At 66.6% G+C, this 57,131-nt stretch carries 48 protein-coding genes (1 of these 48 running past the window's edge); 22 read left to right on the top strand and 26 right to left on the bottom strand.

Annotated features, from left to right (window positions below; all coding sequences use genetic code 11):
• From ACX9OT_RS12075 to cmk, 7 genes are all read right to left on the bottom strand, one after another.
• Positions 1 to 1,200 carry the 5' portion of a polysaccharide biosynthesis protein gene (locus ACX9OT_RS12075; protein WP_032130079.1) on the bottom strand. Its footprint begins 714 nt before the window's first position, so 1,200 of the gene's 1,914 nt are visible here — the first part of the coding sequence; it begins with the start codon at positions 1,198 to 1,200; its stop codon lies beyond the left edge, outside the window.
• A gap of 3 nt (positions 1,201 to 1,203) precedes the next feature.
• A complete protein-coding gene (locus tag ACX9OT_RS12070) occupies positions 1,204 to 2,193 on the bottom strand; it encodes an MraY family glycosyltransferase (protein ID WP_107432019.1) in 990 nt (329 codons plus the stop codon).
• 3 nt (positions 2,194 to 2,196) lie between these two features.
• Positions 2,197 to 3,375, bottom strand: coding sequence for a lipopolysaccharide assembly protein LapB (gene lapB / locus ACX9OT_RS12065; protein ID WP_005416232.1), 1,179 nt, complete (start codon positions 3,373 to 3,375; stop codon positions 2,197 to 2,199).
• Between the two features lie 6 nt (positions 3,376 to 3,381).
• The gene (locus ACX9OT_RS12060) at positions 3,382 to 3,666 is read right to left on the bottom strand and encodes a LapA family protein (RefSeq protein WP_010484569.1); all 285 of its coding nucleotides are present in this window, start codon (positions 3,664 to 3,666) and stop codon (positions 3,382 to 3,384) included.
• Positions 3,667 to 3,743: 77 nt separating this feature from the next.
• Complete coding sequence (locus ACX9OT_RS12055; protein WP_005409286.1) at positions 3,744 to 4,049, bottom strand: integration host factor subunit beta; 306 nt, start codon at positions 4,047 to 4,049, stop codon at positions 3,744 to 3,746.
• 87 nt (positions 4,050 to 4,136) lie between these two features.
• On the bottom strand, positions 4,137 to 5,822 hold the full coding sequence (rpsA, locus tag ACX9OT_RS12050) for a 30S ribosomal protein S1 (RefSeq protein ID WP_005416230.1): 1,686 nt from the start codon (positions 5,820 to 5,822) through the stop codon (positions 4,137 to 4,139).
• Between the two features lie 198 nt (positions 5,823 to 6,020).
• Entirely contained in the window at positions 6,021 to 6,698 is a 678-nt protein-coding gene (gene cmk / locus ACX9OT_RS12045; protein ID WP_008265652.1) for a (d)CMP kinase, read from the bottom strand.
• A 197-nt stretch (positions 6,699 to 6,895) separates the two neighbouring features.
• Here cmk and ykgO point away from each other — a divergent pair, with 197 nt between their 5' ends.
• From ykgO to ACX9OT_RS12015, 6 genes are all read left to right on the top strand, one after another.
• A complete protein-coding gene (ykgO, locus tag ACX9OT_RS12040; RefSeq protein ID WP_005409283.1) occupies positions 6,896 to 7,021 on the top strand; it encodes a type B 50S ribosomal protein L36 in 126 nt (41 codons plus the stop codon).
• A gap of 146 nt (positions 7,022 to 7,167) precedes the next feature.
• A complete protein-coding gene (locus ACX9OT_RS12035; RefSeq protein ID WP_459002251.1) occupies positions 7,168 to 7,497 on the top strand; it encodes a hypothetical protein in 330 nt (109 codons plus the stop codon).
• 39 nt (positions 7,498 to 7,536) lie between these two features.
• Complete coding sequence (locus ACX9OT_RS12030) at positions 7,537 to 8,574, top strand: agmatine deiminase family protein (protein ID WP_132809936.1); 1,038 nt, start codon at positions 7,537 to 7,539, stop codon at positions 8,572 to 8,574.
• Positions 8,575 to 8,736: 162 nt separating this feature from the next.
• Positions 8,737 to 9,624, top strand: coding sequence for a carbon-nitrogen hydrolase (locus ACX9OT_RS12025; protein ID WP_005409280.1), 888 nt, complete (start codon positions 8,737 to 8,739; stop codon positions 9,622 to 9,624).
• Positions 9,625 to 9,638: 14 nt separating this feature from the next.
• Positions 9,639 to 10,169, top strand: coding sequence for a GNAT family N-acetyltransferase (locus ACX9OT_RS12020; RefSeq protein ID WP_134951181.1), 531 nt, complete (start codon positions 9,639 to 9,641; stop codon positions 10,167 to 10,169).
• Between the two features lie 4 nt (positions 10,170 to 10,173).
• Positions 10,174 to 11,394: a TraB/GumN family protein gene (locus ACX9OT_RS12015; RefSeq protein ID WP_107432021.1), complete on the top strand. Its 1,221-nt coding sequence runs from the start codon at positions 10,174 to 10,176 to the stop codon at positions 11,392 to 11,394.
• Between the two features lie 224 nt (positions 11,395 to 11,618).
• Here the strand turns inward: ACX9OT_RS12015 and ACX9OT_RS12010 are convergent, their stop codons facing one another.
• The 3 genes from ACX9OT_RS12010 to ACX9OT_RS12000 are packed head-to-tail and all read right to left on the bottom strand — an operon-like array spanning position 11,619 to position 19,365.
• Positions 11,619 to 14,699: an efflux RND transporter permease subunit gene (locus tag ACX9OT_RS12010; RefSeq protein WP_459002247.1), complete on the bottom strand. Its 3,081-nt coding sequence runs from the start codon at positions 14,697 to 14,699 to the stop codon at positions 11,619 to 11,621.
• Positions 14,696 to 18,217, bottom strand: coding sequence for an efflux RND transporter permease subunit (locus ACX9OT_RS12005; protein WP_165929931.1), 3,522 nt, complete (start codon positions 18,215 to 18,217; stop codon positions 14,696 to 14,698). Before ACX9OT_RS12005 ends, ACX9OT_RS12010 begins: the two co-directional genes overlap by 4 nt.
• Positions 18,214 to 19,365, bottom strand: coding sequence for an efflux RND transporter periplasmic adaptor subunit (locus tag ACX9OT_RS12000; protein WP_459002245.1), 1,152 nt, complete (start codon positions 19,363 to 19,365; stop codon positions 18,214 to 18,216). Before ACX9OT_RS12000 ends, ACX9OT_RS12005 begins: the two co-directional genes overlap by 4 nt.
• Positions 19,366 to 19,571: 206 nt before the next feature.
• Here ACX9OT_RS12000 and ACX9OT_RS11995 point away from each other — a divergent pair, with 206 nt between their 5' ends.
• Positions 19,572 to 19,961, top strand: a complete 390-nt coding sequence (locus ACX9OT_RS11995; RefSeq protein WP_005413034.1) for a c-type cytochrome — start codon at positions 19,572 to 19,574, stop codon at positions 19,959 to 19,961.
• 9 nt (positions 19,962 to 19,970) lie between these two features.
• Positions 19,971 to 20,432: a c-type cytochrome gene (locus ACX9OT_RS11990; RefSeq protein ID WP_006361215.1), complete on the top strand. Its 462-nt coding sequence runs from the start codon at positions 19,971 to 19,973 to the stop codon at positions 20,430 to 20,432.
• 287 nt (positions 20,433 to 20,719) lie between these two features.
• Here the strand turns inward: ACX9OT_RS11990 and ACX9OT_RS11985 are convergent, their stop codons facing one another.
• The gene (locus ACX9OT_RS11985; protein WP_107432025.1) at positions 20,720 to 22,600 is read right to left on the bottom strand and encodes an ATP-binding cassette domain-containing protein; all 1,881 of its coding nucleotides are present in this window, start codon (positions 22,598 to 22,600) and stop codon (positions 20,720 to 20,722) included.
• 256 nt (positions 22,601 to 22,856) lie between these two features.
• The gene (locus ACX9OT_RS11980) at positions 22,857 to 23,732 is read right to left on the bottom strand and encodes a LysR family transcriptional regulator (RefSeq protein ID WP_107432027.1); all 876 of its coding nucleotides are present in this window, start codon (positions 23,730 to 23,732) and stop codon (positions 22,857 to 22,859) included.
• Between the two features lie 102 nt (positions 23,733 to 23,834).
• Here ACX9OT_RS11980 and ACX9OT_RS11975 point away from each other — a divergent pair, with 102 nt between their 5' ends.
• Both ACX9OT_RS11975 and dbpA read left to right on the top strand, forming a co-directional pair.
• Positions 23,835 to 24,914, top strand: coding sequence for a YeiH family protein (locus ACX9OT_RS11975; protein WP_180845200.1), 1,080 nt, complete (start codon positions 23,835 to 23,837; stop codon positions 24,912 to 24,914).
• An 84-nt stretch (positions 24,915 to 24,998) separates the two neighbouring features.
• On the top strand, positions 24,999 to 26,375 hold the full coding sequence (dbpA, locus tag ACX9OT_RS11970) for an ATP-dependent RNA helicase DbpA (protein ID WP_107432029.1): 1,377 nt from the start codon (positions 24,999 to 25,001) through the stop codon (positions 26,373 to 26,375).
• Between the two features lie 174 nt (positions 26,376 to 26,549).
• Here the strand turns inward: dbpA and ACX9OT_RS11965 are convergent, their stop codons facing one another.
• From ACX9OT_RS11965 to ACX9OT_RS11950, 4 genes are all read right to left on the bottom strand, one after another.
• Positions 26,550 to 27,086: an adenine phosphoribosyltransferase gene (locus ACX9OT_RS11965; RefSeq protein ID WP_459002241.1), complete on the bottom strand. Its 537-nt coding sequence runs from the start codon at positions 27,084 to 27,086 to the stop codon at positions 26,550 to 26,552.
• 677 nt (positions 27,087 to 27,763) lie between these two features.
• The gene (locus ACX9OT_RS11960) at positions 27,764 to 29,329 is read right to left on the bottom strand and encodes a protein adenylyltransferase SelO (RefSeq protein ID WP_107432455.1); all 1,566 of its coding nucleotides are present in this window, start codon (positions 29,327 to 29,329) and stop codon (positions 27,764 to 27,766) included.
• Between the two features lie 32 nt (positions 29,330 to 29,361).
• The gene (locus tag ACX9OT_RS11955) at positions 29,362 to 30,051 is read right to left on the bottom strand and encodes a glutathione S-transferase (RefSeq protein ID WP_107432454.1); all 690 of its coding nucleotides are present in this window, start codon (positions 30,049 to 30,051) and stop codon (positions 29,362 to 29,364) included.
• 189 nt (positions 30,052 to 30,240) lie between these two features.
• Entirely contained in the window at positions 30,241 to 30,450 is a 210-nt protein-coding gene (locus tag ACX9OT_RS11950) for a cold-shock protein (protein ID WP_004153307.1), read from the bottom strand.
• A gap of 301 nt (positions 30,451 to 30,751) precedes the next feature.
• Here ACX9OT_RS11950 and ACX9OT_RS11945 point away from each other — a divergent pair, with 301 nt between their 5' ends.
• Positions 30,752 to 31,240 (top strand): YaiI/YqxD family protein, encoded by a 489-nt coding sequence (locus ACX9OT_RS11945; protein ID WP_010484520.1) that lies wholly within the window; start codon positions 30,752 to 30,754, stop codon positions 31,238 to 31,240.
• A 6-nt stretch (positions 31,241 to 31,246) separates the two neighbouring features.
• On the opposite strand, the gene ACX9OT_RS11940 is transcribed toward ACX9OT_RS11945, so the two are convergent.
• Positions 31,247 to 32,125 (bottom strand): pseudouridine synthase, encoded by an 879-nt coding sequence (locus ACX9OT_RS11940; RefSeq protein WP_107432452.1) that lies wholly within the window; start codon positions 32,123 to 32,125, stop codon positions 31,247 to 31,249.
• 124 nt (positions 32,126 to 32,249) lie between these two features.
• Between ACX9OT_RS11940 and ACX9OT_RS11935 the strand changes: the two genes are divergently transcribed.
• From ACX9OT_RS11935 to ACX9OT_RS11925, 3 genes are all read left to right on the top strand, one after another.
• Entirely contained in the window at positions 32,250 to 32,798 is a 549-nt protein-coding gene (locus ACX9OT_RS11935; protein WP_049400101.1) for a YaeQ family protein, read from the top strand.
• Complete coding sequence (locus tag ACX9OT_RS11930; protein WP_132809922.1) at positions 32,795 to 33,979, top strand: BaiN/RdsA family NAD(P)/FAD-dependent oxidoreductase; 1,185 nt, start codon at positions 32,795 to 32,797, stop codon at positions 33,977 to 33,979. The genes ACX9OT_RS11935 and ACX9OT_RS11930 overlap by 4 nt, the downstream gene beginning before the upstream one ends.
• Before the next feature lie 91 nt (positions 33,980 to 34,070).
• Positions 34,071 to 36,140, top strand: a complete 2,070-nt coding sequence (locus ACX9OT_RS11925; RefSeq protein WP_459002237.1) for a GGDEF/EAL domain-containing response regulator — start codon at positions 34,071 to 34,073, stop codon at positions 36,138 to 36,140.
• Positions 36,141 to 36,211: 71 nt separating this feature from the next.
• Here the strand turns inward: ACX9OT_RS11925 and fabV are convergent, their stop codons facing one another.
• The 5 genes from fabV to tgt form a co-directional block, all read right to left on the bottom strand.
• A complete protein-coding gene (fabV, locus tag ACX9OT_RS11920) occupies positions 36,212 to 37,471 on the bottom strand; it encodes an enoyl-ACP reductase FabV (protein WP_459002235.1) in 1,260 nt (419 codons plus the stop codon).
• Between the two features lie 721 nt (positions 37,472 to 38,192).
• Complete coding sequence (gene secF, locus ACX9OT_RS11915) at positions 38,193 to 39,173, bottom strand: protein translocase subunit SecF (RefSeq protein WP_071228983.1); 981 nt, start codon at positions 39,171 to 39,173, stop codon at positions 38,193 to 38,195.
• Between the two features lie 15 nt (positions 39,174 to 39,188).
• Positions 39,189 to 41,045 carry a protein translocase subunit SecD gene (gene secD / locus ACX9OT_RS11910; RefSeq protein WP_049400105.1) on the bottom strand — a complete coding sequence of 619 codons (1,857 nt, stop codon included), beginning with the start codon at positions 41,043 to 41,045 and terminating at the stop codon, positions 39,189 to 39,191.
• A gap of 61 nt (positions 41,046 to 41,106) precedes the next feature.
• A complete protein-coding gene (gene yajC / locus ACX9OT_RS11905; protein ID WP_005409257.1) occupies positions 41,107 to 41,451 on the bottom strand; it encodes a preprotein translocase subunit YajC in 345 nt (114 codons plus the stop codon).
• A 134-nt stretch (positions 41,452 to 41,585) separates the two neighbouring features.
• Entirely contained in the window at positions 41,586 to 42,716 is a 1,131-nt protein-coding gene (tgt, locus tag ACX9OT_RS11900; protein ID WP_180845367.1) for a tRNA guanosine(34) transglycosylase Tgt, read from the bottom strand.
• 187 nt (positions 42,717 to 42,903) lie between these two features.
• Between tgt and ACX9OT_RS11895 the strand changes: the two genes are divergently transcribed.
• On the top strand, positions 42,904 to 43,314 hold the full coding sequence (locus tag ACX9OT_RS11895; protein ID WP_032128304.1) for a hypothetical protein: 411 nt from the start codon (positions 42,904 to 42,906) through the stop codon (positions 43,312 to 43,314).
• 168 nt (positions 43,315 to 43,482) lie between these two features.
• Here the strand turns inward: ACX9OT_RS11895 and queA are convergent, their stop codons facing one another.
• On the bottom strand, positions 43,483 to 44,550 hold the full coding sequence (queA, locus tag ACX9OT_RS11890) for a tRNA preQ1(34) S-adenosylmethionine ribosyltransferase-isomerase QueA (protein ID WP_049425160.1): 1,068 nt from the start codon (positions 44,548 to 44,550) through the stop codon (positions 43,483 to 43,485).
• Positions 44,551 to 44,760: 210 nt separating this feature from the next.
• Here queA and ACX9OT_RS11885 point away from each other — a divergent pair, with 210 nt between their 5' ends.
• Complete coding sequence (locus ACX9OT_RS11885; RefSeq protein ID WP_107432449.1) at positions 44,761 to 46,257, top strand: aminotransferase class III-fold pyridoxal phosphate-dependent enzyme; 1,497 nt, start codon at positions 44,761 to 44,763, stop codon at positions 46,255 to 46,257.
• A gap of 242 nt (positions 46,258 to 46,499) precedes the next feature.
• On the top strand, positions 46,500 to 47,093 hold the full coding sequence (locus ACX9OT_RS11880) for an LOG family protein (RefSeq protein WP_459002229.1): 594 nt from the start codon (positions 46,500 to 46,502) through the stop codon (positions 47,091 to 47,093).
• 19 nt (positions 47,094 to 47,112) lie between these two features.
• Here the strand turns inward: ACX9OT_RS11880 and ACX9OT_RS11875 are convergent, their stop codons facing one another.
• The gene (locus ACX9OT_RS11875) at positions 47,113 to 49,953 is read right to left on the bottom strand and encodes a bifunctional diguanylate cyclase/phosphodiesterase (protein WP_459002227.1); all 2,841 of its coding nucleotides are present in this window, start codon (positions 49,951 to 49,953) and stop codon (positions 47,113 to 47,115) included.
• Positions 49,954 to 50,200: 247 nt separating this feature from the next.
• Here ACX9OT_RS11875 and ACX9OT_RS11870 point away from each other — a divergent pair, with 247 nt between their 5' ends.
• From ACX9OT_RS11870 to ACX9OT_RS11850, 5 genes are all read left to right on the top strand, one after another.
• The gene (locus tag ACX9OT_RS11870) at positions 50,201 to 50,719 is read left to right on the top strand and encodes an RNA polymerase sigma factor (protein WP_229301232.1); all 519 of its coding nucleotides are present in this window, start codon (positions 50,201 to 50,203) and stop codon (positions 50,717 to 50,719) included.
• Positions 50,716 to 51,687 (top strand): hypothetical protein, encoded by a 972-nt coding sequence (locus ACX9OT_RS11865; protein WP_459002225.1) that lies wholly within the window; start codon positions 50,716 to 50,718, stop codon positions 51,685 to 51,687. The genes ACX9OT_RS11870 and ACX9OT_RS11865 overlap by 4 nt, the downstream gene beginning before the upstream one ends.
• Positions 51,688 to 51,727: 40 nt before the next feature.
• Positions 51,728 to 52,324 (top strand): IMPACT family protein, encoded by a 597-nt coding sequence (locus tag ACX9OT_RS11860; protein WP_459002223.1) that lies wholly within the window; start codon positions 51,728 to 51,730, stop codon positions 52,322 to 52,324.
• The gene (locus tag ACX9OT_RS11855; protein WP_032128297.1) at positions 52,317 to 54,089 is read left to right on the top strand and encodes an ABC transporter transmembrane domain-containing protein; all 1,773 of its coding nucleotides are present in this window, start codon (positions 52,317 to 52,319) and stop codon (positions 54,087 to 54,089) included. Before ACX9OT_RS11860 ends, ACX9OT_RS11855 begins: the two co-directional genes overlap by 8 nt.
• A gap of 70 nt (positions 54,090 to 54,159) precedes the next feature.
• Entirely contained in the window at positions 54,160 to 54,354 is a 195-nt protein-coding gene (locus ACX9OT_RS11850) for a hypothetical protein (protein WP_459002221.1), read from the top strand.
• A 266-nt stretch (positions 54,355 to 54,620) separates the two neighbouring features.
• Here ACX9OT_RS11850 and ACX9OT_RS11845 read toward each other — a convergent pair whose 3' ends face one another.
• Both ACX9OT_RS11845 and pdxY read right to left on the bottom strand, forming a co-directional pair.
• On the bottom strand, positions 54,621 to 55,745 hold the full coding sequence (locus ACX9OT_RS11845) for a prephenate dehydrogenase (protein ID WP_459002219.1): 1,125 nt from the start codon (positions 55,743 to 55,745) through the stop codon (positions 54,621 to 54,623).
• A complete protein-coding gene (pdxY, locus tag ACX9OT_RS11840) occupies positions 55,742 to 56,650 on the bottom strand; it encodes a pyridoxal kinase (RefSeq protein ID WP_032128295.1) in 909 nt (302 codons plus the stop codon). Before pdxY ends, ACX9OT_RS11845 begins: the two co-directional genes overlap by 4 nt.
• Positions 56,651 to 57,131 lie beyond the last annotated feature (481 nt).

Below are 57,131 nucleotides of genomic sequence, written 5' to 3'. Positions count from 1 at the left end.
TTCCAGACAGGCGCGGGCCACGTTCTCGGTGGCCAGGATGTTGTTGCGCACCGCTTCGCGCAGCTGCCGCTCCAGCACCGGCACGTGCTTGTAGGCAGCCGCATGGAAGGCGGTGTCGACCGGATGCAGCGACAGGGCGTGGCGGATCACCGCCGGGTCACCGCAGTCGCCCAGCACCGCTTCGATCTCGACATCGGGGAAGCTTCGCCGCAGCTCGCCTTCGATGGTCAGCAGCAGCAGTTCGCTGATCTCAAGCAGGATGATGCGGCCGGCACCATGCCGTGCGCACTGGCGGCAGAGCTCGGAGCCGATCGAGCCACCGGCGCCGGTGACCATCACCGTACGCCCGCCCAGCCAGCCACGGATCAGGTTCCAGTCCGGCATGATCGGCTTGCGGCCCAGCAGATCCTCGATCGCCACTTCCTTCAGCTGCCCCGGCAACGACTGGCCCTGCAGGATGTCGCTGAGCTTGGGCACGGTGCGGAACGGCACGCCGGTGCTTTCGCAGATGGCGACGATCCGCTGCATGCCCGCCGCGTCCAGCGACGGAATGGCGATCACCAGCAGCTTCGCCGCCGTCTCCCGGACCACCGTCGGCGCATCGTCCAGGGTGCCGAGGATCGGCAGGCCCTGCAGCTTGGCGCCGCGCAGGTGTGGCGCATCGTCCAGCAGGCCGACCGGCTCGAAATTACCGGAACGGCGCAGGTCACGGACCAGAGTCTCGGCGGCCTGGCCGGCCCCCAGGATCAGCACGCGGCGCGCGGACGAGTCCGACTGCAGTGCCTGATAGTCCTTCCAGGCCCGGTACAGCAGGCGCGGCGCGCCCAGCAGCGCCGACAGCGCGAACGGATAGATCACCAGCACCGACATCGGCACGCCGTCGAAGCGCTTCCACATCAGCACCAGCACGATGGCGACCATGCCGATGAAACTGGCCTTGAAGATGTTCAGCAGGTCGCTGACGCTGGCGAACCGCCACAGGCCCCGATAGAGGCCCACGCGCCAGAACACCATGCCCTGCAGCAGCAGCACAAGCGTGGTGTCAACGTTCCAGAGAGGGAGCTCGGGGGCGTTGGCCAGGATCGAATACCGCCCCGCGTGGAGCAGCTGCCAGCATGCCCAGACCATGAACAGGTCGTGGCAGACGATGGCCGAACGCGGCATCAGGCCGAGGATTCTGTCCCGCCAGGGTGAAGCCATAAGTCAGGTATTTCCTTTTGGGTGGCGCAATCCATTGCGCAGGAGGAGCCAGAGGACGCTCAGCGCAATGAACCACGCGAACGCCACGGCAGCCTCCCACCTCGGCTGCAAATTGGAGCAGACATTAAGCACTGTAATACTGAACAGGCCCAAAGCAAAGTACATCCCTGTTACCTGGGCGTGACTGGCTCCTGCCTGCACCGCGCGCTGGTAGACATGCTGGGTATGGGGTTCCATCCAGCGTTGTCCCGAAATGATGCGCGCCAGCAGTGTGAAGCCCGCGTCCACAAGGAACGGCGATGCCGACACCAGCAGCAGGATCCAGTGGATGTCGGTCTTGACGCTGGCCAGTGCCAGCACTGCCGCCACCGCATAGCCCAGCGCGCCACTTCCGACATCGCCCATGAAGATCCGGGCCCGCGGGAAGTTGAACGGCAGGAAGCCCAGGCAGGCCAGGCCCAACGCGACCGCCGCCAGCGAGTACGGCCAGGGCAGCAGCGGCGCCAGCCCCAGCGCGACCACGATGCCCTGGCTGGCCGCGATGCCGTTGATCCCATCCATGAAATTCCAGATGTTGATCAGCGAGGCGGTGAACAGCAGGACCAGCACGGCCAGCAGCCAGCTGCCACCGTGGACCTTGACCAGCGCGGCCAGCAGCGCGGCGGCGATGAAGTGCACCATCAGGCGGCGCATGGCCGGCAGCGGCCGGTGGTCGTCCCACCAGCCGATACCCGCCACCAGCGCCAGGCCAAGGCTGGCGACCAGCAGGCTCGGACGCGCTTCGGGCCAGGCCCACATGGCAACACCGGCGGTCACCAGCAGGCTGATGACAATGGCGATGCCGCCGCCGCGGGGGGTCGCCACGCTATGGCTGCGCCGCTCGCCCGGCTGGTCAAACAGTTGTCGGCGCAGCGCATAGCCCCGCGCCGCCCAGGTCAGTGCCGCACTCAGCAGGGCCAGGCCCAGCAGCGCGCCCATCACGAGCCACGGCATGGATCAGAGCACCGCGTAGTTCAGCAGCGGCTTGACCGTACCCCACTCCTTGCAGCTCGGGCACTGCCAGTGGTGGGTGCGCGCACCGAAACCACAACGGGTGCAGCGATAGGCCGGATTGCGCACCAGCAACTGGTCGGTGATGTGCTTGAGGTCGTGCAGGGTCGCCGTGGAATCGGCGCCTTCAGCCAGGGTCAGGTCGATCAGCGCGGACTCGCCACGCACCGACGGGCGATCCTTGAGCTGGCGGCCCAGGTAGGCACGGGCTGGCGCCACGCCCTCCTGCTCTTCCATCAGGCGGGTCAGCGCCAGCACCGGGGCGATGCCGCGGTAGTGCTCGGTCATCTCCGACAGGAACGCGCGTGCGCCTGCCAGATCGCCGACCTTGCGGTAGTTCTGCATCAACGCCGGCAACAGCTCCGGCAGGTACTCCGGATCATTGCGCGCAGCGCGCTCGAAGGCGCGTACGGCCGCTTCCGGATTGCCGGCATCGGTTTCCAGGCGTCCTTCAATGATGCCGGCACGTACCGACATCGCATCGGCCTGGTAGGCCCGGGCAATCGCTGCCCTCGCCTCTTCCAGCTTGCCAGCACCGCGGAAGCGTTCGGCCAGTTCGCACTCGAACTGCCCGATCAGCTTGCCCATCGGCTCGCCGGTGACGTCCTCGAAACGGGTCGCGTTGTCGATCGCCTTTTCCCAGTCGCGCTCGGCCTGGTAGATACCGATCAGGTGCTTGAGTGCCTGCGGCGCACGCTGGTCCAGCTGGGCCAGTTCGGTGAACACGGTCTCGGCGCGGTCCAGCAGGCCGGACTTCATGTAGTCCTCGCCCAGCGCCAGCAGCGCCTGCACGCGTTGCGCATCGCTGAGGTCGTGGCGGTTGACCAGGCCTTGGTGCAGGCGGATGGCGCGGTCGACTTCGCCGCGGCGGCGGAACAGGTGGCCCAGCGCGACCTGGGTCTCGAAGGTTTCCTTGTCCAGCTCGGCGATGTGCAGGAACAGCTCGATGGCCTTGTCCGGCTGCTCGTTGAGCAGGTAATTCAGGCCGCGGAAGTAGGTGCTGGACAGGCGGCTGACCTGGCTGTCACCGTGGCGTTGACCACCACGCCGTCCGATCACCCACCCGGCCAGTGCGGCCAGCGGAACGAACAGGAAGAACCAGAACCACTCGGTGACGAAATCCATCTTCGATCAGCGTCCATCAAAAGATTGGGGGGAAGCAACCGGTGCCGGCGTGGCGACAGCGGACTTGTTGGCGCGGCGCAACTGGCTGTAGAGCGGAATGACCACGCTCACCAGCACCAGGCCGGCACCGACGATGACACCCACCAGCAGCGCGGCGATCAGGGCCACGCCCACCGAGGTATGCAGTTGGGTAAACAGCAGGTTGATCGACATCGCGGTCATGTTGACCGCACCGATGATCAATCCAAGGATCAGAACCGCCAGCAGGACCAGCAGACGAAAAACCTTCATGCGACAGCTCCAGTGGCAGGAGTCCGTAGCTTATCCGACTCGCGGCTGGATTCGCACGCGGTGGCGCGACGGGAGGCTCAGGCCGGATCGGCGTCCAGCGGCAGCACACTGCTGACCCGCTCACGCAGTTCCTTGCCCGGCTTGAAATGAGGGACGTGCTTGCCCGGCAGGGCAACCGATTCGCCGGTCTTCGGGTTGCGACCCAGGCGCGGCGGACGATAGTGCAGCGAGAAGCTGCCAAAACCACGGATTTCGATGCGATCCCCGGCGGACAGCGATCCGCCCATCATTTCCAGCAACGACTTCACCGCCAGATCGACATCATCGGCCTTCAGGTGCGCCTGGCGGCGCGCAAGGATTTCGATCAGTTCGGATTTGGTCATTACCGGCTCACATCAGGGGTATCTCAGCCTGAAACGGCCCGGGCAATGCCCGGGCCGTCCAGGAAACAACGAACAGCGTAAGGCCGATTACTCGGACTTGTTGCCGTTCAGCTGTGCACGCAGCAGCGCGCCCAGCTGGGTGGTGCCGCTGGAAGCCGAAGAGGACTGGTATTCCTCCAGCACTTCGCGCATTTCAGCGTCGTCCTTGGCCTTGATCGACAGCTGCAGGGTACGGCCCTTGCGGTCCATGCCCACGAACTTGGCTTCGACCTTGTCGCCGACCTTCAGGTGCTGGGTGGCGTCGTCAACGCGCTCGTTGGCGATGTCGCGCGCCGAGACGTAACCTTCGATGCCGTCAGCCAGCTCGATGATCGCGCCCTTGGCGTCGACTTCCTTCACCACGCCTTCGACCTTGGAGCCCTTCGGATTGGCAGCCATGTACTGGCCGAACGGATCCTGCTCCAGCTGCTTCACGCCCAGGGAGATGCGCTCGCGCTCCGGATCGACAGCCAGGACGACGGCGTCCAGGGTATCGCCCTTCTTGAAGTTGCGAACGACGTCTTCGCCGGTGGTGTTCCAGCTGATGTCGGACAGGTGGACCAAGCCGTCGATGCCGCCGTCCAGGCCGATGAAGATGCCGAAGTCGGTGATCGACTTGATCTGGCCCGACACCTTGTCACCCTTCTTGTGGGTGGCAGCGAAGGTTTCCCACGGATTGGCGGCAACCTGCTTCATGCCCAGCGAGATACGGCGACGCTCTTCATCGACGTCCAGCACCATCACTTCGACTTCATCACCAACCTGGACAACCTTGGACGGGTTGACGTTCTTGTTGGTCCAATCCATCTCGGAGACGTGCACCAGGCCTTCGACGCCCGGCTCGATCTCAACGAACGCACCGTAATCGGTGACGTTGGAGACCTTGCCGAAGACGCGGCTGTTGGCCGGGTAACGACGGCCGATGTTGTCCCACGGATCCTCGCCCAGCTGCTTCAGGCCCAGCGAAACGCGGTTGCGCTCGCGGTCGAACTTCAGCACGCGGACGTCCAGCTCGTCGCCGACGTTCACGACTTCCGACGGGTGACGCACGCGCTTCCACGCCATGTCGGTGATGTGCAGCAGGCCGTCGATGCCGCCCAGGTCCACGAACGCGCCGTAATCGGTCAGGTTCTTGACGACACCCTTCAGGATCGCGCCTTCCTGCAGCTTGTCCATCAGCTGCTCGCGCTCTTCCGAGTGCTCGCTTTCGACGACAGCGCGGCGCGAGACCACGACGTTGTTACGCTTGCGGTCCAGCTTGATGAGCTTGAACTCGAGTTCCTTGCCTTCCAGGTAGGCCGGATCGCGCACCGGGCGCACATCGACCAGGGAACCCGGCAGGAAGGCGCGGACATCCTTGATGTCCACGGTGAAACCACCCTTGACCTTGCCGCTGATGCGGCCGGTGATGGTTTCGTTCTTTTCCAACGCTTCTTCCAGCTCGTCCCACACCATCGCGCGCTTGGCTTTCTCGCGCGACAGGACGGTTTCGCCGAAGCCGTTCTCGATCGAGTCGAGGGCGACCTTGACGATGTCGCCTTCGGCGACGTCGATTTCGCCAGCGTCGTTACGGAACTGTTCGATCGGCACGATGCCTTCGGACTTCAGGCCAGCGTTGATCACCACGACGTCGCCGCGGACTTCAACAACGGTACCGCTGACGATGGCGCCCGGCTTCAGCTTGGCCAGATTGGCCTGGCTGGCTTCAAACAGTTCGGCAAATGATTCGGTCATTAGATTTACTCTGTTGGACACATGGGTCGGTGGCGTCCCCTTCAGGGGAATGGCGACCGCCCGCCTGTTGGTCGACCCCGGAAACGCAGGTCGTGTGTAGTAGGAAAACCGCCACGCATCATTGCGCGACGGAGCTGGTACAGCACTGCTATGCGCGACCACCACCGATGCTGCTGGCAGCGCTCCCGCGCGAACGGATCAGGCAGCCGGAACCGGAAGCAGATCCATCACTCTGGCAACGACATCTGCGATGCCGATGCCTGTGGTGTCGATGAGGACAGCATCGTCTGCCGGCTTCAGGGGCGCCACGGTACGCTGAGCATCACGGGCGTCGCGGGCCATGATCTCGCGCAGGAGGTCATCAAAGTTAACAGAAACCCCCTTGTCTTTCAACTGCTTATGCCGGCGCTCGGCGCGCTCCTCGGCACTGGCGGTCAGGAAGACCTTGTAGGAGGCGTCCGGGAAGATCACCGTGCCCATGTCGCGGCCATCGGCGACCAGGCCGGGCAGCTCCCTGAATGCGCGCTGGCGCTCCTTCAGGGCGGCGCGGACCTCGGGAATGGCGGCAATGGCCGAGGCCAGCGCACCGGTGGTCTCCAGGCGCAGTTCGTCGGTGGCATCGGTGCCATTGACCATGACCCGCATCGACTCGCCCTGTTCAACAAACTGAACATGGGTGTCGAAGGTGCAGCGCACCAGCGCCGAGGCGTCAGAGGTGTCGATGTCTGCCCAGCTCGCGGCCACGCCCACTGCCCGGTACAGCGCGCCCGAATCCAGGTAATGCCAGCCCATCCGGCGCGCGATGATGCGGCTGATGGTACCCTTGCCAGCCCCTGAAGGGCCGTCGATGGTCAGGACGGGAGCGAGTGGATTCATGGGGTTCCCAGAGCGTGTGAAGGGGTCATTCTAGCCCCTGTCAGACGCCCCCAATGGGATCTTTTGTGCAACCACTTGAAACCACGAGGAAAAGCCCGGTAGAATGGCGGGCTTGAACGAGCGTCAACTGCCGATTGTCTTTCGCATATCGCGGCCACGCTCCACCCGAACAACTACTGTTTACGCCGAGGTATGCCATGAAAGTCCTGTCCTCCCTGAAGTCGGCGAAGGCCCGTCACCGTGACTGCAAGGTCGTGCGTCGTCGTGGCAAGATCTTCGTCATCTGCAAGTCGAACCCGCGTTTCAAGGCGCGTCAGCGCTAAGCCCAACAGCCTTCGCGGCTGCGGCTGGCCCTACGCGGGGCCGACCCGATGCAAAAAGCCGCCTTCGGGCGGTTTTTTGTTTATGCGGCTTTTTCCTGCCGTTTTTGCTGTAATCGCCTTTCTTGACCACTGGGGAGTAGATCGAGATGAAGCGTTACCTGTCCGCCTTGGCCGTGATGGCCGCGCTGGCCGCCACCACGCCGGCGCTGGCCGATACCCTGCTTGTCGACCGTGCCCGCGAGAAGCCGGCCGGTGCCCTGCCCGTGCGCGGCCAGAGCATGCAGCAGGTACAAGCGCAGTTCGGCGCGCCAAGCGAGCAACTGCAGCCGCGTGGCGGGCAGAAGCGGCAATGGCCGACCATCAACCGCTGGGTGTACCCGCAGTTCACCGTCTACTTCGAGAAGCAGAAGGTGATCGACGTGGTGGCCAACCAGGCGGACCCGAACGAAATCGGCCCGAAACCGCCTATCCGTTGATCCCTTTACCCGCCCTGGGCGGGCCTGTGTAGCGAGACCATGAACCAGACCCTTCGTTTTCCTGCCGAGTGGGAAGCCCAGAGCGGCGTCCTGATTGCCTGGCCCACCGCCGACACCGACTGGGCCGACCGCCTGGGCCAGGTGGAAGAGACCTACATCGCGCTGGTCGCGGCCATCACCCGCTTCCAGCCGGTGCTGATCTGCGTGGCCGACGACGATGTGGAGACCTATGCCGAGATGCGGCTGCGCTCCAACCGCATCGACATGGACAAGGTCCACTTCACCACGGCGGCCTACGACGATACCTGGTTGCGCGACTCCGGCCCGATCACCCTGCGCCGCGCCGACGGCGGCTTCCAGCTGCTGGATTTCCGCTTCACCGGCTGGGGCGGCAAGTTCGACGCCACCCTGGATGACCAGCTGGTGGGCGTGCTCGACCAGGCCGGCGTGTTCAACGACGCACCGGTGCGCAGCATTCCGTTCGCGCTGGAAGGCGGCGGCATCGAAACCGATGGTGAAGGCACCCTGCTGACCACTTGGAAGTGCCTGCACGAGCGCCACCCGGACCGCGACCGCGCCAGCCTGAGCGCCGACCTGGCCAACTGGCTGCAGCAGGACCGCGTGCTGTGGCTGGACCACGGCTACCTGGAAGGCGACGACACCGACGCCCACATCGACACCCTCGCCCGCTTCGCCTCGGCTGACAGCATTGTCTACCAGGCCTGTGACGACGAGAGCGACTCGCACTACGCCGAACTGCAGGCGATGGGCAATGAGCTGGCCGCGCTGCGTACCAAGGATGGCCAGCCATACCGCCTGTTCCCGCTGCCGTGGGCACAGCCGGTGATCGACGAAGGCCGCCGCCTGGCGGCGTCGTACGCCAACTACCTGATCGTCAATGGCGCGGTGCTGATGCCGGCCTACGGCGACCCGGCCGACGACCTGGCCCGCGATGTGCTGGCGCAGGCGCACCCGGGCCGCGAGATCGTGCAGGTGCCCTGCCGCTCGCTGATCTGGCAGAACGGCAGCCTGCACTGCATCACCATGCAGCTGCCGGCCGGGTTGTTGAAGGCCTGAGGATGGGTAGTGCCGGCCACTGGCCGGCAACCATGCAATACCTGATGGATTGACGGGGTTGCCGGCCAGCGGCCGGCACTACCAGCACCCATTCAGCGCGCGACACGCCGTCGCCGCCCATCCGCGCTAACATGCAGGTTTTCCCCCGCAGGAACGCCCCGCATGAACTCGCGCAGCCCCCTTACCGTCGCCCTGATCCAGGAGCGCAACCACGGTGATGCCGCCGCCAACCTGGCGGTGATCGAAGCACGCGTGGCCGAGGCGGCTGCGCAGGGTGCCAAGCTGGTGCTGCTGCAGGAACTGCATAACGGCCCGTACTTCTGCCAGCACGAATCGGTGGACGAGTTCGACCTGGCCGAGCCGATCCCGGGCCCGAGCACCGAGCGCCTGGGCGCGCTGGCGAAGAAGCATGGCGTGGTGCTGGTCGGCTCGCTGTTCGAGCGCCGTGCTGCCGGCCTGTACCACAACACCGCGGTGGTGTTCGAGAAGGACGGTACGCTGCTCGGCAAGTACCGCAAGATGCATATCCCGGACGATCCGGGCTTCTACGAGAAGTTCTACTTCACCCCGGGCGACATCGGTTTCAAGCCGATCGATACCTCGGTGGGTCGCCTCGGCGTGCTGGTGTGCTGGGACCAGTGGTACCCGGAAGCGGCACGCCTGATGGCGCTGGCCGGCGCCGAGCTGCTGCTGTACCCGACCGCGATCGGCTGGGACCCGGACGACGTGCAGGACGAGAAGACCCGCCAGCGCGACGCCTGGGTGCTGAGTCACCGCGGCCACGCCGTGGCCAACGGCCTGCCGGTGCTGAGCTGCAACCGCGTCGGCCACGAGGCATCGCCACTGGGCGCGTCGGGCATCCAGTTCTGGGGCAACAGCCACGTGCTCGGCCCGCAGGGCGAATTCCTGGCCGAAGCCGGCACTGACGCCACCGTGCTGCTGTGCGATGTCGACCTGCAGCGCAGCGAGCATGTGCGCCGCATCTGGCCGTTCCTGCGCGATCGCCGCATCGATGCCTACGGTGACCTGCTCAAGCGCTACATTGACTGAGCCGGAGCCCGCGCATGGCCGTCCTCATCCGTGATGCCGGCCCGGCCGACATCGACGCGATCACCGCGATCTATGCGGTGGAAGTGACCGACTTCGTCAACACCTACGAGTACGACATCCCCGACGCGTCCGAGATGCTGCGACGCATGCGCGACATCATCGACCGTGGCTTCCCCTACCTGGTCGCCGAAATCGACGGCCAGGTGGCCGGCTATGCCTACGCCAACACCTACCGCACCCGCATCGCCTACCAGTGGACCGTGGAAAACTCGGTCTACGTCGATGCCCGCTTCCAGGGCCAGGGCGTGGGCACCGGCCTGCTCCAGGCCCTCATCGACGCCTGCGTGGCGCGTGGCTACCGGCAGATGGTGGCGGTGATCGGGGAGCCGACCAACGCCGCGTCGATCAAGCTGCACGAACGCTTCGGCTTCGAGCTGGTGGGCGTGTTCCGTGGCCTTGGCCGCAAGCACGGCCGCTGGCTGGATACCGTGCAGATGCAGCGCGCGCTCGGCGATGGCGCCGACACCGCACCTTCCAATGAATGAACCCATGACCGAAACCCTTCCCGAAACCGGCGATGACCTGTTCGCCGGCCAGCCGGTGCGCGTCGTTGAACGCGACGGCGTGCGTTATACCCTGCTGGGCACTGCCCACGTCTCCCGCGCCAGCGTCGAGGCGGTGGAAAAAGCCATCGACAGCGGCCGCTTCGATGCCGTTGCCGTTGAACTGGACCCACAGCGCCTGCAGGCGCTGAGCGATCCGGACACACTGGCCAAGCTCGATCTGGTCGAAGTGATCCGCAAGGGCCGCGTGGCCCTGTTCGCCGCCAACCTGGCCCTGTCCGCGTACCAGCGCCGCCTGGCCGAACAGCTCGACATCGAGCCGGGCGCCGAACTGAAGCGCGCGGTGGAACTGGCGCGCGAGCGCAACCTGCCGGTACACCTGATCGACCGTGAAGTCGGCCTGACCTTCCGCCGTGCCTCGCAACGGCTGGGCTTCTTCGGCAAGCTGAAGCTGGTCGCCGGGCTGGGCGCCGGTCTGTTCTCATCCGAGGAAGTGGGCGAGAACGAGATCGAGAAGCTCAAGCAGGGCGACATGCTGGAGTCGAGCTTCGGCGAGTTCGCCAGCGAGAGCCCGGCGCTGTACGAGACCATCATCGGCGAGCGCGACCGCTACATGGCCACGCGCCTGCGCGAAGAACACGATCCGCAGCAGCGTGAGGTGCTGGCAGTGGTCGGTGCCGGTCACCTTGCCGGGCTGGCCCGCTACCTCGAAACCGACACCGAAGCACCGGCACCGCTGCGCGCCGAGCTGGAAGCGGTGCCGAAGAAGCGCAACATTCCGTGGTTCACGCTGGGCATCCTGGCCATCGTAGCGACCGGCATCGGCGTAGGTTTCTACCGCGGTGGTCTGGGCGTGGGCACCGAACTGCTGGCGACCTGGGCGATGTATACCGGCGGCCTCGCCGGCCTGGGCTGCCTGCTGGCCGGCGGCCATCCGCTGAGCATCCTCACCGCGATCGCGGTGGCGCCGTTCAAGCCGTTCCGCCTGAGCATCCCGACCGGCGCATTCTCGGCCCTGGTGGAAGCGCGCCTGCGCAAGCCGGCGTATGAGGACTTCCTGAAGCTGCGCGACGATGCGCAGAGCCTGAAGGGCTGGTATCGCAACCGCGTCACCCGCGTGGTGCTGACCTTCATGCTGACCAACATCGGCAGCATGCTGGGCCTGTGGCTGACCACGTTCAAGGTGTGGGGCAAGGTCGCCGGTTGATTGCAACGCCCCGCCGGGCATTGCCCGGCGCTACCGGCCGCACGGCGTCTGTGCGCGCGACCGGCAGGTGCCAACCTTGGTTGGCACGCTTTACGCCGACCGTAAAGATCGGCCGAGCATGCTCTGCGCAGAACATCAAAAAAAGGGGGAGGCCGCCCCACTACGACCGGCCTCCCCCACACCACAACACGTTGGCGCGCATTACGGTCGAGCAAGCTCGACCACTACACCGGGGTACCCGGCACGATCTCCAGACCGCGGGCGCGGCGGATCAGTCGCGTGACCGCACTGCGCAGGTCATCCAGCACTGCATAGATCGTCGGCAGGAACAGCAGGCTGACCACGGTCGAGAACGCCAGGCCGCCGGCAATCGCGCGCGCCATCGGCGAGTACTCCGGGCCGTTGCCGAACATCTGCGTACTGGTCAGCGAGATCGGCACCATCGCCAGGATCGCCGTGCCCATGGTCATCATGATTGGCCGCAATCGCTCGCGTGAGCCCTCCACCAGCGCCTGGGTGCGTCCCATGCCGCCGCGCCGCAGGTTGTTGATGTGCTCGATCATCACGATGCCGTTGTTCACCACCACGCCCATCAGCACCAGGATGCCGATGAAGGACATGATTCCGAACGAGGTACCGGTGATCCAGAACAACCAGAACACACCGAAGATCGAGAACAGCACGCCACTCATGATCGCCGCCGGGAACAGCAGCGACTCGAACACCGCAGCCATCACCACGTAGATCATTACCAGCGCGATCAGCAGGTTGAACACCATCTGCTGCATCGCTTCGTCGTCGTTGCCGTAGTCACCGCCATCGAAGGTGAAGCCATAGCCGGCCGGGAAGTTCATCGGCTTGAGCACCGACTCCATCGCTTTGCGGCCATCCGGCGCGGTGACCTTCTCGGCCAGGTTGGCCTTGATGGTCAGCGTGGTCTGGCGGTTGGTGCGGCCGATCTGGGTGGCGGACGAACCAACGTCGACGGTGACCAGGCTCAACAGCGGCACGCTGCGGCCATCGCCGGTACGCACGCTGAAGCCGGCCAGGTCTTCCGGGCTGCTCTGCTCGGCGCCGGCGAAGCGCACCCATACCGGCACCTCGTTGTCGCCACGGCGGAACTCGCGCATCGGTGCACCGCGCAGGGCCAGGCCGACGAAGCTGGCTACCTGCTCGGCATTGAAGCCGAACGCCGCCGCACGCTCGCGGTCGACGCGCACCTTCAGTTCACCACCCTTTTCGCCGTTGTCGATGCGCACATCGCGCAGCTCGGTGCGCTGGGCCAGCAGCGGCACCACTTCCTGGCCGATCTCCTGCAGCATCGAACTGGAGTCGCCGACCAGCTGCACCTGCACGCCCTGGTTGCCGCCACCGCCGCCATCACCGCCCTGGTTGCCGACGAAGTAGTCGGTGCGGGCCGACTTCGGCAGGCCTTTGCGCAGTTCTTCCTGCAGCGCCTTGATGTCCTTGGCGTACTTCTCGTCCAGGGTGACCACGGTGGAGCTCCCTTCCTGCTCGCTGTACCAGGAATACACCTGCTTGACGTGCAGGCGCTCGCGGTTGGCGTCGATCCAGTTCTCCACACGCGCCACTTCCTCGGACATCTGCCGGTAGGTGTAGGCGCCCTTCCACATGTAGCCGATGAAGATGTCCTTGCCGCCGTCGCCACCGAACATGTCGACCTTGGTCAGCTTCATCGGCACCAGGCTGACCAGCACCACCAGCACGATGCCGAGCAGGCTCCAGCCACGATGGCGCAGCGACCAGTCCAGCAGTGTCGCGTAGCGCCGCTGCAGCCGCGCGATCACGCCGGTCTGCGAGTGCACCAGCTTCGGCGTGGCCATGCGCGCGGACAGCATCGGGATCAGGCTGACCGCGACCAGCCACGAGGCCAGCAGCGAGACCGAGATGGTGATCGCGATCTGCGCCATGAAGATGCTGATGTTGTTGGTCTCACCGAACAGGTTCGGCACGAACACGATGCAGTGGCACAGCGTACCGGCACTGAGCGCGATGGCCACGTTGCGGGTGCCGATGATCGAGGCCAGGCGCGGCTGCCCCGGCATGCGCTCGCGCTCCTGGTAGATGCTCTCCACCACCACCACGGCGTTGTCGACCAGCATGCCCACCGCCAGCAGCAGGCCCATCATGGTCAGGATGTTCAGCGTCACCCCGACGAAGTACATGAAGCCCAGGGTGATGGTGAAGCAGATCGGAATGGCCAGGGTCACCATCAGCGTGGACGGCCAATGGCGCAGGAAGAAGAACAGCACCGTGATCGACAGGATCAGGCCGACCGCACCGGCCTCGGCCAGTTCCAGCAGCGAGGAGGTCACCGCCTTGCCCTGGTTGTCGATCACCTTGATCTGCACGTCGCGCATCGACGCTTCGGCACGGATCGATTCAACCTCGGCCAGTGCCGCGCGCGACACCTCCACCAGATTGGCACTGCGCTCCTTGAAGATGTCCAGGCCGACCGCCGGGTTGCCGTCCAGGCGGCGCCCGTAGTTCATCCGCGCCGGCTTCAGGCGCACATCAGCGATATCGCCCAGGCGCAGGCCCTTGGCGTTGATCACCAGATCGCGCATTTCCTGCAGGTCGGTGATCTCACCCACCGGCTGCACGCGCACGCGCTGGCCGTTGTCGTCGATCTGCCCGGCCGAGATCGAGAAATTCAGCGTACGCAGGCGCTCGCTCAGTTCATTGATGCTCAGGCCGTGCGCGTTGAGGCGGTTCGGATCGATGGCGATCTCCACCTCGTTCGGCGGCGCACCGGTGATGTCGACACGGGCCACGCCGGGGATGCGCTCGATGCGCCGCTTGAACTCGCGGTCGAGCTTGTCGTACGCGGTGGTCAGGTCGGTGGTGCTGGCCAGGCGCACCTTCAGCACCGGCTGGTCGCTGCTGGACCACTTGAACACGTTGTAGCGCTGCAGGTCGTCGGGCAGGTCGCTGCGGATCGCGTCGATGCGCTCGCGTGCATCGGAGGCGGCGATGGCGATGTCGCGGTCCCAGTCGCTGAACTCGATGAAGATCAGCGCCGCTTCGGAGGTGGCCGACGAGCGCATGCGCTTGATGCCGGTCATCGTCGCCAGCGACTCCTCGACCGGACGGATGATGGTCCGTTCCACTTCCTCCGGGGTGGAGCCGGTGTACGGAATCTGCACGAACAGGAACGGCGCGGAGATGTCCGGCAGCGCTTCCAACGGCAACCGGAACGAAGCGATCAGGCCGATCACCACCAGCGACACGAAACACATGATGGTGGTGACCGGGCGGCGGATGGAGAACTCGGCCACACTCATGCCGGTTCCTCCGTACCCGCCGCACTGCCCACTGCACCCGGCTCGATCTCACCGGCATGCTTGCGGCCACGTTCGCGGTAATACGCATCGCCACGACGGTCCATCAGGTCGTACACCACCGGGATCACCAGCAGGGTCAGCAGGGTCGACACCAGCAGGCCGCCGATCACGGTGATCGCCATTGGCGCGCGCACTTCAGCGCCCTCGCCCATCGCCACCGCCAACGGCAGGAAGCCGAACAGCGTGCACAGCGTGGTCATGATGATCGGCCGCAGGCGCGAGCGCGCACCTTCCACCAGCGCCTCGTGCTTGGCCACGCCAGCCTCGCGCAGCTGGTTGACCTTGTCGATCAGGATGATCGCGTTCTTGGTGACCAGGCCGACCAGCAGGATCAGGCCGATGAACACCACCACCGAGATGGGCTTGCCGGTCAGCATCAGCGCCAGGATCGCACCGACCAGCGCCAGCGGGATGGTGAACAGGATCACGAACGGGTGCAGCAGCGATTCGAACTGCGAGGCCATCACCAGGTAGACCAGGAAGATCGCCAGGCCGAAGGCGAAGATCAGCGACTTCGCCGCCTGCGCCAGCTCCTCGCCCTGGCCACCGATGTGCAGGCCGACACCCGCACCCAGCGGCTGCTCGGCGACCATCTGCTGCACCTCGCGCATGGCCGCGCCGAGGTCGATGTCGCGCAGGTTGGCCGACACCACCGCAACCCGGGTCTGGTCGGCGCGGTGGATTTCGCTGGGGCCAGTGGTGGCGACCACTTCGGCCACCGCGTCCAGCGTGACCGGACGGGTGCTGCCCGGGTTGACGATCAGCCGGCGGATGCTCTCCACGCTGGCGCGGTCGCCCTCCTGCGCACGCACCAGCACGTCGATCTTGCGGTCACGGAAGCTGTAGCGGGTGGCGACATCGCCGCGCACCTTCTTCACCACCACGTCGGCGATCTGGCGGGTGGTCAGGCCCAGCGCACCGGCACGCTCCTGGTCGAAGCGGATCTGGATCTCCGGGAAGCCCTCTTCCACCGTCGACTTCACATCGGCGTAGTGCGCGTTGCCGCGCAGCATCGCCGCCAGGCGCTGGCCGGCCACTTCCAGGGTTGCCATGTCCTGCCCGCGCAACTCGATTTCCAGCGGCGTGGAGAAGCTGAACAACGCCGGCCGCGCGAAGTCGACCTGTGCCCCCGGATGCTGGCCCATGGTGTCACGCAGGCGCTCGGTGATCTCGGCCTCGGTGCGTGCATTGCCACCGCCTTCCATCACCACGGTCAGCTTGCCGATGTTCTCGCCGCTCTCGGTGGGGCTGGCATCCAGGCGGGTGCCGCTGCCGCTGACACCGTACAGCGACGCCACGCCCTCGCCCTTGCCGTGTGCCAGCTGCAGCTCGCGTACCAGTGCATCAGTCTGCTTCAGCGGCGTGCCGGCCGGCAGCTTCACCGTCATTTCGAAACGATCCTGCGCCAGCTGCGGGATCAGATCGGCACCGAGCATCGGCACCAGCGCCATCGTCGCCACGAAGATGATCGAGGCAACACCCAGCACCTTGCCCGGATGCGCCAGTGCGCTCGGCAGCAGGCGCAGGTAGCCACGCTCGGCGCCGGCGTAGGGCTTCATCGCCAGATCGCTGGCCTTGCGCATCACCGGGCCGACCACCGCCACCACGCCACGCCACGCCCGCACGACCAGCCAGGCCAGCGCGTAGAAGCTCCAGCGCGCGGTCGCCACGGCACCACGACGGCCCAGCGCAACCGGCTTCTGCCAGCGGTTCTGCGGTTGCCACGGTTCGTTCGGCGCTTCTTCCGGGAACGCCAGCGGCGGCCGTCCCTTCAGCGAGCTCAGCATCGGGATCAGGGTCATCGACACCAGCAGCGAGATCGCGATGGCGATCGCCACGGTCAACGCCTGGTCGCGGAACAGCTGGCCAGCGATGCCATCGACGAACACCAGCGGCAGGAACACCGCGATGGTGGTCAGGGTGGAGGCGACCACCGCCATGCTCACTTCGCGGGTACCGGCGATGGCCGCCTGCAGGATGCCCAGGCCACGCTCGCGGGCCTTGGCGATGCTCTCCAGCACCACGATCGAGTCATCCACCACCAGGCCAGTGGCCAGTGCCAGACCGCCCAGCGACATCACGTTCAAGCTCAGGCCGAGCTGGCCCATGAAGAAGAACGTGGCGATGATCGAGACCGGCAGCGACAGGCTGATCACGAACGTGCTCCAGCCATCACGCAGGAACAGGAAGATGATCAGGATCGCCAGCAGGCCACCGATCACCGCATCCTTCTTGACGTCGGCGATGGCGTGCTCGATGAAGCGCGACTGGTCCTCGATGGTGGTCATCTCGACGTCGGACGGGAACGTGCCCTTGATCTGCTCCAGGCGCTTGCGCAGCGCTTCGGCGGTGGACACGGTATTGGCGTCGCCTTCCTTGTAGATCGCCAGTTCGACCGATTCCTTGCCGCCCAGGCGGATCACCGCTTCGCGCTCCTTGTACCCCTGGCGCACGGTGGCCACGTCCTTCAGGCGCACCGGCACACCGTTGGCGACCACGCTGGAACCACCGCCGGACGATGCGCTCTGCGCCGCCGATGCCGCCGCGATGGCTGCCGCCGAACCGGTCGACGCGGCGATGTTGAACATCTGCTGCAACGCCGAGTCGGCCGCGCTGCCGTTCGACGCCTGGGTGGTGACCAGCAGGTTGCGGATCTCCTCCAGATCGGCGAACTGGTTGACGGTACGCACCAGGAAGCGCTGCGAACCCTCCTCCAGGCGGCCGCCGGAGATGTTGATGTTCTCGTCCTTCAGGCGCTTGATGACGGTGTCGATCGGCAGGTTCAGCTGGGCCAGCTTCTGCTGGTCGATGTCGACCTGGATCTCGTCCTCGAGGCCGCCACCGACCTTGACCGCCGCCACGCCGCTGACCGGCTCCAGCTTCTTCTTCAGGTCTTCATCGGCATAGCGGCGCAGGCCGGTCAGCTCACGGACCGCATCGGCATCGCTGGTCGGCGCCACCTTGTTCGACAGCACCAGGCGCATGATCGGTTCGGTGGACGGATTGAAGCGCAGCAGCACCGGGGCCTTGGCCTCCAGTGGCAGGTTCAGCGCTTCCATCTTGTCGCGCACCTCCAGGCTGGCCTGGTCCATGTTGGTGCCCCAGGCGAACTCCAGCACTACATCGCTCTGGCCGGTGCGCGAGACCGACTTCAGCTTGCGCAGGTTCTTGACCACGCCGACCGCTTCTTCAACCGGCTGAGTGATCAGGGTTTCGATTTCGGTCGGCGCCGAACCGGTGTACTCGGTGCGCACGGTCAGCGTCGGGTAGCTCAGGTCGGGCAGCAGGTTGACCTTGAGGTTGCCCAGCGCGATCAGGCCGAACAGCAGCAGCGTGACCGTGCACATGGCGATGGTCACGCGACGGCGGGTGGCGAACTCCACCAGGCCGCCGCGCATGCTGGCGGCGGCGCCGTCGCTCGCCGGCGAGGCACCGTGGTCGTGGCCCGGGGCGGTCATTGCGTGCTCCCGGCCTTGTCTGCCGGCTTGGCGGCCGCTGCGACCGTCTTCGGCTTTGCCTTCGGATCGGCGATCACCTGCACTGCGGTGCCGTCGCGCAGGGCGACCTTGCCAGCGGTGACCACCTGATCACCGGCCGCCAGGCCATCACGGATCTCCACCCACGGGCCCTCGGCGTAACCCAGCTTGACCGGAACGCGTGCGACCTTGCCTTCGCGCACCCGGAACACCGCCGGCTCACCATCGTCGAGCAGCGCCAGGCGCGGCACCACCAGCGCATCGGCACGCTGGTCGTAATCGATGCGGATGCGACCGAACATGCCGGGCTGCAACGCGTGCGCGGCGCCATCGAAGGCACTGACCACGCGAAACGTACCGCTGCCCGAATCCACCACCGGTGCGATGCGGTCGACGGTGCCGGTGAAGCTCTGCCCCGGCAGCGCATCGGCAGCCAGCGTCACCGGCTGGCCGGCGCGCAGGGTGGCCAGCTCGCGCTCGGGCACGTTGAGGGTGGCTTCCAGCCGCGAGTTGTCGACGATGCGGAAGATCGGCGTGTTGATCTGCACGAAGTTGCCGGTCTTGATCGAGCGCGACGCGATCACGCCGGAGATCGGCGCCACCACCGTGGTGTAGGACAGTTCCAGCGTGGCCAGGCGGTACTGCGCGCGTACGTTTTCCAGGTCGTAACGCAGCTGGTCGACGTCGGCGGCGCTGACCATCTGCTGGCCCACCAGTTTCTGCGCGCGCTGGTAGTTGTTTTCCAGCTTGCGCATCTGCGCTTCGCTCTGCGCCACAGCCAGCCGAGCGCGGTCCGGGTCCAGACGTACCAGCGGCTGGCCGGCGGTGACCCGCTGGCCTTCTTCAACCAGCACCGCCAGCGCCACGCCGGAAGTCTTGGCCACCACCTGGGACTCGGCGCGTGGTTCCAGCGCAGCGGTACCGGTGTAGCTGGCCGCGACAGCACGGTGGCTGGCCACGGCCACTTCGACCGGGACCGCATCGACCTTCTTCTCCTCCTTGGTCTCGGCGGCCTTGGCTTCGGAATTGGGCCCTGCAGCGCAACCGCCCAGCAGCAGGGAGGTGGAGATCAGCAGTGCGGCAGCGCAGATTCCGCTGCGACGGCCGGACAGGAAGGTTGAGTGCGACATCGTCAGATCCCTGGAGGATGCGTGGACAGGTGTGGTAGCAAAGTAATGCACCACTTCACGGCAACACCATATCCCAAAGGTCATGGTGTCTTCGTGCCACTGGTCGGCCCGCCCCCCATTTCAGCTAGATGAAACCTGGGGCTATACTCGGGTCGTTCCGTACCCCACGCCGGAACGACCAGACCCGAATCCCCGGAAACGACACCATGCGCCCGCAGCCGCTCGCCGCTTGTCTCGCTCTGGCCGTCCTCCTGCCCCTTGGGGCCGCCGCACAGCCCGCTCCTGCTCCTGCCACACCTGCCCCGGCCCCGGCTCCCGCCGCTGCCCCGGCGCCTGCCGCCCCCACCGGCAACTTCGACAATGGCCGTGTCCTGGCCTACACCTGCCAGGGGTGCCATGGCATCACCGGCTACAAGAACGCCTACCCCAGTTACCGGGTGCCGAAGATCGGCGGCCAGACCCAGCAGTACCTGGCCCAGGCCCTGACCGAGTACCGCCAGGGCAAGCGCAGGCATCCGACGATGCAGGCGCAGTCGATGAGTTTCAGCGAACAGGAGATCGCCGATCTCTCTGTTTACCTGTCCACCGTCAAGTAAGGCCCGCCCATGTCGAAAGCCGCGCATCCGATGCGTCACGCCATCGCCCTGTCCGTTGCCCTGCTGCTGGCCGCCTGTTCACAGTCGCAGGTGGAAAACAGCGAGAAATCCGCCGCCGATCCGGGCCATGCCAGCGGCGAACACGGCTCTTCATCCTCCGCCGGCCTGCCACCGGGCCGCGAGGCCGCCGGTGAAGCCCGCGCCAAGGTGAAGAGCAAGGCCACCAACCAGAGCTGCATCGACTGCCACGGCGCCGACGGCAACGCGCCGATCGATGCGACCTATCCGAAGCTGGGTGGGCAGTACGGTGACTACCTGGCGCATGCGCTGCAGGCCTACCGTGCCGGTGACCGCCAGCATGCGCTGATGACGCCACAGGCGAAGGACCTGAGCGATCAGGACATCGCCGATCTGGCGGCGTATTTCGGCAGCCGGCCGAGCCAGCTGCGGGATCTGCACGGGGTCAAATGACCACGCTGCGGGGATCATGACTGCTGCAATCTGAGGCGTTCATGGGCGTTACTTTTCTTTGCGCGCAAAGAAAAGTAACCAAAAGAAACGCTCCGCCGTCCGCGAGCCGATGCTGCGCACCGGTACCCTGCGCTCCTCGGCCCACCGAGGGACGGCGCGGGAACTCGCTGCGCTCAGACACCCGCGCCTCTTCGCCCTCGCCGGACCTGCGGTGCTCGGCTCGCTTCAAGGCGGAATCAGATCAAAAGCCACAGCCGCCCGCCGGGCGAGACGGCCGTGGCAGGCGCTCAGCCTTCCAGCTCTTCCCAGCGCGCGTACGCGGCATCCAGCTCGGCCTGCACCTTGGCCAGCTGCTGGGTGTGCGCGGTCACTTCGGCACTGCTGCGGGTGTAGAACGACGGGTCGTTCATCGCCGAGGTCAGCCCTTCGACGTCGCCTTCCAGCTTCTCGATGGTCTTCGGCAGCTGCTCCAGTTCGCGCGCTTCCTTGTAGGCCAGCTTGCGCTTGGGCGCAACCGGAGCAGCGGCCGTGGCGGCCGGTGCAGCGACCGCCGGCTTGGCTGCCGGGGCCGCAGCAGGCGTCGCCACGCTGGCCGCATAGCGCTGCCAGTCGCTGTAGCCGCCGACGTACTCACCGATCACGCCGTCGCCTTCCATCACCAGCGTGGAGGTCACCACGTTGTCGATGAAGTCACGGTCGTGGCTGACCAGCAGCAGGGTGCCGGTGTACTCGCCCAGCAGCTCTTCCAGCAGCTCCAGGGTTTCCACGTCCAGGTCGTTGGTCGGTTCGTCCATCACCAGCAGGTTGGACGGCTGTGCGAACAGCTTGGCCAGCAACAGGCGGTTGCGCTCGCCGCCGGACAGGCGGGTGATCGGCGCACGCGCACGTTCCGGGGTAAACATGAAGTCCTGCAGATAGGCATGCACATGCTTGCGCTTACCGTTGAACTCGAGGAAATCGCGGCCTTCGGCCACGTTCTCGATCGCGCTCCAGTCTTCGCGCAGCACCGCGCGGTACTGGTCGAAATACGCGATCTGAAGGTTGGTACCGGCGTTGACCTCACCCTTGGCCGGCTGCAGTTCGCCCAGCAGCAGCTTCAGCAGCGTGGTCTTGCCGCTGCCGTTGGGACCGATCAGACCGATGCGGTCGCCGCGCATGATGGTGGTGGTGAAATCGCGGACCATGGTGCGCTCGCCGAAGGCGAACGAAATGTCCTTGACGTCGATGACCTTCTTGCCGGAACTGACGCCCTGGGCAGCTTCCATCTTGACGTTGCCGCTGAGGTCGCGGCGCTGCGAACGCTCCACGCGCATCGCCTTCAGGCGGCGCACGCGGCCTTCATCGCGGGTGCGACGGGCCTTGATGCCCTGCCGGATCCAGACTTCTTCCTGCGCCAGCAGCTTGTCGAAGCGGGCGTTCTCCTGCGCCTGCGCGTTGAGGCGTTCCTCGCGGCGGCGCTCGTAGTTGGCCCAGTCGCCCGGCCAGCTGGTGACCTGGCCGCGGTCGATCTCGACGATGCGGGTGGCCAGCGCACGCAGGAAGCGGCGGTCGTGGGTGACGAACACCACGCTGCCGCTCCAGCCCTTCAGGAACGCTTCGAGCCAGTCGATGGCCTCGATGTCCAGGTGGTTGGTCGGTTCGTCCAGCAGCAGCACGTCGGGGCTGGACACCAGCGCGCGGGCCAGCAGCACGCGGCGCTTCATGCCACCGGACAAGCGGCCGAACTCGGCCTCGCCGTCCAGGTCGAGCTTGGTCAGGGTTTCGCTGACGCGCTGGTCCAGGCCCCAGCCGTTGGCGGCGTCGATCTTGGCCTGCACGTTGCCGAGCGCTTCGCCATCGAACACTTCGGCATGGCTGAGGTGGTGGAACTCGGCCAGCCACTGGCCCAGTTCGCCGAGGCCGTCGGCCACGACATCGAACACCGAACCGGCGGCGCCGTGCGGCACTTCCTGCTCCAGGCGGGTGACACGCACGCCCTGCTGCACGCGGACTTCGCCGTCATCGGGCTTGTGGTCGCCGGACAGCAGCTTGAGCAGGGTGGATTTGCCGGCGCCGTTGCGGCCGATCAGGGCGATGCGTTCGCCCGGCTCGATCGACAGTTCGGCCTTTTCCAGCAACAACGGGCCGCCGACGCTGAAGTCGACGTTCTGTAGGGTAATCAGAGGCATCCGCCTATTGTACGGGTTGGGGGCGTCGGCCGGGCTGCACCCGGCACCCGCGGTAGTGCCGGCCGCTGGCCGGCAACCTCAACGGCAACTTCAAAAGCGGATTTCCTGCGGGATGGCGGAGTGGATCCCGCGATCTGTCGGAACGGCATTCTGCTCTGGTGGGTGTCGACCCTGGTCGACACAGTAGATCCACGCCATGCGTGGATGAGCACTACAAGAAGTGTCGATGGATGGAATCAACTGGGGTTCTGATGGATTACCCCACCTCCCCCAGCAACGCCTGCAGCCCCGGCAGCCACTGCTTGCCGGGATGCCGTACCAGCCACAGGGTGCGCTGCAGGGCGGGCAACGGGGTCTCAAGCACGCGCAGGCGGCCGAGGGCCAGTGGTTCTTCCAGCGCATGACGAGAAAGACAGGCCAGACCCAGTCCGGCGATGGCGGCCTGCTTGATCGCTTCGGTATTGCCCAGCTGCAGGGTCTGCGCGAAACCGCGCAGGTGCGGCAGCAAGGCCTGCTCCACCGCTTCGCGGGTACCCGAGCCCGGTTCGCGCAGCAGCCAGCGTGCGCGGCGCAGTTCGTCCAGCGACCAGCGCGCGGGGGCATCGGTGGCGGCGACGATCACCAGCGGGTCCTGCTGCCAGGCGGTGACCTGCAGGCCGCGCTCGTGGCACGGGCCTTCGATCAGGCCGGCGTCCACGTCCAGCCGCTGCACGGCGGCGACCACGCCGGCACTGTTGTCGATGCGCAGGTCGACTTCGGCCTGCGGCGCCTGCCGCAGCAGTTCGGCAATGCGCGGCGGTAGCAGGTAATTGCCGATGGTGGTGCTGGCGGCCAGCACCAGCCGCAGTGGCGCGCCCTGCGACGGGTCACCGCCGGCGGCGAGCTGGCGCTCGAGGTCGGCGGCGTTGACCAGCAGCGTGCGCGCGGGTTCCAACAGGGCGCGGCCGTGGCCGTTCAGCGCCAGGCGGCGGCCGATGCGGTCGAACAGGGGCGTGCCGAAGTGCGCTTCCAGCTCCTGCAGGGCGGCGCTGCTGGCCGACTGCGAAAGCGCAATGGCCTGGCCGGCAGCAGTGGTGCTGCCATGGTCGGCGATGGCGACGAAGACCTGCAGCTGGCGCAAGGTCAGGCGCATGCTATTTACCCATTTGATAGGTAGCTTTAACTAATATTATTCGTTTTACAGGTCAGAGACTCAGGCGCACGCTTGCCACGTCACCCCAGCCCTGCCCCTGTCATGAACGCCCCCGCTCTCTCCTCCTGGTCCCTGCCCGCCCTGCGCCAACGCTGGCAGCCGCGCCTGCCTGGCCTTCTGCTGGTGGGCCTGATCGCGGCGGCGTCGCTGTATCTGGCCGAGCTGCCCTGGCTGCAGGCGCACGGCCTGAGTGCGCTGACCGTGGCCATCGTCGCCGGCATCGTGGTCGGCAACACCCTCTACCCGCGGCTGGCGCCGAGCAGCGCAGCCGGTGTGGGCTTCTCCAAGCACTGGCTGCTGCGCGCCGGCATCGTGCTCTACGGCCTGCGCCTGACCTTCCAGGACATCGGCCATGTCGGCGTCACCGGCGTGCTGATGGACGTGCTGGTGGTCGCCAGCACCTTCGGACTGGCCTGCTGGCTGGGCAGGCGCGTGTTCAAGATGGAACGCGAGGCGGCGATGCTGATCGGTGCCGGCAGCGCGATCTGCGGCGCGGCGGCGGTGATGGCCGCCGAACCAGTGGTGCGCGGCCGTGCTGCGCAGGTCACGGTAGCGGTGTCGACAGTGGTGGTGTTCGGCACGCTGGCGATGTTCCTGTATCCCGCCCTGTATGCGCTGGTGCAGTCGCACGGCTGGCTGGCGATGGACGCGCAGCAGTACGGCCTGTTCACCGGTGCGACGGTGCATGAAGTGGCACAGGTGGTGGCGGCCGGCCGCGCGGTCAACGAAGCGGCGGCCGATACCGCAGTGATCACCAAGATGGTGCGGGTGATGCTGCTGGCACCGTTCCTGGTGGCGCTGTCGCTGTGGCTGGCGCGTGGCGGCAAGGCCAGCGCCGATGGCAGCAAGGCGCGCATCGTGGTGCCGTGGTTCGCTTTTGGTTTCGTGGCGGTGGCCGGGTTCAACTCGCTGCATCTGCTGCCGGCCGGCCTTCAGGCGGGGCTGGTGCAGCTGGATACCGTGCTGCTGGCGATGGCGATGGCCGCGCTGGGCCTGACCACCCACGTTTCGGCGCTGCGCCAGGCCGGACTGAAGCCGCTGCTGCTGGCGCTGATCCTGTTCGCCTGGCTGCTGTTCGGTGGCCTGGCGATCCACCAGGGCGTGCTGGCGGTGCTTGGCTGAGCAGGAGCGTGCCGACCAAGGTCGGCACCCACATGGATGAAGGCCCCAGGACGGGGCCGGCCGCGCGGACGGGTACAATGCGCCATGACTGACTTCTCGACTCTGCCGCTGAGCCCGGCCCTGCAGCCCGGCCTGGACGCCCTCGGCTACACCACCCTCACCCCCGTGCAGGCGCAGAGCCTGCCGGCCATCCTGGATGGCCGCGATGTGATCGCACAGGCGCCGACCGGCAGCGGCAAGACCGCCGCCTTCGGCCTGGGCCTGCTGCAGGCCATAGACCCCAGCCTGATCCGTGTGCAGGCGCTGGTGCTGTGCCCGACCCGCGAACTGGCCGACCAGGTCGGCAAGCAGATCCGCAAGCTGGCCACCGGCATTCCCAACCTGAAGCTGCTGCTGCTGGTTGGCGGCGTGCCGCTGGGCCCGCAGCTGGCGTCGCTGGAAGGCCATGACCCGCACGTGGTGGTCGGTACGCCCGGCCGTGTGCAGGAGCTTGCACGCAAGCGCGCGCTGAACCTGGGCGCGGTGCGCACGCTGGTGCTGGACGAAGCCGACCGCATGCTCGACATGGGCTTCGAGGAGCCGATCCGCGAGATCGCCGGCCGCACCCACAAGGATCGCCAGAGCCTGCTGTTCTCCGCCACCTTCCCGGACAGCATCCGCGCAATGGCGCGTGACCTGCTGCGCGAGGCAGTGGAAGTGACCGTGGAAGGCGCCGACCAGGCACCGGCCATCCGCCACATGTTCTGCGAGGTGGAACCGGCACACCGGCAGAAGGCGCTGGCCGGCCTGCTGCTGAAGTACACGCCGGAATCAGCGGTGGTGTTCTGCAACACCCGCAAGGACGTGGACGAAGTGGCCAACTCGCTGCAGCAGTTCGGCTTCTCCGCGCTGGCCCTGCATGGCGACATGGAACAGCGCGACCGCGAGGAAGTGCTGTTGCTGCTGGCCAACCGCAGCTGCAACGTACTGGTGGCCAGCGATGTGGCCGCACGCGGCCTGGACGTGGAAGAGCTGGCGGCGGTGATCAACTACGAGCTGCCGACCGACGTGGAGAGCTATCAGCACCGCGTGGGCCGTACTGGCCGTGCCGGTGCCAGCGGCCTGGCGATCAGCCTGGTGGCCGGCCGCGAGAAGACCCGTGCCGAAGCCATCGAAGCGCAGATGGGTCAGGCGCTGGACTGGCAGAAGACGCCGTTGGCGACTTCGCGCCCGGCCGAGCTGCCGCAGGCCGCGATGCGCACGCTGCGGATCGACGGCGGCAAGACCGACAAGCTGCGCCCGGGCGATATCCTCGGTGCACTGACCGGCGACGCCGGCCTGTCGAGCAAGTTCATCGGCAAGATCGCGATCTTCCCGACCCGCTCCTACGTGGCGATCGCCCGTGAGCAGGCCAACAAGGCCGTGGCCAAGCTGGAAGCCGGCAAGATCAAGGGCCGTCGTTTCCGAGTGCGGATGATGTGATTGAAGCAGCGTTGCCAACCACGGTTGGCAACGACCTGACCTGGTAGCGGCCAACCTTGGTTGGCCCGTCCATGGCGTCAGTCGCGAAAGGCGATGCCAACCAAGGTTGGCAACTGCCGGCTCCAGGCCATTCGCTCTGGTAGATGCCAACCTTGGTTGGCACCCACCCTTCGATCAGAACACCAGTTCGGTGTGCAGCGGCAGGCCCGATTCCCAACGGGCGCGACCACCGAGACCGTCGAGTTCGACCAGTACGCCGGCGCCGACCACGTCAACGCCCAGGCGGCGCACCAGCGACAGCGCGGCAACCAGCGTGCCGCCAGTGGCCAGCACGTCGTCGATGATCGCCACGCGGGCACCGGCCGGCAGCGCATCAGCGTGCACTTCGATGCAGTCGCTGCGGTATTCCAGCGTGTATTCCTCGCGCAGCACCTGGCCCGGCAGCTTGCCCGGCTTGCGCACCGGCACGAAGCCGACGCCCAGTTCCAGCGCCATCGCGGCACCGAGGATGAAGCCACGCGATTCGATGCCTACCACCGCGTCCAGCTTCTGGTCACGCCAGCGGTCGGCCATCGCGGTGATGGCACCGCGGAAGTCCTCGCCGTGGGCGAGCAGCGGCATGATGTCCTTGAAGAGGATGCCGGGCTTGGGGAAGTCGGCGATGTCGCGCAGGCGGGAGGCCCACTGCGGAGCGACGAGGGCGTCGGTCATGTCACGTTGGCTATCTGATGGCGGCATAGGGTACCTGTTCCGGGCGCCTCCTGCCTGTTGGGGGTATTCGGCCGGGCTGCGCCCGGCACCTGCGGAGGCCAGGTCAAACGCCAGAGCAAAAGCGGATTCCGTGGCTCGGCGGGGCGGTGTCGGAGTGCGGGGACGCCGCAAGTACGTCCCTGTAAGCTCGGTCGCCGCTTGCTCGTGTGCGCTGTCCTGCGCACATGGCAAGACCGGGGTTGGGCGTCCTCCCCAACCCGCCCGAGGCATGCCTCGGGCCCATGCGGCTCACGCCCCCGCAACCGGACCCACCCTGCCTTCGACAGATTTCTGCGATCTGTCGGGCATTGCTTTCTGTAGATCCACGCCATGCGTGGCTGAATCTTCATCGAAATCCAATATTTCGAAAATTGAACGAAGAGCATCCACGCATGGCGTGGATCTACCGTGTCGACCAAGGTCGACACCTACCAACAGCCGCCGGAATCTGTCAGAGGTGGGGCGGTGTCGGAGTGCGGGGTGTCAGCCGCATGGATGCGGCTGCCAAGCCTACAGGGACGTACTTGCGGCGTCCCCACACTCCGACACCACCCCGCCAAACCACGGAAGCCAGCTCTTGCCTTGGCTTTTGATCTGGCCTCTGCAGGTGCAGGGCGCAGCCCTGCCGAAACCCACCCTCAGGAGCTGCAGGACAGCATCGAGCAGCCGGCGCGGTTGTCTGCCCACGCCGGGCGCTTGCCGGCGAAATGCTCCAGCCCGGCACGCTCGGTGTACGGATCACACAGCACGTCCTGCAGTGCGTGAACGCCACCGAGATCGCCCTGCTCTGCACGATCGATGGCTTCCTGCGCCAACCAGTTGCGCAGCACGTACAGCGGATTGGCCGCGGCCATCTTCGCGGTGCGCTCAGTGGCCGACAGCGGATCGGCCTGCAACCGTGCCGCGTAGTCCTGCAGCCACTGCTGCAACGGAGCCTGCACCGCCTGCTGGCGCGCCTCGTCGTAGTACACCGCGTCCAGCAGCGCCGCATCCGGTGCCGCCGGATCGAGGCGCATCAGCGCGCGCCAGGCCAGGGTCATGTCCATGGCACCGTCCTGCATCAGCTGCTGCCAGCGCAGGTAGAGCTGCAGGTCGTCATCGTCGGCCGCGGCCAGGCCCAGCTTGGCTGCGGCATCGCGACGGGTGCAGGCCACGAAGGTGGACTGATACGCCGCCAAGCCCGCCTGCAGTGGCGCCACATCGGCGAACAACGGCGACAATGCCTGCGCCAATCGGCTCAGGTTCCAGTACGCCACCTGCGGCTGGGTACCGAAACGATAACGGCGGCCCTGCGCGTCGGTGGTGTTCGGCGTCCAGTCCGGATCGAAATCCTCGACCCAGCCGTAAGGGCCGTAATCAAGTGTGAGGCCGAGCACGGACAGGTTGTCGGTGTTCATCACGCCATGCACGAAACCCACGCGCATCCAGTGCGCGATCATCTCGGCGGTTCGCACCGCGATCTGCGCGAACCATTCGCCATACAGCGCCTCGCCCTGCCCTTCCAGCTCGGGGAAATCACGGACGATGCAGGCATCGACCAGCTGCTGCAGCAGGGCGGTTTCACCACGCGACGCAGGCAGCTCGAACGAACCGAAGCGCAGGAACGACGGCGACACCCGGCATACGATGGCACCAGGCTCGGCGCGCGGATGACCGTCGTAGAACATGTCACGCACCACGTCGTCGCCGGTACCGACCAGCGACAACGCGCGCGTGGTCGGCACCCCCAGATGGTGCATCGCTTCGCTGCACAGGAATTCGCGGATCGACGAGCGCAGCACTGCGCGCCCATCGGCCCCGCGCGAATACGGCGTGGGGCCAGCACCCTTCAGCTGCAGCTCCCAGTGGCGGCCATCCGGCGCGACCAGTTCACCCAGCGAGATCGCACGGCCATCGCCCAGCTGCCCAGCCCAGTGACCAAACTGATGGCCACCGTAGTTGGCCGCCCAGGGCTGCATGCCGGCGTACAGCGCGTTACCGCCGAATACACGCGCGAAGCCTTCGCTCTCGACCTCAGCGGTATCGAAGCCAAGCATTTCGGCGACGTCCGGTGCCCAGGCCAGCAGCGTGGGCGCCGTCACCGGGGTCGGCATCACTGGCGACCAGGCTGCGCCCAGCACTTCGCGCCGGCGCGGGCCGGATTCGGGGTCGCCCGGCAGGGTATGCAGCAGGCGGTTGTCGAAACGGGGGCTGTCGGTATCCATGGTGCTGAAGATGGGGGCGACGGCCGCCCTCCTCAATTGCCACTGAGCGCCTGCAGGTGGCCACCGTGGGCCTCGGCACGCTGGTAGGCCGGGCGCTCACCGATACGCTTGAGGAAACCACACAGTGCCGGCTTGTCGTCGAGGCCACCACCGCGCGCGGCAGCGGCCTGGATCGGGAAGCTCATCTGGATGTCGGCCGCACTGAAGCGCTCGCCGGCAAACCACGGGCTTTCGGCCAGGCGGCGCTCCATCCAGTCCAGGTGCAGGCGCCGCTGCGGACCGATGAAGCCGCGCTCGGCCTTGTCGGCGATGCTGCGTGCGATCGGGCGCGCGAAAAACGGCATCGGCGCATTGCGGATGCGGCCCATCACCAGGGTCAGCAGCAGCGGCGGCATCGCCGAGCCTTCGGCGTAGTGCAGCCAGTAGCGGTAAGCGATGCGCTCGGCACCCTCGGCGGGCGTCGGCGACGGCGACAGCTGGCGCTGGGTGTCGTAGCGGTCGGCAAGGTAGTCGAGGATCGCCCCGGACTCGGCCAGTACCAGCTCGCCATCCTGCAGCACCGGCGACTTGCCCAGCGGGTGCACGTTGCGCAGTTCCGGCGGCGCCAGCAGCGTCTTCGGATCGCGCGGATAGCGACGCAGTTCGTAGTCCAGCCCCAGCTCCTCCAGCATCCACAGCACGCGCAGGGAACGGGAGTTTTCCAGGTGGTGGACGATGCGCATGGACGGTTCCGCGATGGGAGGATGCATCTGATCTTAGCCCGCCCAGCTGCATGTCTTTTGTAGAGTCGAGCTTGCTCGACTGCTTTCCAGAGACAGTCGAGCAAGCTCGACTCTACAAAACAGCGGGCAATAAAAAACGCCGGAAGCTTTCGCTTCCGGCGTTCTGGCTACCAAACGGTAGCAGACGGATTAGACCGCCTGCACCTGGTCAGCCTGCATACCCTTCTGACCCTGGACGGCGATGAAGGTAACCTTCTGGCCTTCCTGCAGGGTCTTGAAGCCGGTGCCCTGGATGGCACGGAAGTGCACAAACAGGTCCGGGCCGCTTTCCGGGGTGATGAAGCCGAAGCCCTTGGCGTCGTTGAACCACTTGACGGTGCCGGTCTGACGATCAGACATTTGACTAACTCCTGAAACACATGTTGAAAAAATCGCAGCCACCGGGTATCGGGGCCGAGACTGAGTTGCAGGCGTTGGTAAAGCGGATCGATGAGCGGATCGTGAGATCAACTGCACCAGGCCACGATTCACGGTGACCCTAGCAAACACAGTGGGACGAACGATACGCGTGTTTTCTGCAAAAAGCGATAGCCCGGACGTTCATGGGCAGACCCCGCCCGCTAGACGTGACAAGGGCTGGCAGCCGATCGAGGCTAACTCCGAGTCCCCATTCAGGATTTTCCTACCCTACACTGGGTAAATGACTGAAGCTGAAACCCAAGCTGAACCCGCTCTCCCACGCATCTGGGTAGACGCGGACGCCTGCCCCACCGTCATTCGCGACATCCTGTTCCGTGCCGCTGAACGCGTTGGGATCGAGCTGACCCTGGTCGCCAACCAGTGGATCCGGACCCCGCCCTCACGTTGGCTGCGCTCGATCCAGGTCCCCCAGGGCCTGGACGTGGCCGACAGCGCCATCGTCGAACGGGTCGCCGCCGGTGACCTGGTGGTCACCCAGGACATCCCGCTGGCCGCACTGGTGCTGGAAAAGAAGGCGGTGGCGCTGAACCCGCGTGGCCAGCTGTACACCCCGAACAACATGGCCGAGCGGCTGTCGATGCGCAATTTCATGGAAGAGCTGCGCGGCGCCGGGGTGCAGACCGGGGGCCCACCGCCGCTGGGCCCGCGCGACCGGCAGCTGTTCGCGGCCGAGCTGGACCGCTGGCTGGCGCGACGCCCGGTTCGCTGAACGGCCCTACCCGCCCAGGCCGGGCAGGCACAGGCGGCGCTGGCTGCTGAACCGCCTGGGCTCGCCGCTCAATGGATCGTCGAAGGCCAGCCCCTGCGCCAGCAGCTGCAGGGGCGCCTCGACCGTTTCATCCGGGCGCAGCATCAACTGCGGATACAGGTCATCGCCCTCGATGGGGGCGCCCAGCATCGCCATATGCACGCGCAGCTGGTGCTTGCGGCCGGTTTCCGGCCGCAACCGGTAGCGCCAGACCGGCCCCTCGGCCTCGATCAGCTCGATCCGGCTGCGGGCATTGGGCTCGCCCGGCACTTCGGCCATGCGGAAGAACGGCTCCCCCGGCACCAGACGACTGTCCCGCTGCAGCGGAAACTCCAGCCCCGGCAGCGCCGGTGCCAGCGCCTCGTAGGTCTTCCCAATGCGCCGCTCGCGGAACAGCCGCTGGTAGGCATCACGCGTGGCTGCCTGGGTGGAAAACAGCACCAGGCCGGCGGTCAGCCGGTCCAAGCGGTGCAGCGGCACCAGCTCGGTGTTGCCGGTGCGGGCGACCAGGCGCGACAGCAGGGTTTCCCGTACATACCCACCGGCCGGCGTCACCGGCAGGAAGTGCGGTTTGTCGGCCACCAGCAGGTGCGCATCCAGATGCAGGATGGTCTCGGCGAACGGAATCACCGGCTCGTCGGCCACCTCGCGGAAGTACTGGATTTCCAGCCCCACCTGCCAAGGCATGTCCGGCGCCAGTGCCCTGCCCTGCGCATCCTGCACGCGGCCTCGGGCGAAGCGGTCCTGCCATTGCGCACGGTCGATGCGCGGGAAACGCGCGCACAGGCCATCGAGCAGGCTGGACCAGTGGCCGGGTGGCAGCTGCAGGCGGCTGGGCAAGGTCATGGCGTCCACTCCGACCACGGGAAAGAGCGCAAGAGTGCCACCGTTGACGCTGCGCAGACAGACCGGCAACGGACACCCCTGGAGCAAACCTCTATCATTGTCGTCTTTAGTCCACGGACCCCCCATGGCCCTCACCGCCACCATCCGCAAGGCCGAACTGCAGATCAGCGACATGGATCGCGGCTACTACGCGACCCACAACCTGACCCTGGCCCAGCACCCGTCCGAGACCGACGACCGCCTGATGGTGCGCCTGCTCGCCTTCGCGCTGAACGCCGGCGACCGCCTGGAATTCGGCCGCGGCCTGAGCACCGATGACGAGCCGGATCTGTGGGAACACGACTACACCGGCGACATCCTGCAGTGGATCGACCTGGGCCATCCGGACGAATCGCGCATCCGCAAGGCCAGCAATCGCAGCCGCCAGGTGCAGGTGATCAACTACGGCGGCAACGCCTCGGAGATCTGGTGGGGCAAGCAGAGCAAGGGCCTGGCACGCTTCGACAATCTCTCGGTGGTTGATCTGGACGGTGAATTCGTCGAGCGCTGGGGCCAGCAGATCCAGCGCGCCATGCGCTGGAGCGTGCTGATCCAGGACGGTGAAGTGCAGCTGCTCAACGACCAGATCCAGCTCGACGTGATCCCGAACTGGCGCAAGCGCGCCAAGGCATGAGCACGATCCGTTGCGACGTAGTGGTCATCGGCGCCGGTGCGGCCGGGCTGATGACCGCGATCACGGCTGGCCAGCGCGGCCGCCAGGTGCAGGTGATCGACCATGCCAACAAGGTCGGCAAGAAGATCCTGATGTCCGGCGGTGGCCGCTGCAACTTCACCAACACCGGCACCACCCCGGCCAACTTCCTGTCGGCCAACCCGCACTTCTGCAAGTCGGCACTGGCGCGCTACACGCCCTGGCACTTCATCGAGCTGGTCAGCAAGCACGGCATCGCGTATCACGAAAAAGAGCTGGGCCAGCTGTTCTGCGATGTCTCGTCCAAGCAGATCGTGAAGATGCTGGTGGACGAATGCCAGGCGGCAGGCGTGCAGGTGCGTACCGACTGCAGCGTGCAGCGCATCGAGCATGGCAGCGATGGTTTCCGCGTGCACACCACGCAGGGCCTGTTCCATTGCGCCTCGCTGGTGGTGGCCACCGGCGGCCTGTCCATTCCCAGCATGGGCGCCACCGGCTTCGGCTATGAAGTGGCCCGACAGTTCGGCCACCAGGTGCTGCCGACCCGCGCCGGGCTGGTGCCGCTGACGCTCAGCGGCAAGCACCAGGAACGGCTGGCCGATCTCAGCGGCGTCGCTCTGCCCATCGAGGCGCGCTGCAACGGAAAGAGCTTCCAGAATTTCATGCTGCTGACCCATCGCGGCGTGAGTGGCCCGGCGATCCTGCAGATCTCCTCGTTCTGGCAACCCGGCGACGCGCTGGAGCTGGACCTGCTGCCCGGCCAGGATGCCGGCGAGTGGTTGCGCCAGATGAAGCGCGAACGTCCTGCCGCCGAGCTGCGCACCGTACTGGGCGAGGTACTGCCGAAGCGGCTGGCACAGCGGTTGTGCGAACACTGGCTGCCCGACCGGCCCGTGCGCCAGCTGGACGAGCCGGTGCTGCGCCAGGCCGCACAGCTGCTGGGCGCGTTCCCGCTGGTGGCCAGTGGCACCGAGGGCTACCGCACCGCCGAGGTCACCCTGGGCGGCGTGGATACCGCCGAGGTCTCGTCCTCGACGATGGAATCCAAGCGCGTGCCCGGCCTGCATTTCGTCGGCGAGGTGCTGGATGTGACCGGCTGGCTGGGCGGCTACAACTTCCAGTGGGCCTGGGCCAGCGGCCACGCAGCCGGTGGCGTGGTGTGAACCACATCGCCGTTCAATGCGTGCAAGGGGTGCGCGCATGGACGGTTCGCCGCGCATCGTGTATCTAGATTTGCAGATTGGGGAGCAGTGCATGCAGAACGCGAACGACATCACCATCCGCCTGCTGATCGTCGATGACAGCGGCGAGAATGCCGAAGCCATCGTCAGCACGCTGCGCAACAGCGGCATCGCGGTACGCCCGTGGCGTCCGCAGGATGCAGCCGAGCTGGCCCAGGTGCTGGCCAGCCAGGCCATCGACCTGGTGCTGGCTTCGCCCTCCCAGGGCATCCCGCTGCCACTGGTGGCCCAGCATATTGCTGCCAGCGGCAAGGACATTCCGCTGGTGCTGCTGGCCGAGCGCATCGACGAAGACGAACTGGTGCAGGCCAGCAGCCACGGCATCCGCGCCCTCGCCCTGCGCCAACGCCCGGAGCACCTGCTCGCCGTGGTCCGTGACCAGTGGGTGGACCTGCAGGCGCGTCGCGGCCTGCGCCGCATCGAGGCGCAGATGCGCGAAACCGAGCGCCGCTGCGATGCGTTGATCGCCTCCTCGCGCGACCCCATCGCCTACGTGCATGAAGGCATGCACATCCGCGCCAACGATGCCTATCTGGAGATGTTCGGTTACGAGCATTTCGACGACATCGAAGGCATCTCGCTGCTGGACATGGTCGCCGCCCAGCACGTGGAGGGCTTCAAGCAGCTGCTGAAGGGGCTGAGCCGTGGCGAGGCGCCGCCGCCGCAGTACCAGCTCGACGCGCGCCACGAGGATGGCAGCGCGTTCCCGGCGACGATGGAGTTTGCCGCTGCCACCTACGAAGGCGAATCCTGCCTGCAGGTGGTGCTCCGCCGCCGCATGGAATTCGACCCCGAGCTGGCACGTGAGGTCGAGGACCTGCGCCAGCGCGACCAGGTCACCGGCCTGCTCAATCGCCCGACCTTCATGCTGCAGCTGGAAAGCGCGGTGGCCCAGGCCGGGCGCAGCGAAGGCCAGTTCGGCCTGCTGCTGATCGAGCCGGACCACTACGCGCGCCTGCTGCCGGACATTGGCCTGGCCTCGGCCGACACCCTGATCGGCGCGCTCGCCGCGCTGCTGGCCGAAGTCGTTGGCGAAGACGCGCAGCTGGCCCGCTTCGGCGAACACAATTTCGCCGTGCTGCAGGCCGGGCCGTACGCGCAGACCGTGGCACTGGCCGAGCGCATCCGCGAAGCCTACGCCGCGCACGTCTTCAGCATCGGCGCACGCTCGGCCACGGTAACGGTCAGCATCGGTGGCGTGCAGGTAGGCGAGAAGATCGCCAGTATCGGCCAGGTGCTGGCACGCGCCAGCGAATGCACGCAGGCCGCCGCAGAACTGGGCAACACCTGCCGCATCTTCGACCCGGCCGCCGCCGACCGCGTGGAGGAAGAACGCGTGCTGCGCTGGGTCGCCCGTATCCGTGAAGCGCTGGCCGGTGACGGCTTCCAGCTGCACTACCAGCCGGTGCTGAACCTGCAGGGCGAGTCGCTGGAGCTGTATGAGGCCTACCTGCGCCTGGAGCACAACGGCGAACTGCTGAGCCCGACCGCGTTCCTCGGTATCGCGGAGGAGCACGGCCTGCTGGCCGACATCAACCGCTGGGTGGTGTCACGGGCCATCGCGGTGCTGGGCCAGCGTGCACGCGAAGGCGATGCCACGCAGATGCTGGTGAAAGTGACGCCGGAATCGTTCGACGACCCGCAGATGATCGCTACCCTGCGCCGCGAGCTGCAGGCTCAGGGTGTACCCGGCGAACGACTGTGGCTGCATGCGCCGGAAGCGAAGGTGTTCACTCACCTGCGCAGTGCACAGCAGTTCCTTGCCGAAGTAGCACCGCTGGGCTGCCGCATCGGCCTGGAGCAGTTCGGTTCGGGGCTGGATTCGTTCCAGCTGCTGGCCCACTTCCAGCCGCAGTTCCTCAAGCTGGACCGCGGCTTCACCAGTGACCTTGCGGCCACCCGCGAGAACATCGACCGTATCAGCCAGATCACCGCGCGCGCACAGGAAGCCGGCATCCGCACCATCGCCGAATTCGTCAGCGATGCCAATTCGATGACGTTGCTGTTCAGTGCCGGCGTGGACTACGTGCAGGGCGACTTCGTTGGCCCGGCGTTGCCGGAGATGGGTTTCGAGTTCGGATGACCGATGGTAGTGCCGGCCGCTGGCCGGCACCACCCAAAGAGAAGGCCGGCTTTCGCCGGCCTCTTCGTTGATCAGGTCATGTCGACCAGGTTTTCGATCTTCACGTCCGGATTGACGTCGGCCTCGTAGTCGACACCCTCCACGCCAAAACCGAACAGGCGCAGGAAATCGGCCTTGTAGCCGGCCAGATCGCTGATCTCGTACAGGTTCTCGTTGGTCACCTGCGGCCACAGCGCGACCACCTTGCCCTGCACGTCCGCGGCCATTTCCTTGTAATCGGCACGCAGGCGGCCTTCGTCATCGACCAGCGCGACGGTGTGGCCATCGCCATCGACCAGGTCGTGGCGCAGACGATCGACCGCCACGCCATCGGCCTTGCCGCCGTAGAGGATGTCGTACAGCACGTCGAGCTGTTCGATGCAGCCTTCGTGCGTGCCCTTTTCCTTCATCACCTTGAACAGCAGCGACAGGTACAGCGGCATGGTCGGAATGGCCGAGCTGGCCTGGGTGACCACGGCCTTCAGCACCGACACGCGCGCGTCGCCACCGATCCTGGCCAGCTTCTCGCGCAGGCCCAGCACCTTGGTGTCCAGGTCCTTCTTGGCCGCACCGATCGAGCCATTCCAGTAGATCGCCCGGGTGATCTCTTCGCCCACGTAGGTGAAGGCGGTGGTGGTGCAGCCATTGGCCAGCACGCCGGCGTCAGCCAGCGCATCGATCCACATCTGCCAGTCCTCGCCGCCCATCACCGCGACGGTGCCAGCGATTTCTTCCGGGGTGGCCGGCTGCAGATGGGTCTCGGTCAGCACTTCCTTGTCGGTATCCAGGCCACGCAGGGTGATCGGCTCGCCGATCGGCTTCAGCGTGGAGCTGATGATCTCTCCGGTTTTCGGGTGCTTGCGGCGCGGCGCGGCAAGGCTGTAGACGACCTGGTCGACCTGGCCGAGATCGGCCTTGATCATCTCGATGGTCCTGGCCTTCACTTCATCGGAGAAGGCATCGCCGTTGATGCTCTTGGCGTACAGGCCAGCTTCGTCGGCGTACTTGTGGAACGCGGCCGAGTTGTACCAGCCCGCGGTGCCCGGCTTGGTTTCACTACCCGGGCGTTCGAAGAAGATGCCCAGGGTGGCGGCGCCACTGCCGAAGGCGGCAGTGATGCGCGCAGCCAGGCCGTAGCCGGTGGAGGCGCCGATCACCAGCACGCGCTTGGGACCATTCTGGATCGGCGGACGTGCGCGGATGTAGTCGATCTGCTGCTTGACCGCGGCTTCGCAGCCGGTCGGGTGGGTGGTGACGCAGATGAAGCCGCGGACGCGCGGTTTGATGACCATGGATACCTCGGGTTGGCAGATGCGGCGCGCGGGGCGCTCAGCAGGAATACGGGCGCGCGCCTGCGCGCGCGAACCGCAGGATCGTAGTGCGCGGGGGAAGATTGCACAACCGACGGCGGCGTAGGGTGGGGTTTGTTCTGCAGGGTTGCACCCTGCACCCGCAGAGGCCGGGGCAACGACCGGAGCCGGAGCAACTTCAAAAGCTGGGTTCCTGTGGGTTGGCGGGGGCGGGTCCGGTTGCGGGGGACGCCGTAAATCCGTCCATGGAGGCTTGGCCGCGGCATCCATGCCGCGGACACCCCCGCAACCGGACCCACCCCGCCTTCGACAGATTTCCGCGATCGGTCGGAACGGCATCCTGCTCTGGTAGGTGTCGACCTTGGTCGACATGGATGAACTCATTCAATATCTGACAGATGTGTCGACCAAGGTCGACACCTACCAACAGCCGCGCGATCCAACAGCCGCAGGAATCTGTCAGAGGTGGGGCCATGTGGGTTGGCAGGACCGTTGGCGCCATGGATGGCGCCATCGAGCCCCCATGGATGGGTTTACGGCGTGTCCTGCCAATCCACATGGCCCCACCATTCCACGGAATGCCCGCTGTTGCTATTGCTGTTGCCGGCCAGCGGCCGGCACTACCGCGGGTGCAGGGCTGCAAGCCCTGCCACAAAAAACCCCGCTTGCGCGGGGTTCTCTGCGTGCTGCGTGCAGCGGGTGCTTACGGGCGACGGGCCAGGGCCTCGATGTCCTTCGCCTTCGGCAGCAGGTCCTGCTTGCTGACGCGCAGGAAACCGATCGTCAGCATCGGCACCGCCACCAGGATCGAGGACAGCACTACGATCACCGCACCGATCATGTGCGTCTCGGCCAGGCCTTCCATCGAGCTGCCGCCGTACATGTACAGGGCCAGCGCCGACAGGAAGAACATCACCGCGGTGATCACCGTACGCGACAGCGTCTGGTTGATCGAACGGTTCAGCACTTCCATCGAGTCCACGCGCAGGCTGCGGAAGTTCTCGCGGACGCGGTCGAAGACCACGATCAGATCGTTGATCGCAAAGCCCATCACCGACAGCAGGCCGGCCAGCACGGTCAGGTCGAACTCACGGCCCAGCAGGGACACGTAAGCGACCGTCACGATCAGATCGAACATCGCCACGATGCTGGCGGTGACCGCGAACTTCCATTCGAAGCGCACCGCGATGTAGATCAGGAAGCCGGCCAGCATGAAGATCGTGGCGTACAGGCCATTCATCGCCAGGTCCTTGCCGATCTGCGGGCCCACGAACTCGTTGCGGAGCACGGTGGCCTGGTTGTCGGCGGTGGACAGGGCCTTCACCACGGCGGCGGCGGTGGCCTTGTCCTCGTGCGCGGCGTCACCGGTACCGGCAGCGTGCTCACCGTGCGGGGCCAGGCGGATCAGCAGATCGGTGTTGCCACCGACGCTCTGCACCTGGGCACCGTCGAAGCCACTTTCCTCGAGCTTGGTACGGACCTGCTCGACGTCCACCGCCTTGTCGAAGCGGGCTTCGATCAGGGTGCCGCCGGTGAAGTCCAGGGCGTAGTTGAAGCCCTTGAAGCCGATGATGGCAACCGAGGCCAGGAACACGATGACCGTGACGACCATCGCGACATGGCGCCAGCGCATGAAGTCGATCTTGGTGTCGTTCGGGAGGATGTGCAGCGGAAACAGTTTCATGTGCGTGTCGTCCCGTCAGATGGCCACGTTCTGGAGCTTCTTGCGGCGGCCGTAGATCAGCGTCGCCAGCGCACGCGACACGGTGATCGCGGTGAACATGGAGGCGAAAATACCGATGATCATGGTCAGCGCGAAGCCCTTCAGCGGACCGGTACCGAATGCGAACAGCGCCACACCGACGATCAGGCCGGTCAGGTTGGCGTCGAGGATGGTGCCGGAAGCACGCTCGTAACCGGTCACGATCGCGGTCTTGCCCGGCACGCCGGCACGCAGCTCTTCACGGATACGCTCGTTGATCAGCACGTTGGCGTCCACCGACAGGCCGACCGACAACGCCAGGCCGGCGAAGCCCGGCAGGGTCATGGTCGCGCCGAACAGCGACATCACCGCCACCACGATCAGCAGGTTGAACAGCATCGCGATCGAGGTGATCACGCCGAACATGCGGTAGTAGACGCTGAAGAACACCAGGGTGAACAGGAATGCGAACACCACCGCGCGCATACCGTTCTTGACGTTCTCGGCACCCAGGCTCGGGCCCACCACACGCTCTTCGACGAAGTCCATCGGCGCGGCCAGCGAGCCGGACTTCAGCAGCTTGGCCAGGTCCTCGGCTTCCTTCTTCTGCAGGCCGGTGGTCTGGAAGTTCTTGCCGAACACGCCGTTGATGTTGGCCACCGAGATCACTTCCTCGTTGACCTTGAAGCCACGCACTTCCTGGCCGTCGACGACGGTCACGGTCGGCACGCGCTCGGTGTAGACCACCGCCATCGGCTTGTTCACGTTGGCGCTGGTGAAGTCGAACATGCGCTGGCCGCCGACATTGTTCAGCGTCACGCTGACCGCCGGAGAGCCGCTGTTCGAATCGGTCACCGCCTGCGCGCCGACCATCTGGTCACCAGTGACGATCACGCGCTTGTTCAGCAGGACCGGACCACCGCCATCACGACGCTGGTAGACCTTCGCTTCCGGCGGAATGCGACCGGAGTTGATGGCGTCCTGTGCATTACCGTCCACCACGGCCCGGTATTCCAGGGTAGCGGTGGCACCGATCATGCGCTTGGCTTCGGCGGTGTCCTGCACGCCCGGCAGCTGCACCACCACGCGGTCAGCACCCTGGCGCTGGATGATCGGCTCAGCCACGCCGAGCTGGTTCACGCGGTTGCGCAGGGTGTTGATGTTCTGCTCGATGGCGCCGTTGGCGATCTGGGTGATCTCGGTTTCCGGCACGGTCACCGTGATGCGATTGCCACTGACGTCGTAGCCGAGGGTCGGCTGCGCCTTCACCAGGGCAGTGCGGGCACGCTGCGCGGCGTCGTCACCGGCGGACGGGCTCAGGTTCGCCACGATGCTGTTGTCAGCGCGGCGTTCCACCGACTGGTACGGGATGCGGGCGTCGCGCAGCGTGCTGCGCACGTCTTCTGTGTAGGCGTCCAGGCGCTTGTCGAGGGCGGCCTTCTGGTCGACCTGAAGCACGAAGTGCACGCCACCCTGAAGGTCCAGGCCCAGCACCATCGGGCGACCGCCGAGGTTGGCCAGCCAGTCCGGCACGGTCGAGGCCAGGTTCAGGGCCACGGTGTACTTTTCGCCGACCGTGTCACGCAGGGCGTCGCTGGCAGCGGACTGCGCCTTCAGGTCCGGCAGGCGGACGATCAGGCTTTCCCCTTCCTTCTCGGCACCGACGGTGGCGACACCGGCCTTCTTCAGGTCGGCCAGCACACGGTCACGCAGCGCATCGTCGATCTGGCCGCCACGGTTGGCGGTGATCTGGAGGGCCGGGTCCTTCTGGTAGATGTTGGGCAGCGCGTACAGCGCGCTGAGCGCCAGTACGATCAGGATGACGACGTACTTCCAGCGTGGAAATTCGAGCATTGCTTGGGTCCCGCGCGGCGCCATCCCCGGCGCCGCGGTTGTGCATCGGAAAGGGAGTGGCTTACTGGGCCGACTTCAGGGTACCGGCCGGCAGCACGTTGCCGACAGCGCCCTTCTGCACGCGGATGCGCACGTTGTCCGCCACTTCAATGGTGATGAAGTTGTCGCCGATGTCGGTGACGATGCCGGCGATGCCGCCGTTGGTCAGCACTTCGTCGCCACGCTTGATCTTCTCCAGCATGGCCTTGTGCTCCTTCTGCCGCTTCATCTGCGGGCGGATCATCAGGAAGTACATGATGGCGATCAGGATGACCGGGAACAGCAGCGTGGTCAGGCCCATGCCCTGCGGTTGGCCGCCGGCGGCCTGGGCGTGGGCGGCGGGAATCAGGAAGGCAAGCAGGTTCATCGTTGGTCCTTTGGTTGGGCGGCGCTCCGGCCCTTTCACGGGCACGGGGTGTCGACCGCGGATCTGGGTCAGCCTTGAAGTATGCCACGGCCCCGGGCGTTCGTCCTTGGGCCGTTTGGCAGGGGGTGTTCGGGTTACAGGGGCGGTGCTACCGCCCCGCGTGCCGCGTAGAAAGACTCACGGAAGGCCAGGAAGGTTCCCGCCTCGATGGCCGCACGGATGTCGGCCATGAGCTTTTCGTAATAGAACAAGTTGTGCAGGGTGCCCAGCATCGGCGCCAGCATCTCGTTGCAGCGGTCCAGGTGGCGCAGGTAGGAACGGGTATAGCCGCCGGTGCAGGCCACGCAGCCGCAGCCCGGCTCGATCGGGTCCATGTCGCGCGCGTACTGGGAATTGCGGATGCGGACGGTGCCGAACGAGGTGAAATAGTGGCCGTTGCGGGCGTTGCGGGTCGGCATCACGCAGTCGAACATGTCCACGCCACGTGCGACACCCTCGACCAGGTCCTCCGGCCGGCCCACGCCCATCAGGTAGCGCGGGCGGTCGCCCGGCAGTTCTGGGTCCAGGTGGTCGAGCATGGCGTTGCGCTCGTCTTCGGGCTCGCCCACGGCCAGGCCGCCGATGGCATAGCCGTCGAAACCGATCGCCTGCAGGGCATCGGCCGAGCGGCTGCGCAGGTCGGTGTGCACGCCGCCCTGGACGATGCCGAACAGGGCCGCGTCGTTGCCCAGCTCGTCATGCGCGTTGCGGCTGCGCTGGGCCCAGCGCAGGCTCAGCTCCATCGAGCGGCGCGCCACATCCTCGGTAGCCGGGTACGGGGTGCACTCGTCGAAGATCATCACCACGTCCGAATCGAGCACTTTCTGGATCTTCATGCTCTCTTCCGGGCCCAGGAACACACGGGCACCGTCGGTGGGCGAGGCAAAGGTCACGCCCTGCTCGGTGATCTTGCGGCGGTGGGCCAGCGAGAACACCTGGAAGCCGCCGGAGTCGGTCAGGATCGGGCCATCCCAGCGGCAGAAGCCGTGCAGGCCGCCGTGGTCGGCGATGATGTCCAGGCCCGGGCGCAGGTACAGGTGGAACGTGTTGCCGAGGATGATCTCGGCGCCCAGCGCACGCACCTGGTCCGGCAGGATGCCCTTGACCGAGCCATAGGTCCCCACCGGCATGAAGGCCGGCGTTTCCACCGTGCCACGCGGGAAGGTCAGGCGGCCACGGCGGGCACGGCCGTCGCGGGTCTTGAGCTGGAACTGCAATCGGGACATGGAGCGGTCATTCGGGCAAATAGTCGCCCATTGTCTCCCAAAACCGGGTCGACCGCCCATTCAGGCCTGAACGGAACCAATGACCTGAGCGACGCGGCTGCTGGACTGTCGCATCTGGCCTTGGCCCTGACTGGTCGCCCCTCCAAGATGGGCGGACTACGTATTTCGCCAGGAAATCAGGCCCAAGATGAATAGAAGTGACCGCGAGGTACTAGAAGCAATTCTTGGGGGAAAAATCGAGCAACGAGCCGATCGAATCGCCCCGGGCATAAATCCTGTAGCCGGAGTGGAGTTCATCTATTACGAGGATTTCCATACCAGCAGCGCTTCAAGTCAGTTCCGCAAATTGCTGGCCTCTGCTGGCGAGTTCACCGCGAGCAGCGGTGGCATCGTATCGGACAGCTGCCGGATAACCCTACCCAACGGCCAGCGCTTCCTCGCCCTTTCCTTCCACGGCGATCTGGATGGATGGCGGAAGGCTGTGGAAGCCGGGGCACGCAACCTCGGCCTTAGCCTGGCCCGCATTGAAGATGACCACCTGATCATCTCCGACGGCCAGTCCGTTCCGCTCAGCGAATGCAAGGTGGATTTGGGCTGAGCAGCCCGGCGGAACCCACTTGCGGAAGGAATGATCCACGCATGGCGTGGATTTACTACAGCGCCGAAGACAGTAGAGCCACGCCATGCGTGGCTTCCCTGGCCTTCAGTCATCTGCAAGTGCGCACCAACGGTGCGCACCCACCACAAGCAGGCAGAGGTCAGCGCCCTACCCCGCCTGCGGGAACAGCAGCATCGCGTCGCCGTAGCTGAAGAAGCGGTAGCGCTGCTCGATCGCGTGCTGGTAGGCCTCGAATACGCGCTCCTTGCCGGCAAACGCGGAAATCATCATCAGCAACGTGCTTTCCGGCAGGTGGAAATTGGTCACCATCGCGTCGACGCTGCGGATGCGGTAACCGGGGGTGATGAAGATCTGCGTCTCGCCGGCAAACGGCAGCAGCTCACCATCGCGCATCGCGCTTTCCAGCGCGCGCACCACGGTGGTGCCGACGCCAATCACCCGGCCGCCGGCGGCGCGCGTGCGCCGTACCTGCTGCACCAGCTCGGCACCCACGTTCAGCCACTCGCGGTGCATCACGTGGTCCTTCAGGTCATCGGCACGCACCGGCTGGAAGGTGCCCGCACCCACGTGCAGGGTGACGTGGCCGAAGTCCACGCCCTTGTCCTTCAATGCGGCCAGCAGCGGTTCGTCGAAATGCAGGCCGGCGGTCGGCGCGGCCACCGCGCCCACTTCGCGCGCGAACACGGTCTGGTAGCGCTCGCGGTCGTCCATGCCCGGCTCGCGCTGGATGTACGGCGGCAGCGGCAGGCGGCCGGCGTGCAGCAGCCACTGCTCCAGCGATTCCGGCACATGGAACTGCAGCACGTAGAACTCGCCATCGCGGCCCAGCACCTCGGCTTCGCCACCGGCATCCAGCGCGATGCGGCTGCCGGCCTTGGGCGACTTGCTGGCGCCCACCTGCGCGCGGGCCTGCTGGCCACCCAGCAGGCGCTCGATCAGAATCTCGACGCGGCCACCGCTGGCCTTCTGCCCGAACAGGCGCGCCGGGATCACCCGGGTGTCGTTGAACACCAGCAGGTCGCCCGGCTGCAGCAGCGACGGCAGGTCACGCACCTGCAGGTCGGTGAAGGCATCCGGCGCCGGCGGCACCAGCAGCAGGCGGCTTGCGGAACGTTCGGCCAGGGGCGCCTGCGCGATCAGTTCAGCCGGCAGGTCGTAGTTGAAATCGGACTTCTTCAAGGCAGTGGGCGGCAACAGGTCGACAATGGCGCGCATTGTACGTCCAGCGTCTGCGAGCCGGCGCGCTTCGCGGCGAACGTCGCGCAAAATGCTGCTATGCAGCAGGTTTCTGCGGGGTTATCGCGCAAAAAAACAAGTGCTAGCATCGAGTCGGAAGTCCGCTGCACGAGCCTGCCCCAAGCGCGCGTGATGACGCGCGTTTTGCTTTTGAAGACCCGTGCGACCCATTGTTTCAGGAGATCTGCAATGAGCTTCATCGAACGCCTCGCCCCCCTGCGCAACCAGCCCGGCACCCGCCTCACCTCCGGCCTGGACGATGCCACCCTGACCGCCCTGTCCGCCAACCACCCGCAGCTAATCGCCGCGGTGGACGCCGCCGCCGAGGAATTCGCGCGCGTGCAGGCCGACCTGGGGCCGCTGCTGGCGCAGGACGAACAGGCGCAGATCGACGCGATGCAGGACGGTTTCGTCAATTTCTATGCCGATGACGCGGTGACCCCGTATGTGGCACTGGCTGCGCGCGGCCCATGGGTGGTCACCCTGAAGGGCGCCGTGCTGTACGACGCCGGCGGCTACGGCATGCTCGGCTTCGGGCACACCCCGGACGCCGTGCTGGAGGCGATGGCCCGCCCGCAGGTGATGGCCAACATCATGACCCCCAGCCTGTCGCAGCAGCGCTTCATCACCGCCCTGCGCGCCGAGATCGGCCACCGCCGTGGCGGCTGCCCGTTCGCCCGTTTCATGTGCCTGAATTCCGGTTCCGAGGCGGTCGGCCTGGCCGCGCGCATCGCCGACGTCAACGCCAAGCTGCAGACCGACCCGGGCGCACGCCACGCCGGTGCTGCGATCAAGCGCGTGGTGGTCAAGGGCAGCTTCCATGGCCGCACCGACCGCCCTGCCCTCTATTCGGATTCCAGCCGCAAGAGCTACATGCAGCACCTGGCCAGCTACCGTGGCGAGGATTCGGTGATCACCGTGGCGCCTTACGACGAAGCCGGCCTGCGCAAGGTGTTCGAGGATGCCACGCGCAACCAGTGGTTCATCGAGGCGGTGTTCCTGGAACCGGTGATGGGCGAAGGCGACCCGGGCCGCTCGGTGCCGCCGTCGTTCTATGCCGTTGCCCGCGAACTGACCCGTGCCCATGGCAGCCTGCTGCTGCTCGACTCGATCCAGGCCGGCCTGCGTGCGCATGGCGTGCTCTCGGTGGTCGATTACCCGGGCTTCGAAGGCCTGGACCCGCCGGACATGGAGACCTACTCCAAGGCACTCAACGCCGCGCAGTACCCGCTGTCGGTGCTGGCGGTGACCGAGCATGCCGCGCAGCTGTACCGCAAGGGCATCTATGGCAACACGATGACCAGCAACCCGCGTGCGCTGGACGTGGCCTGCGCCACCCTGGCCCAGCTGACCCCGCAGGTGCGCGCCAACATCGCCGAGCGTGGTGCCGAGGCCGTGCGCAAGCTTGAACAGCTGAAGAACGAGCTGGGCGGACTGATCACCAAGGTGCAGGGCACCGGCCTTCTGTTCTCCTGCGAACTGGCGCCGCAGTTCAAGTGCTACGGCGCCAACTCCACCGAGGAATGGCTGCGCCAGCACGGCATCAACGTGATTCACGGTGGCGAGAACTCGCTGCGCTTCACTCCGCACTTCGGCATGGACAGCGAAGAGCTGGACCTGCTGGTGGGGATGGTCGGCCGCGCGCTGCGTGAAGGCCCGCGCCGCGAGCAGGCAGCGGCGGCGTAAGTCTCGTTCTTTGTAGAGTCGAGCTTGCTCGACTCAGCCGTAGCCGCGATCTGAACGAAGAGCAGCCGAGCATGGCTCGGCTCTACAGGGGCCCACCGCGGTCTGAACGAAGGGCAGCCGAGCGTGGCTCGGCTCTACAGACAGCAACCGCGAAGGTCCATACTCCATAGACACCCCGTCCCTGACCGCCCTGCGGTCGGAGACGGGGCGTTTTCGTTTCCGGCCAAGAGACAGGAAGATCCATGAAATCGATCTGTGTGTACTGTGGTTCCAACGCTGGCAGCAAGCCGGCCTATACCGAACGCGCCCTTGCCCTGGGTGATCGCATCGCCCGCGACGGGATGCGCCTGGTGTACGGCGGCGGCAATGTCGGCCTGATGGGAACCGTGGCCAATGCCGTGCTCGCCGCCGGCGGTGAAGTGACCGGCGTGATCCCGCGCCAGCTGGCCGACTGGGAAGTGGCCCACCGCGGCCTGACCGAACTGGAAATTGTCGGTTCGATGCATGAGCGCAAGTCGCGCATGTTCGACCTCGCCGACGGCTTCGTCACGCTGCCCGGCGGCTTCGGCACCATGGAAGAGATCTTCGAGATGCTGACCTGGCGCCAGCTGGGCATCGGCAACAAGCCATGCGCATTCCTCGATGTGGACGGCTTCTACGCCCCGCTGATCGGCATGATCGATCGCATGGTGGAAGAACGCTTCCTGCATCCGGACCAGCGCCAGGACCTGTGGTACGGCTCGGACATCGAAGCGATGCTGGAGTGGATGAAGAACTACCAGCCGGCCCAGGCCTCGAAGTGGATCGACGAGAAGCGCCGCGCCGCCCTGCGCTGATGCTTTCCTGCGCGGCGGCTCAGACCGCCGCGCAGCTCCACGGTGCGGGCCGCCCCAGCAGATAGCCCTGGCCGTAGTCGCAACCCAGTTCGCGCAGGGTCTGCCGCTGCGCCTCGGTTTCGATGCCCTCACCGATGGTCTCGATGCCCAGCGTACGCGCCAACGACAGCACGCCCTCGACCAGCGCCCGCGTGCTCTGCACTTCCGGCCCATGCAGGCCGGCGATGAAGCTCTGGTCGATCTTCAGCGTACTGATCGGAAAACGGTGCAGGTAGGACAGCGCCGAGAAGCCGGTACCGAAATCGTCCAGCTGCACCTGGATGCCGCGCTCGCGCAGGCCCTGCAGGATGCGCAGCGTGTGCGGACCATCGTCCAGCAGCGCCACCTCGGTGATCTCCAGGCGCAGCCGACGCGGATCGGCACCACATGCATCCAGCAGGCCGAACAGGCGGCCACTGAACCCGGCGGAGCGGAAATGGCGCGGTGATACGTTCACCGAGACGTAGCTCTGCCCGCCCTCGGCCAGGCCGGCAATCACCTGTTCGTAGATCAGCCAGTCGACCTGCTCGATCAGGCCGCTTTCCTCGCCCAGCTCCAGGAACGCCCCCGGCAGCAGCAGGCCGCGGCGCTCATGCTGCCAGCGCAGCAGCGCTTCGTGGCCCACCACCTCGCCATCGGACAGGCGCACGATCGGCTGGTAGAACGGGACGAAATCGCGGTTGTTGATCGCACGCCGCAGGTCGGCTTCCAGATCGAGGCTGCGCATGGCCTGCTCGCGCATGTCTTCGTCGAAGATCGCACAGCGGTCATGGCCCTGCGCCTTGGCCCGGTACATTGCCGCGTCGGCATCACGCAGCAGCTCTTCGCCGGTGCGGTAGCGGGGGTTCCACAGCGCGATGCCCAGGCTGCCGGACGGAAACAGCTCGCGCCCGGCGATCCACATCGACTCCTGCAGCGCCAGCAGCAGGCGCTGGCCAAAGTCCAAGGCCTGGGCCAGGCCCTGCGGGCATTGCAGCAGCACCGCGAATTCGTCACCGCCCAGCCGGGCCACCACGTCCTCGGCGCCAGCCATCGATACGATGCGCTTGGCCACTTCCACCAGCATGCGGTCACCGGCAGCGTGGCCGATACTGTCGTTGACCAGCTTGAAGCGGTCCAGGTCGAGGAACAGCACGGCGAACACCGGGCCGCCCTCTCGCTTGGCCAGCGCCAGCGCATCCTGCAGGCGGTCCAGCAGGTGCAGGCGGTTGGGCAGGCCGGTCAGCGCATCGTGCATGGCCTGGTGGGTCAGGCGTTGCTCGGCCCGCAGGCGTTCACCAATCTGCCCGAGCAACTTCTCGTTGACCTCGGCCAGCTCGCGGGTACGTTCTTCCACGCGCTTTTCCAGCTCGGCATGCGCCGAGCGCAGCCGTTGCTGGTCGCGCTGACGGGCCAGGCCGGTACCGATGTTCTGTGCGACGAAGGTCAGCAGGCGCTGGTCATGCACACTGAAAATGCTGTTCTCGCTGTAGCTCTGCACCACGATCGCGCCGACCACTTCGTCGTCGCGCAGCAGCGGTACGCCCAGCCAGCAGTGCGAACGCGCACCGGATTCACGCACTTCGCCACTGGCCAGCAGCGCGTCGATCTGCGCACGTGATGCCAACAGTGGCCGCCGGTTGCGCACGACGTATTCGGTCAGGCCCCGGCTGAACGGTCGCGGCGCGCGGCTGGCATTGTGCTCGTCCACCGAATAGACGAAGTCCAGGCCGTTGCCGGCCGGGTTGACCAAAGCGATGTAGAAATTGCGTGCGTCGAGCAGGCGCCCGACCACCCCGTGCACCTGTCCGTAGAACTGCGCCAGGCTGTCGGCCGACATCGCCATCTCGGCGATGTTGTACAGGGCGGTCTGCAGCTGTTCGGCGCGTCGACGCTCGGCCACCTCGTCCTGCAGGCTGTGATTGGCGCGCTGCAGTTCCTGGGTGCGCCGCGCCACCTGCTGCTCCAGCCGCACCTGCGCCTGGCGCCGGTCCATCGCGGTCTGCACGTGCTGCGCAACGAAGCCCAGCAATGCGCGCTCGGCCTCGCCATAGCGGGCCGCCTGCTCATAGCTCTGAACCACGATGGCACCGCATACGCGGCCATCGCGCAGCATCGGCACGCCCAGCCAATCCAGACTTTCGGGCCCGCGTTGCGGGTCGTGCTCCTGCTCCATCACCTGCGCCAGCAGTTCGCGCGAGGGACCACTGAGCGGCTTGCCATGACGCAGCAACGCCACGGTCAGGCTGCGCGGCATCTCGCTGGCGTCATGGCTCTGCGTGGGATCGGCAACGAAATCATCGACCTGATCGGCGAAGTACAGGAAACGGATCTGGTCGCGCACATCGTCGTATTCCACGATGTAGCAGTTCTCGGCATACATCAGCGTGCCCAGCACACCATGCACGTGGCGCAGCATCTCGGGCATTTCCAGGTCGGCACCGGCCAGATCTGCAATCTGGAACAAGGCCTGCTGCAACCGCTCGGCCTCTTCCAGCGCCTTGATCTGGCCGGCCTGGCGGCCGCGCTGCAGCGCCAGCTCCATCGCCTGCCGGGCAACCCCCCACCATGCCGGCGAAGGCACCGCGCCTTCCACCGACAACAGCAGGCGCGCCCCATCATGTTCCCAGCCGTGCTGGCCGTCGCCCATGCCTGGCGCTGCCGCATCACCTCCGGCAGTCGCCCTCGGCCAGGCCCCCTGGCCACGGCCAAGCTGCGGGTCATCCCAGCCGACACGGACCACAGCCGTTTCCGGCAGAAGCGCATGCAACGCGCGCACCAGCGCCGTGCTCAGCACGGCCTCGTGTGGTGGCTCTTTCGCCGGTTCAGCATGCGTGGACAAATGACAATCTCTTGGCGCCGTCAGTGCGTCGCCTCCCCTGAGCCGCCGAGCATAGCGCGCCACCCGGGGGGCAATGGAAGCCCGTAAACCCCGAATCGTGCGCCCGTACGTTTTTCCTGCTGACCGTAGCCCCTTCCGAGCCATGACCCCCGCCCTGCCCGCCCTCGCCACCGGCTATGCGCCATCGCCTGCAGGCCTTACCCTGTACGCCGTGGAAGCCAGCGCACTGCCAACCGATGAAGCCTTGATGCTGGCCTGGGCCGGTGGCGACCTGCGCGCGTTTGAAAGCCTGTATGCGCGCCATCGCAAGCGCCTGTTCGGCTTCCTGCTGCGGCAACTGCGCGACAACGCGCTGGCCGAGGAGATCTTCCAGGACGTCTGGCAGCGGGTGATCAGCGCCCGTGCGGGGTGGCAACCGGACGCGGCGTTCAGCACCTGGCTGTTCCGCATCGCCCACAACCGCCTGAACGACCATTGGCGCGCCGCCCGCCACCGGCCGGCTGCCCCGGCCGATGCCGACCTGCGCCTGGCCGCGATCGAGGATGGACAGACCCCGGAAGGCGAGCTTTCCGAATTCGAACAACGTCGCCGCATCCAGCTGGCGATGGAACAACTGCCGCCGGAGCAGCGCGAAGTGCTGCAACTGCGGCTGGATCAGGAACTGAGCCTGGAGGAGATCGGCCAGATCACCGGCGTAGGCCGGGAAACCGTGAAATCGCGGCTGCGCTATGCGATGGACAAGCTGCGTGCGGGATTGAACGCATGAACCGAGACGAACCGCTGACGCCGGAAGAACGCGAGCTGGCCCGGCTGCTCGGCCGTCGCGCCGAACAGGCACCGCCCGCCGCACTGGACGCCGCCATCCTGGCCGCGGCCCGCGCTGCCGTGGACGCTCCGGCTGCCGATGCGGTCGCCTCTCCCGAAGCACCACGTACGCAGCGCACACGCCCGCGTTGGCCGGCGGTGTTCGGCATCGCCGCCTCGATGGTGTTCGCCATCGGCATCGCCTGGCAGCTGCGTCCGGAACCGCCACCGATTCCGGCGGGTGAGGCCGCTGTTGCGGCGGCACCGGCTGCGGCAGAAGACGTCGCGGCTGCCGATCAGGCCGCTGAGCGCAGTGCAGCCGACAGCGCGGTGGCGACTGCGGAACCGGCCGCTGCGCCCGCAGCACCCGAGGCAGCCCCGGTTGCCGCCCCGGCACCGGCCATCGCGCGCGCAAGCAAGCCTGCGCCGGCCGAGACCGCTGAAGCGCCGGCCCAGGCTGCACGATCGATGGCTGCGGATGCGGCCGCCGATACCTCCTTTGCAGCCCTGCCGCCCGCTCCGGCCGCAGCGCCGGCAGCAGCCCCGCCTGCGCCTCCGGCTCCCACCGCCTACTCGGCACCCGCGCCGCTGATGGCGCGCTCGGCAGGCACGCCAGAGTCCAACAGCGTGCAGGCCGAACAGGCCCCGGCATTGGACCGGGTAGAAATCACCTCGATGAAGCGCGAGGCTCCCAGCCGTTCCGCACCTGGCATCATGCGCCGCGGCAGCGATGCGGGCCTGAGCGCGGACGCCGTGCAGGCCGAGGTGGACGCTGACGCACGACTGCCGCGCCGGCAGTGGCTGCAGAAGATCCGTACACGACGCGACGACGGCCAGCGCGATCTGGCCCGTGCCAGCCTGGAGCGCTACATGCAGCAGTACCCGGAAGCACGCCTGCCGCGCGACCTGCGCCCGCTGCTGGACGACTGAAGCGGACGGGAATACCCGGCAACCCCGTAGAATGGCGGGAATGCTCGATACTCTCGCCCAGCCGGTCAGCCACACGCTGGAAGTCAAACACAGCCGTTTCATCGCCCATGCCGCGCCGATCGATGGCGCCGCAGCGGCCATGGCGTTCCTGCAGCAGGTTGCGGTGGCCGATGCCACCCACAACTGCTGGGCCTACCGGCATGAGCAGGACTATCGCTCCAGCGACGATGGCGAGCCGGCCGGCACGGCGGGACGTCCGATCCTGGCGGCGATCGACGGCCAGGGTTTCGACCGGGTGATGGTGGTAGTGACGCGCTGGTTCGGCGGTATCAAGCTCGGTGCCGGTGGCCTTGTGCGCGCCTACGGCGGCGCCGCCGCCGAGTGCCTGCGCACCGCCCCGCGCCTGCCGCTGGTGGCGATGGCCCGGCTGCAGCTGCTGGCCGGCTTCGAGGACCTGGGTACCCTGCATGCCACCCTGCCCGCCTTCGGTGCCGAAAAGCGCGATGAACAGTTCGATGCCAATGGCGTGTGCCTGCGGATCGAATTGCCTGCCGATCAGGTCGACGCATTGAAAATCCGCCTGCGCGACGCCACCCGTGACCGTATCCGCATAGAAGACGACGACCAGGATGACTGACAAGGACGACGCCCCCGCTTCGACCCCGCCGCTGCGGCGCCTCGGCAGCCTGCGCACGCTGTGGCCGTTCGTGCGCCGCCACAGCGGCCTGTTCACCGCCTGGCTGCTGGCCCTGGCGGTGTCTTCTGCAGCCACGCTGAGCCTGCCTCCGGCGGTGAAGCAGATGATCGATCACGGTTTCAGCAGCGGCGGCCAGATCAACCGTGCCTTCGCCCTGCTGATGCTGGTGGCGGTCGTCATGGCGTTGGGTACGGCCGCGCGCTTCTACTTCGTATCGTTGCTGGGTGAAAAGGTCGTGGCCGACCTGCGCAGCCAGCTGTATGCCCACCTGATCCAGCTGGGTGCCGGCTTCCACGACCGCAGCCGCAGCGGAGAGCTGGTCTCGCGCCTGACCGCGGACACCGAACTGCTGCGCAGCGTGGTCGGCTCGACCATGTCCGTGGCGCTGCGCAGCACGGTCACCGTCATCGGCAGCCTGGCAATGCTGTTCGTCACCAGCCCACGGCTGGCCGCATGGTCGCTGCTCGGCATTCCGCTGGCGGTGCTGCCGATCATCATCGGCGCGCGCAAGCTGCGCACGGTCGCACGCAACAGCCAGGACCGCATCGCCGATGCCAACAGCCTGGCCAGTGAAACCCTGGGTGCGGTACGCACGGTGCAGGCACATGCACGCGAGCCGTACGAGCGCGGGCGCTTCGACAAGGCACTCGGTGATGCCATCGGCGCCGCCCGTCGCCGCATCGGCGCACAGTCGCTGGTCACCGCCAGCGCCATCCTGCTGGTGTTCGGCGCCATCGTCGGTGTGTTGTGGCTGGGCGCGCACGACGTCATCGACGGCCGCCTCAGCGCCGGTACGCTGGGCCAGTTCGTGCTGTATGCATTGATCGGTGGCGGCTCGGTGGGCGCGCTGGCCGAAGTGTGGAACGAACTGCAGCGCGCGGCCGGCGGCATGGGCCGCATCGGCGAACTGCTGCAGGAAGACATCGAGATCCGCGCGCCGGCACAGCCGCACGCGCTGCCGCAGCCGCTGCGTGGCGAGATCCGGTTCGACGACGTGGTGTTCCACTACCCGCAGCGACCGGACCAGGCCGCACTGGACCACTTCAACCTGCACGTGCACCCCGGCGAGACCGTGGCGCTGGTGGGTCCGTCGGGGGCGGGCAAGAGCACGGTGCTTTCGATGCTGCTGCGCTTCCATGATCCAGCCAGCGGCCGCATCGACGTGGACGGCATCGACGTGCGCCAGGTCGACCCGGCCGAGCTGCGTGCGCAGCTGGCGCTGGTGCCGCAGCAGCCGACGCTGTTCGCTGCCAGTGCGCGCGACAACATCCGCTATGGCCGCCTGCAGGCCAGCGACGCCGAAGTCGAGGCTGCCGCGCGTGCCGCCGAGGCCGATGGCTTCCTGCGCGCGTTGCCGCAGGGCTATGACAGTGAGCTGGGCGAGCGCGGTGCCCGCCTGTCCGGTGGCCAGCAGCAGCGTGTGGCGATTGCCCGTGCGCTGCTGAAGGATGCGCCGATCCTGCTGCTGGACGAAGCGACCAGCGCGCTGGACGCGCAGAGCGAGCACAGCGTGCAGCAAGCGCTGGAGCGGCTGATGGCGGGCCGCACCACACTGGTCATTGCCCACCGCCTGGCCACCGTGCTCAAGGCCGACCGCATCGTGGTGATGGACCAGGGCCGCATCGTCGCCGAGGGCACGCACGCACAGCTGCTGGCCGAAGGTGGACTGTACGCTGAACTTGCGCGCCTGCAGTTCATCGATTGATGACGTCCGGCTAACATCGGCGCGGCCAAGCTGGCCGCGCAACAGCCGCATCCGCTGAAGGAGGTGCACGATGTCGTTCCGTCAGTTTCCCGCCGTCGACAGCAACGGCGAAAGCCACATCATCATCGAGTTCAAGCCCGAGGCGAGTGGCAGCGGGCATCACTCCGAAGCCACGCCACGCTACGAACTGGATGACGGGCGGCCGCTGGTGCGCGATGGCCGCGAGTTCACCACCAGTGGCGGCGAGCTGCGGCTGACGATCTGAGGTTCGCCGGGCATGGCCCCGGCGCTACCGGATTTCGTATCGCCCCGCTCTGGCGGGTGTCGACCTTGATCGACCCGCTTTCTTGCCTCTGGTAGGTGTCGACCTTGGTCGACACGCCTTTTGCCCAAGGCGGTCGAGCATGGCTCGACTCTACAAAAGGCGTGATCATTTTTTGGCCAGGTATCTTGACAACCTTGGCTGGCAAGGCCTGAGCAAGGTTATCCACACGTTTGCTCAGAAACCATCCACACCGCCTGTGGATGAATTCAGCCCAGTACCCGTCCGATGCCGCTGGCGTCCACGTCGGCTGCTGCCCGGGTGATCGCCGCCGCATCGCTGCCGGCCACGAACCCGATGCGGAAATGCACTTCGCCACCAGGCGTGCGCGAGGAATGGATCGATGCCAGGCTGATGCGATGCTGCTCGAACACGTTCAGCAGCTCACGCAGCGAGCCGGGCCGGTCTTCCGGCAGGTGCACCGACAACGCATTACGCTCGGTCAGGTCAGCCAGCAGATAACCCACGCGTTCAAAGGTGTAGTTGCCGTCCGCCAGCGCCTGCTCGCCGAAGGCACTGCGGTTGGCCGAAAGCAGCTGCTCGCGGAATTCACCACGCGCACGGTCGTCGCCCTGCCCGACCTGCGCCTGCAGGGCCTGCAGCTGGCCGACCAGCCGTTCCAGCATCGGCGCCACGTACGGGTTACCGAACTGGATGTCTTCGTAGATCGCCGGGTTGAGCGACAGGATGCGCGAGATGATCGCCGTGTCCAACTCGAACGATGCCGAGCGGTACGGCATCATCGCGGCCAGATCGCCCAGCTGCGGCTGGTATTGGCGCAGCACGCCGGCCTGGGCCAGGTGGGTGGCATGCACCATCGCCTGTACCAGCGCCATCATCTGGTCGTGATGCTGCGGCGTGGCCCGCACGCACTCGGCCTGCAGCGCCGTGCACAGCGTATCGACCCATGGCTGCCAGTGCTGCAGCCGCGCTTCGCAGACCACCATCACCCGGCCCTTCAGGGTCGGCGCCTTGGGTGGCGCGGTCATCGGGTGCAGGCCGACCACTTCGGCTTGAGAGGCCAGCATCGCCTGCACCGGCGCTTCCTTCACCGAGGTCACGTCCAGCCATAGCCGGTCCTGCTCACGGCCGGCCGACTGCCGCACGTACTCGGCAATCAGAGCCGGCGTATGCCGGATCGGTGCCGAGAACACCAGTACATCGGCCTGCGCCAGCAGGTGTTCCGGCGTGTGCGAGTCCGGATCGGCCGGATCGTGGCCGATCACCTGCAGCTGCATGTGCTGCTGGAAGAAACGGCTCAGCCAGCGCCCATAGGCGCCGGCACTGCCGACGATGCCGACCGTGCGCGGCGTGCGTTCGAGCAAGCTGCTCATGCCACGCGTTCGGCGCGGAAGCGCGTGCCTTCGGCCAGTGCGGCAGGCGCCGCCGCGATCACGTCGAACTCTTCGAAGCCATTGTCCAGAGTCGCCTCCAGCGCCGCGTGGGTACCGGCAATCGCACGCGAAATCGCCTGCTGCATCGATTCACCTCGCAACAGGAACGACACCACCAGCGACATCAGCACGTCACCGGTGCCGGCCACGTCCACCGGCAGCAGCGGCGAAGTCCAGCGCCAGGTTTCCTCGCGACCGACCGCCAGGGTCACCAGCTCACCCGGGTTACCGCCCACGCTGTGCGCGATCACCCAGTGCGGACCGCGGTCCAGCAGCGTGCGTGCGGCAGCGATGGCATCGGCCTCGGCGAGCGCCGGCATGCCGGTCAAACGGTTCAGTTCGAAGGCGTTCGGGGTCACCAGCCAGGCATGCGGCAGCAATCGCTCGGCGAAGATCGCCTCCAGGCCCGGCTCCACGTAGGGGCCGGTGTGGGTGTCACCAATCACCGGATCCAGGCAGTAACGCAGCTGCGGACAGACCGGCAGGATGTTGTCCAGCCAGTCGGCGAAGGCGGCACCGTTGGCGGTGCTGCCGAAGTAGCCGGAAACCAGCATTTTCGCCCGCTGCGGCAGGCCGCGCTCGTGGGTGCCCAGCAGCAGGTCGGCGAACCAGTCGGCGGGCAGCACCCGACCGCGCGTGGTGTCGTAGAACGGCGCATTGCTCAGCAACACGGTCGGAATTTCCGCGACGCGCACACCGAGCGCACGCATCGGCGGTACGGCGGCGCTGTTGCCGGCGTGGCCGTAGACAAGTTGCGACTGGACCGAGATGACATCGATCGGCGACGGACCATCGGGCCGCTGGCGGCGGCCGTGGACCAGGTGGTTATCAAGGGATTCGCTCATGGCCGCATTCTACGCCCAAGGGAGTTTTCGGCAGGGCTTGCAGCCCTGCACCTGCTCAATGCAACGGCAACCGCAACGGCCGAAGCCAAAGCGGCATTCCGTGGGGTGGCGGGGCGGTGTCGGAGTGCGGGGACGCCGCAAGTACGTCCTTGTAGGCTTCGCAGCGGCATCCATGCCGCTGACACCCCGCAATCCGACACCGCCCCACCTTCGACAGGTTCACGCGGCTGTTGCTAACTGCGGCTGTTGTTCCGCGCGGCTGTTGGTAGGTGTCGACCTTGGTCGACACATCTGTCAGAGATCGAACGAATTCATCCGTGTCGACCAAGGTCGACACCTACCAGGGCCGGACGCTGTTCCGACAGATCGCGGAAAACTGTCGAAGGCGGGGTGGGTCCGGTTGAGGGGGCGTGAGCCGCATGGGCCCGAGGCATGCCTCGGGCGGGTTGGGCAGGACGCCCAACCCCGGTCTTGCCGTGTG

Source organism: Stenotrophomonas genospecies 3 (genome assembly GCF_054473855.1).
Note: the sequence above shows the minus strand (reverse complement) of the source record. Positions and strands in the feature narration are given on the sequence as shown.

Bases quoted from the DNA above. Each gene is read 5' to 3' on its own strand.
- ACX9OT_RS12070 (WP_107432019.1), bottom strand. From the start codon at position 2,193: ATGCCGTGGCTCGTGATGGGCGCGCTGCTGGGCCTGGCCCTGCTGAGT.
- lapB (WP_005416232.1), bottom strand. From the start codon at position 3,375: ATGGATTTCGTCACCGAGTGGTTCTGGTTCTTCCTGTTCGTTCCGCTG.
- ACX9OT_RS12060 (WP_010484569.1), bottom strand. From the start codon at position 3,666: ATGAAGGTTTTTCGTCTGCTGGTCCTGCTGGCGGTTCTGATCCTTGGA.
- ACX9OT_RS12055 (WP_005409286.1), bottom strand. From the start codon at position 4,049: ATGACCAAATCCGAACTGATCGAAATCCTTGCGCGCCGCCAGGCGCAC.
- rpsA (WP_005416230.1), bottom strand. From the start codon at position 5,822: ATGACCGAATCATTTGCCGAACTGTTTGAAGCCAGCCAGGCCAATCTG.
- cmk (WP_008265652.1), bottom strand. From the start codon at position 6,698: ATGAATCCACTCGCTCCCGTCCTGACCATCGACGGCCCTTCAGGGGCT.
- ykgO (WP_005409283.1), top strand. From the start codon at position 6,896: ATGAAAGTCCTGTCCTCCCTGAAGTCGGCGAAGGCCCGTCACCGTGAC.
- ACX9OT_RS12035 (WP_459002251.1), top strand. From the start codon at position 7,168: ATGAAGCGTTACCTGTCCGCCTTGGCCGTGATGGCCGCGCTGGCCGCC.
- ACX9OT_RS12030 (WP_132809936.1), top strand. From the start codon at position 7,537: ATGAACCAGACCCTTCGTTTTCCTGCCGAGTGGGAAGCCCAGAGCGGC.
- ACX9OT_RS12025 (WP_005409280.1), top strand. From the start codon at position 8,737: ATGAACTCGCGCAGCCCCCTTACCGTCGCCCTGATCCAGGAGCGCAAC.
- ACX9OT_RS12020 (WP_134951181.1), top strand. From the start codon at position 9,639: ATGGCCGTCCTCATCCGTGATGCCGGCCCGGCCGACATCGACGCGATC.
- ACX9OT_RS12015 (WP_107432021.1), top strand. From the start codon at position 10,174: ATGACCGAAACCCTTCCCGAAACCGGCGATGACCTGTTCGCCGGCCAG.
- ACX9OT_RS12010 (WP_459002247.1), bottom strand. From the start codon at position 14,699: ATGAGTGTGGCCGAGTTCTCCATCCGCCGCCCGGTCACCACCATCATG.
- ACX9OT_RS12005 (WP_165929931.1), bottom strand. From the start codon at position 18,217: ATGACCGCCCCGGGCCACGACCACGGTGCCTCGCCGGCGAGCGACGGC.
- ACX9OT_RS12000 (WP_459002245.1), bottom strand. From the start codon at position 19,365: ATGTCGCACTCAACCTTCCTGTCCGGCCGTCGCAGCGGAATCTGCGCT.
- ACX9OT_RS11995 (WP_005413034.1), top strand. From the start codon at position 19,572: ATGCGCCCGCAGCCGCTCGCCGCTTGTCTCGCTCTGGCCGTCCTCCTG.
- ACX9OT_RS11990 (WP_006361215.1), top strand. From the start codon at position 19,971: ATGTCGAAAGCCGCGCATCCGATGCGTCACGCCATCGCCCTGTCCGTT.
- ACX9OT_RS11985 (WP_107432025.1), bottom strand. From the start codon at position 22,600: ATGCCTCTGATTACCCTACAGAACGTCGACTTCAGCGTCGGCGGCCCG.
- ACX9OT_RS11980 (WP_107432027.1), bottom strand. From the start codon at position 23,732: ATGCGCCTGACCTTGCGCCAGCTGCAGGTCTTCGTCGCCATCGCCGAC.
- ACX9OT_RS11975 (WP_180845200.1), top strand. From the start codon at position 23,835: ATGAACGCCCCCGCTCTCTCCTCCTGGTCCCTGCCCGCCCTGCGCCAA.
- dbpA (WP_107432029.1), top strand. From the start codon at position 24,999: ATGACTGACTTCTCGACTCTGCCGCTGAGCCCGGCCCTGCAGCCCGGC.
- ACX9OT_RS11965 (WP_459002241.1), bottom strand. From the start codon at position 27,086: ATGACCGACGCCCTCGTCGCTCCGCAGTGGGCCTCCCGCCTGCGCGAC.
- ACX9OT_RS11960 (WP_107432455.1), bottom strand. From the start codon at position 29,329: ATGGATACCGACAGCCCCCGTTTCGACAACCGCCTGCTGCATACCCTG.
- ACX9OT_RS11955 (WP_107432454.1), bottom strand. From the start codon at position 30,051: ATGCGCATCGTCCACCACCTGGAAAACTCCCGTTCCCTGCGCGTGCTG.
- ACX9OT_RS11950 (WP_004153307.1), bottom strand. From the start codon at position 30,450: ATGTCTGATCGTCAGACCGGCACCGTCAAGTGGTTCAACGACGCCAAG.
- ACX9OT_RS11945 (WP_010484520.1), top strand. From the start codon at position 30,752: ATGACTGAAGCTGAAACCCAAGCTGAACCCGCTCTCCCACGCATCTGG.
- ACX9OT_RS11940 (WP_107432452.1), bottom strand. From the start codon at position 32,125: ATGACCTTGCCCAGCCGCCTGCAGCTGCCACCCGGCCACTGGTCCAGC.
- ACX9OT_RS11935 (WP_049400101.1), top strand. From the start codon at position 32,250: ATGGCCCTCACCGCCACCATCCGCAAGGCCGAACTGCAGATCAGCGAC.
- ACX9OT_RS11930 (WP_132809922.1), top strand. From the start codon at position 32,795: ATGAGCACGATCCGTTGCGACGTAGTGGTCATCGGCGCCGGTGCGGCC.
- ACX9OT_RS11925 (WP_459002237.1), top strand. From the start codon at position 34,071: ATGCAGAACGCGAACGACATCACCATCCGCCTGCTGATCGTCGATGAC.
- fabV (WP_459002235.1), bottom strand. From the start codon at position 37,471: ATGGTCATCAAACCGCGCGTCCGCGGCTTCATCTGCGTCACCACCCAC.
- secF (WP_071228983.1), bottom strand. From the start codon at position 39,173: ATGAAACTGTTTCCGCTGCACATCCTCCCGAACGACACCAAGATCGAC.
- secD (WP_049400105.1), bottom strand. From the start codon at position 41,045: ATGCTCGAATTTCCACGCTGGAAGTACGTCGTCATCCTGATCGTACTG.
- yajC (WP_005409257.1), bottom strand. From the start codon at position 41,451: ATGAACCTGCTTGCCTTCCTGATTCCCGCCGCCCACGCCCAGGCCGCC.
- tgt (WP_180845367.1), bottom strand. From the start codon at position 42,716: ATGTCCCGATTGCAGTTCCAGCTCAAGACCCGCGACGGCCGTGCCCGC.
- ACX9OT_RS11895 (WP_032128304.1), top strand. From the start codon at position 42,904: ATGAATAGAAGTGACCGCGAGGTACTAGAAGCAATTCTTGGGGGAAAA.
- queA (WP_049425160.1), bottom strand. From the start codon at position 44,550: ATGCGCGCCATTGTCGACCTGTTGCCGCCCACTGCCTTGAAGAAGTCC.
- ACX9OT_RS11885 (WP_107432449.1), top strand. From the start codon at position 44,761: ATGAGCTTCATCGAACGCCTCGCCCCCCTGCGCAACCAGCCCGGCACC.
- ACX9OT_RS11880 (WP_459002229.1), top strand. From the start codon at position 46,500: ATGAAATCGATCTGTGTGTACTGTGGTTCCAACGCTGGCAGCAAGCCG.
- ACX9OT_RS11870 (WP_229301232.1), top strand. From the start codon at position 50,201: ATGCTGGCCTGGGCCGGTGGCGACCTGCGCGCGTTTGAAAGCCTGTAT.
- ACX9OT_RS11865 (WP_459002225.1), top strand. From the start codon at position 50,716: ATGAACCGAGACGAACCGCTGACGCCGGAAGAACGCGAGCTGGCCCGG.
- ACX9OT_RS11860 (WP_459002223.1), top strand. From the start codon at position 51,728: ATGCTCGATACTCTCGCCCAGCCGGTCAGCCACACGCTGGAAGTCAAA.
- ACX9OT_RS11855 (WP_032128297.1), top strand. From the start codon at position 52,317: ATGACTGACAAGGACGACGCCCCCGCTTCGACCCCGCCGCTGCGGCGC.
- ACX9OT_RS11850 (WP_459002221.1), top strand. From the start codon at position 54,160: ATGTCGTTCCGTCAGTTTCCCGCCGTCGACAGCAACGGCGAAAGCCAC.
- ACX9OT_RS11845 (WP_459002219.1), bottom strand. From the start codon at position 55,745: ATGAGCAGCTTGCTCGAACGCACGCCGCGCACGGTCGGCATCGTCGGC.
- pdxY (WP_032128295.1), bottom strand. From the start codon at position 56,650: ATGAGCGAATCCCTTGATAACCACCTGGTCCACGGCCGCCGCCAGCGG.